The sequence below is a fragment of the Pseudomonas sp. B21-051 genome (genome assembly GCF_024748795.1).
Classification (GTDB): domain Bacteria; phylum Pseudomonadota; class Gammaproteobacteria; order Pseudomonadales; family Pseudomonadaceae; genus Aquipseudomonas; species Aquipseudomonas putida_A.
In genome coordinates, this window is the sequence record NZ_CP087166.1 from 3867173 (window position 1) to 3922969 (window position 55797).

Here is a 55797-nt window from a genome sequence, read left to right on the forward strand (position 1 = left end):
AAGCTCGATAGGTCGTACAGCGTGTCATGGTACTCCGCAGGTTTTATCCGTGCTGAAGCACGGCGTTTTCAGAAGAAAAACATCTGGAAAAACTCCGGCCGTTGCGGCGTCCAATGCTTTGCTATGGTTTAACCGCCTTTCGCGGAACCTGGCGAAAATCGCCTCTCTCCGCGCCTACTGCCAGGAACGCCGCCATGCGAATCAATCCTTACCTGATCTTCAACGGCAACTGCCGCGAGGCTTTCACCTTTTACGAACAAGCCTTGCAGGGCAAACTCGAAGCAATCATGACCTTCGGCGAAACACCCGCCGCCGAACACGTACCGAAAGAGCATCATCATCTAGTGATCCACACCTGCCTGAAAGTCGGCGACCAGATGATCATGGCCTCGGACACCACGCCTGACCGGCAGACCGGGGGCATGAGTGGTTGCTCGATCTCCCTCAACGTCGACAGCGTTGCCGAAGCCGAGCGAGTGTTTAATGCGTTGGCCAAGGACGGTCGCGTCGACATGCCGCTGGAGGCGACGTTCTGGGCCGCCCGGTTCGGCATGCTGGTCGATCGCTTTGGTGTGTCGTGGATGGTCAATTGCGAGAGTGACAAGTGACGCCGACGTTTCGTCAGGCATGAAAAAGCCCAACCTCTTCAGGTTGGGCTTTTTGATTTATCGCTGGGCCAGCTCATGCCGCACGCATTGTTCGTAATAGGTCTGCTTGACCGCTGCCGGCTTGAGCTTCGACGTGCTGTTGTAGGTCTGCTCGGTAATCCCCATCGCCGTCATGCGCATCCACGGTTGCTGGAACTTGCGCACCTGCAACTGCTTGCGCGCGCCATACAACGAGATCCCCGACAGCTTCGACTGCTGCGCCCCGGCGGCGATGTCCGAGCCCCACGTACAGGCAAACCGGTGACTCTTGCTCAACTCCCTCGCTTCAATGGCCGAAGCGAAAGCAGCCAGGGAAAGCGTTGCAACGGTTATGACAATCGTCCGCATATAGCCAACCTAACCTTTTGAAAAAAGGCGATTTTGCCGGGGAAGCCCAAGCCTGGGGGCCAGCAAATTGCCGCATTTGCTCAGAGCCAACCGTTCGTCCACCGACCAGCACCTTGGCATGACTGGCGTATCCAATGCGGTACACCCCTCTGCGCAAGGCCAGAAAAATGAACAAGATAATTGCAACCCTGACACTTGCAGGCCTGATGCTGGCTGGCTCGGGCTTGACACTGGCAACCGAAAACGCAGGATCAGCCGCCCCGCCCACTGCCATCCCGGGCGTAAATCAATCCAGCAATAAATCCGAATCCAACGAAGAAAAAGCCAACAAGAAAGGTGAAGAGGCTTCTGGTTCGAACTCGGGCGCAGAATCGAAAGAAACCGAGAAAGACGCGGCAACCTCCAGCGACTCGGAAGATATTCAGAGCAAGCCGAAACAGTAACCACTGGATTGAACGGCAGTGAACGCCGATCATGCTGGGGATTGCCAACACCTGCAGATGAATGACCGTATGCCCAGCAAAGAAGCGCTAACCCAGACACCAACGACCGCCGCTGACATAGAACGCTCGATCCAGGCCTTGAACAAAATGGCGGAACGCTTATGGGGCGATGGCCGAGAGGCAGAAGCCAAGGCGCTTCTCGATGCACTGGATGCATTGAACCGGGCGCTGGACCGGATCAGGATTGGTGAGAGCCGTAGGGTTCTGCATTGAGGCGTGGCCACTGGCTGCTCAGTGGTCCCGCAAAGCTCACGCGCATGAAAAAGGCCAATGTCATCAACATTGGCCTAAGTCATTGAATTATATGGTCGGGACGGAGTGATTCGAACACTCGACCCCTAGCACCCCATGCTAGTGCGCTACCGGACTGCGCTACGCCCCGACTGGTTTGAAACCTGCTCTTCATCTCGAAGAGCGCTCAAGAATATATCGCAAGCTTTTGAAAACTGGAAGTATTCAAACGCAGCTTTTTATTTCTTGAGAACCACCAGTACATCTTCAAGCTCAGCGATCATCTGGCGGATCATTTGCTTGTATTGGGTGGTGTCGTCTTTGGCTTCATCGCCGGACAAACGCAAGCGTGCGCCGCCGATGGTGAACCCCTGATCGTAAAGGAGCGCGCGGATCTGCCGGATCATCAGCACGTCCTGGCGCTGATAATACCGGCGGTTTCCGCGGCGTTTGACGGGGTTGAGTTGAGGAAACTCCTGCTCCCAGTAGCGCAGCACGTGTGGTTTTACCGCACACAGCTCGCTGACTTCACCAATGGTGAAGTAGCGTTTGCCCGGGATGACGGGTAGTTCGTCGTTATGACTTGGTTCCAGCATAAGCCTCAACTCGGGCCTTCAACTTCTGCCCTGGACGAAAGGTGACCACACGGCGAGCCGTGATCGGGATTTCTTCCCCCGTTTTCGGGTTGCGGCCAGGCCGCTGGCGTTTGTCCCGAAGGTCGAAATTGCCGAAACCGGACAATTTGACCTGCTCGTTGTCTTCAAGAGCGTGCCTGATTTCCTCGAAAAACAGTTCGACCAATTCCTTGGCTTCCCGCTTGTTCAGGCCCAGCTCTTCATACAGACGTTCCGCCATCTCAGCTTTCGTCAAAGCCCCCATACGTCACTTCCTTAACGTGGCGTTCAACCTTTGTTCGAGCGAGGTGAGGATATTTTGCGTCGTCGAATTCACCTCATCGTCATTAAGAGTGCGCGATGGATGCTGCCAGGTCAAGCCAACTGCAAGGCTTTTTCTATCAGGATCAATGCCTTTACCCTGATACACGTCAAACAGCCTGAGATCCGTGAGCCATTCGCCTGCATTTTCACGGATTACGTCCAGTACAGCCGAGGCCGCGATGTCTTTGTGTGCGATCAGTGCAAGGTCACGACGCACTTCAGGAAAGCGCGACAACTCGTGGAATTGCGGCATTTTTCCGGAAGCGACTTCAGCCAGAACCAGCTCGAAGACGAAGACCGGACGATCCAGGCCCAAGGCTTTGGACAGCTCAGGGTGAATCGCACCGATAAAGCCGACTTCACGCCCGTCCCGTTCGATGCGCGCGGTTTGCCCCGGGTGCAGCGCTGGGTGTTTGCCCGGAGCGAAAGTGAAGGTATCCAGCGCACCGGCAAAGCCCAGCACCGCTTCGACGTCAGCTTTCACGTCGAAGAAATCGACGGTGTCGCGACCCTGCGCCCAACCTTCCGGCAGACGGCTGCCGCAAACAACACCCGACAACATTGGCTCTTGCTTCAGACCTTCCAGCTGACCGACGAAGCGCAGACCGCTTTCGAACAGACGCACGCGATCCTGCTGGCGGTTCAGGTTGTGCTGCAACGCCTTGACCAGGCCCGGCCACAGCGAGGAACGCATGGCAGCCATGTCATTGGAAATCGGGTTGGCCAGCAACAGCGGCTCGACGCCCGGGTTGAACAGTTCGAACTGTTTCGGATCGATGAAGCTGTAAGTGATCGCTTCCTGATAACCACGAGCTACCAGCAGACGACGCAGTTCAGGCAATTCGCTGCGCGCTTCAGCTTTGGCTTGCGGCGCCAGACGCGCTTGCGGGTAACGAACTGGCAGACGGTTGTAGCCGTACAGACGCGCCAGCTCTTCGATCAGATCGACTTCCAGGCTGATGTCGAAGCGATGGCTTGGCACTTCTACGCGCCACTGCCCTGCGCCGTCAGCGGAAATCTTCAGACCCAAGGCGCCGAGCAGACGCTCCACCTGCGCCGAATCCATTTCCATCCCCAGCATCTGGGTGATGCGCTGCGCACGCAGGGTGATCGGCGCGATCGACGGCAGGTGCTGCTCGCTGACGGTCTCGATGATCGGGCCGGCTTCGCCACCGGTGATTTCCAGCAACAGGCCGGTGGCGCGCTCCATGGCTTCACGGGCCAGTTGCCAGTCCACGCCACGCTCGTAACGGTGCGACGCATCGGTGTGCAGGCCGTAGGAACGAGCCTTGCCCGCCACAGCGATCTGGTCGAAGAAGGCACTTTCCAGGAAAACGTCGCGAGTGGTTGCGGACACACCGCTGTGCTCGCCACCCATTACGCCGGCAATCGCCAGAGCGCGGGTGTGGTCGGCGATCACCAGCGTATCGCTACGCAGGCTGACTTCCTGACCGTCGAGCAGCACCAGTTTCTCGCCCTCTTCCGCCATGCGCACACGGATACCGCCATTGATTTCGGCGAGATCGAAAGCGTGCAGCGGCTGGCCCAGTTCGAGCATCACGTAGTTGGTGATGTCGACCGCAGCGTCGATGCTGCGCACATCGGCGCGGCGCAGACGTTCAACCATCCACAGCGGCGTTGGTTTGGACAGGTCAACGTTACGGATGACGCGACCCAGGTAACGCGGGCAGGCGGCAGGCGCCAGCACTTCTACCGGACGCACTTCGTCGTGCACAGCCGGAATGGTCATGACCACCGGGCGGGCGAGCGACGTGTCGTACAGCGCGCCCACTTCACGGGCCAGACCGGCCAGCGACAGGCAGTCGCCACGGTTCGGGGTCAGGTCGACCTCGATGCTGGCGTCCTCCAGATCCAGATACACACGGAAATCTTCGCCCACCGGCGCATCGGCCGGCAGTTCCATCAGACCGTCGTTGCCTTCACCGACCTGCAGCTCGGCTTGCGAGCACAGCATGCCGTTGGACTCGACGCCACGCAGCTTGGCCTTCTTGATCTTGAAGTCGCCCGGCAGTTCGGCACCGATCATGGCGAACGGAATCTTCAGGCCCGGACGCACGTTTGGCGCACCGCACACGACCTGGAAGGTTTCCGCGCCATTGCTGACCTGGCACACACGCAGCTTGTCGGCATCAGGGTGCTGCTCGGTGCTCAGCACCTCGCCCACGACCACGCCGCTGAATACACCGGCGGCCGGGGTCACACTATCGACCTCCAGACCCGCCATCGACAGACGAGCAACCAGCTCGTCGCGACTTACCTGCGGGCTAACCCAGCCACGCAGCCATTGTTCACTGAATTTCATCCTGCTCTCCTAAGAATTCGTTACGACTAGCGAAATTGCGCGAGGAACCGCAAGTCGTTGTCGAAGAACAGACGCAAGTCGTTCACGCCGTAACGGAGCATTGCCAGACGCTCGACGCCCATGCCGAAGGCAAAGCCGGAGAACTCTTCCGGATCGATGCCGGACATGCGCAGCACGTTCGGGTGAACCATGCCGCAGCCCATGACTTCCAGCCAGCCGGTCTGCTTGCAGACGCGGCAGCCTTTACCGCTGCACATCACGCATTCCATGTCGACTTCAGCGGATGGCTCGGTGAACGGGAAGTACGAAGGACGGAAACGTACGGCCAGCTCTTTCTCGAAGAACACCCGCAGGAACTCTTCGATGGTGCCTTTGAGATCGGCGAAATTGATGTCGCGATCGACCAGCAGGCCTTCGACTTGGTGGAACATCGGCGAGTGGGTGATATCGGAGTCGCTGCGATACACACGGCCTGGGCAGACGATGCGGATCGGCGGTTGCTTGGACTCCATGGTGCGGACCTGTACCGGCGAGGTATGGGTGCGCAGCAACATGTTCGCGTTGAAATAGAAGGTGTCATGCATCGACCGGGCCGGGTGGTGGCCTGGGATGTTGAGCGCTTCGAAGTTGTGATAGTCGTCTTCGACCTCAGGGCCTTCGGCGATGCCGTAGCCGATACGGGTGAAGAACTGCTCGACTCGTTCCAGAGTCCGGGTCACCGGATGCAGACCACCTGAGGTCTGGCCACGGCCCGGCAACGTCACGTCAATGGATTCGGCAGACAGTTTGGCAGCCAGTTCGGCTTCTTCAAACAGAGCCATGCGCGCATTGAGAACGCCTGTGACACGTTCCTTGGCAACGTTGATCAGGGCGCCGACTTGCGGACGCTCTTCTGCCGGCAAATTCCCCAGGGTCTTCATCACCTGAGTCAATTCACCCTTTTTGCCAAGGTATTGAACCCGGATTTGCTCCAGGGCATTGATATCTTCAGCGCTTTGCACAGCCTCTAGTGCTTGAGAGACCAGCGCATCCAGGTTTTCCATGTACAGACTCCAGATACAAAATAGGGGAAGAGCTTGAAGGCTCTTCCCCTATTTATGACGTTTAACACCTGGCCCCACAGAGGTGAGGCCGGGTGACTGTCGGGGGTACTTAAGCCAAGGTGGCTTTAGCTTTCTCGACAATCGCAGCAAACGCCGCTTTTTCGTTCACTGCCAGATCAGCCAGAACCTTGCGGTCGATCTCGATGGACGCTTTTTTCAGGCCAGCGATGAAACGGCTGTAGGACAGACCGTTAACACGAGCACCAGCGTTGATACGAGCGATCCACAGAGCGCGGAACTGACGTTTTTTCTGACGACGGTCGCGGTAGGCGTATTGGCCTGCCTTGATTACCGCTTGCTTGGCAACACGGAATACGCGGGAGCGTGCGCCGTAGTAGCCTTTAGCAAGTTTCAGAATTTTTTTGTGACGCTTACGGGCAATGACGCCACGCTTTACACGAGCCATGAGTTACTTCCTCTATTCTTGACTAAAATTAACGAAGGCGCAGCATGCGCTCGACTTTTGCCACGTCAGACGGATGCAGCAAGCTGCTACCGCGCAGTTGACGCTTACGCTTGGTCGACATTTTGGTCAGGATGTGGCTCTTGAAAGCGTGCTTGTGCTTGATACCGTTAGCAGTTTTCAGAAACCGCTTAGCAGCACCACTTTTGGTTTTCATTTTTGGCATGTTCGGATACTCCGCATTCAGTTGATAAACATAATCAGAAGGCCTGCCGTGCCCTGTTGATTACTTCTTCTTTTTCGGGGCGATGACCATGATCAGCTGGCGTCCTTCCATCTTAGGATGCTGTTCGACCGAACCGTACTCGAGCAGGTCAGCTTCAACCCGCTTGAGGAGTTCCATCCCCAGCTCCTGGTGGGCCATCTCACGGCCGCGGAATCGCAAGGATACCTTGGCCCTGTCCCCGTCACTCAGGAAACGTACCAGGTTGCGCAGTTTTACCTGGTAATCCCCTTCCTCCGTCCCTGGACGAAACTTGATTTCTTTTACCTGAATCTGCTTCTGGTTTTTCTTCGCTGCTGCAATCTGCTTCTTCTTTTCGAAGATCGATTTGCCGTAGTCCATCACCCGGCAAACCGGTGGGACTGCGTCAGCAGAGATTTCTACCAGATCAAGCTTTGCTTCTTCAGCAATACGAAGCGCTTCATCAATCGAGACGATGCCAATCTGCTCGCCATCAGCGCCAATTAACCGAACCTCGCGTGCCGAGATATTCTCGTTGATCGGGGCTTTCGGTGCAGCTCGTTTATCTTGTCTCATTTCACGCTTAATAATAATTACTCCGAATCTGGGCGACCACGCCGGGAAACCGCTTGCGCGAGAAACTCAGCGAACTGGGCGACGGGCATCGAGCCCAGGTCAGCACCTTCACGAGTACGCACAGCGACAGTCTGCATCTCGACTTCCTTATCTCCGATAACCAAAAGATAGGGAACCTTGAGCAAAGTATGCTCGCGGATTTTAAAGCCGATCTTTTCATTTCTCAAGTCGGACTTGGCACGAAATCCGCTTTCGTTGAGAGTTTTTTCTACTTCTGCAACAAAATCTGCCTGTTTATCAGTGATATTCATGATCACTGCCTGGGTTGGCGCCAGCCACGCAGGGAATGCACCTTCGTAATGCTCGATCAGAATCCCGACGAAACGCTCGAAGGAACCGAGGATCGCGCGATGCAGCATCACTGGGTGTTTGCGGCTGTTGTCTTCGGAGACGTATTCGGCGCCGAGACGGACAGGCAGGTTGAAATCGAGCTGCAAGGTACCACACTGCCAGACGCGACCGAGGCAATCTTTCAGCGAGAACTCGATTTTCGGACCGTAGAACGCACCTTCGCCCGGCTGCAGATCGTACGGCAGGCCAGCGCTATCAAGGGCTGCCGCCAGTGCCGCTTCGGCGCGATCCCACAGTTCGTCGGAACCTACACGTTTTTCCGGACGAGTGGACAGTTTCATCTCGACGTCGGTGAAGCCGAAGTCACGGTAAACGTCCATGGTCAGCTTGATGAACGCAGCGGATTCGGCCTGCATCTGCTCTTCGGTGCAGAAAATGTGGGCGTCGTCCTGAGTGAACGCGCGCACACGCATGATGCCGTGCAACGCACCCGACGGCTCGTTACGATGGCACGCACCGAACTCGGCCAGACGCATCGGCAGCTCGCGGTAGCTCTTCAGGCCCTGATTGAACACCTGCACGTGGCACGGGCAGTTCATCGGTTTGATGGCGTAGTCGCGGCTTTCCGACTCAGTGGTGAACATGTTGTCGGCGTAGTTGGCCCAGTGCCCGGATTTCTCCCAGAGGCTGCGATCGACCACTTGCGGCGTCTTGATCTCCAGGTAGCCGTTGTCACGCTGCACTTTGCGCATGTACTGCTCGAGCACTTGATACAGGGTCCAGCCGTTCGGGTGCCAGAACACCATGCCCGGTGCTTCTTCCTGGGTGTGGAAAAGGCCCAGGCGCTTGCCGATCTTGCGGTGATCGCGCTTTTCCGCTTCTTCGATGCGCTGGATGTAAGCCGCCAGCTGCTTCTTGTCTGCCCAGGCTGTGCCGTAAACGCGCTGCAATTGCTCGTTCTTGGCATCACCGCGCCAGTAGGCGCCGGACAACTTGGTCAGCTTGAAGGATTTCAGGAAACGCGTGTTCGGCACGTGCGGGCCGCGGCACATGTCGACATATTCTTCGTGGTAGTACAGGCCCATGGCCTGCTCGTTCGGCATGTCTTCGACCAGACGCAGCTTGTAGTCTTCGCCGCGGGCCTTGAACACTTCGATCACTTCGGCGCGCGGAGTGACTTTCTTGATGACGTCGTAATCCTTGTCGATCAGCTGGTGCATGCGCTGTTCGATGGCGGCCATGTCGTCCGGCGTGAAAGGACGTTCGAAGGCGATGTCGTAATAGAAGCCTTCGTCGATGACCGGCCCGATGACCATTTTCGCAGTCGGGTACAGCTGCTTGACCGCATGGCCAACCAGGTGCGCGCAAGAGTGGCGAATGATCTCCAGCCCCTCTTCATCCTTTGGCGTGATGATTTGCAGCGTCGCGTCGCTGTCGATGATGTCGCAGGCGTCGACCAGCTTGCCGTTGACCTTGCCGGCCACGGTGGCCTTGGCCAGGCCTGCACCAATGGATGCGGCGACCTCGGCTACGGAAACCGGGTGATCGAATGAACGTTGACTGCCGTCGGGAAGAGTAATAGTTGGCATGGCGCCTCCTCTCCTAGTGGTGACCCCTACCAAAGGTCACGTGGGTTGGGATGAGCCAGTACAAGATCCGATCCAGGCCATTCAATGACGAACGCCTGCCTTACAGCGGCAGGAGCCTTGCGGCCAACCGGAAAACCGAACCAGAGTGACTGGGATTCAAATCAGAATTTTTTCGCACGCTGACCGCTGCCGGGGCTGAAGGCCATCCGGAGCCTGAGAACGCTTGAGCCCGGCATGCTAGCACAGATGAGCGGTCATCGACGTCATCGAATTGAGGTGTTGCTGATTTGCGCATTTTTGCGGCGCGAAGTGAACTTGGGATATACGCTTTGCCTCAAATAAGCTGAGAATCGTCGCCGATATCAACCCAAGGAGTTTCCGACATGCGCCTTATCCGACTTTTTGCTTTCGCGGCCCCGCTGGCCCTGCTGCTGCTGCCGCTGAGCGCCAACGCGGCCTGGCCTGCCGGCGTCAAAGCCCAATACATGAACGACTGCACCGCCGCAGCCAGCAAGAGCGTCAATCCGGCCGAAGCCAATAAACATTGCGCTTGCGGTGCCGACGTTCTGGAAAAGAAATTCACCACGCAAGAGATCGCGCAACTGATGGACAAGAACACCCCGCCAAGTGGTGAACTGGGTCAGCGCGCACTGAAAGAAATCTCGGTTTGCCGAGTGCAGAAATAAGCACTGACGAATGTTTTTTCGGGCGTCCAGCAGGCTGAAAACCGCCAAAAAGACCCCGAAATCGATAATTTACGCAGGTTTTATAGCTTTTTTTACACCCTCTTCTTTCGGCTGAAAGCCACTGAAACCGGGGCTTGCAGACATTTCAGAGGTTGAAATCGATGCAATATGAAAGCAAACAGCACGTCCGGGGGGCTACCAAAGCGAACATTTCGACTATGATACTCCGGTGTGCCCAGTTGGCCTGAGCAGCACAGTACTACTGAAAATATATGTTTCTTGGAGATACACCATGTCTAATCGCCAAACCGGCACCGTTAAATGGTTCAACGATGAAAAAGGCTTCGGCTTCATCACTCCTCAAGGTGGCGGTGACGACCTGTTCGTACACTTCAAAGCTATCGAATCCGACGGTTTCAAAAGCCTGAAAGAAGGCCAGACCGTCTCTTTCGTGGCTGAGAAAGGCCAAAAGGGTATGCAAGCTGCACAAGTTCGCCCAGAGTAATTTCCCGGCGCACTAAAAAAACCCCGTCCATGTGACGGGGTTTTTTATGCCTGCAACAAAAGCGCTCTGCGATCAGCCGCAGTTGACGCGGGTGACCACCAGGTTGTTGTCGGTGTTCAGATTCAAGCGATCGGAGCGGTACTCCAGAGTGATCATGTCGGTTGGCTTGAGGAAGCGGGCGTTTTGCGCGCCAGCCTTGGCACGAGCCTGATCGAGCAGTTCCGGCGAAGCCTTTTTACCGATGGCAAACTCCGCTGCCTTTGCTTCACAGCGGCTATGACCGGCATCGGTCGCCACAGGATCCTTTGCCGACTCGCTGGAGGTTGTGCTGCAACCGGCCAACATGGCAACGGCCATTAGTGCACCCAGAGACGCGAACTTCAAAGGCATGAAGCCTCCTTTTTTCAAATGGTTAAGCTGAGATCGTGCGACCGCCAATTCGGCGTTTGGTTTCACAGCCGGTGCCATCACCCTGCCCCACGACCCGGAAAAACGCTGAGTCTGCCTGAAGTGCGGGCATCGCATCCTCACGCAATCGTCACCGAATATTAACGACGCTCAATAGACGTCGATGTAATCAAGCGGCGGATTCGGCCAGTTGTCTTTCAGCGCGTTGAAAATCTGCATCACCCAGACTTCATCGCTGGCCGCGACGTTGCCGACATACCCCGAACCCTTGGCCCAGGTCTCCAGGCGAAACAGCAGGCCATCAATATCCTGCCCGCCGGTCACACCGGAAGAAATATAGGCAATCCCACTCTTGGTCACGCGCAGCTGCGTGTGCACATCATCGCTGGCCGACGCCAGCAACTGGCGCACAGCGTCGAGTGTGAGGCCGTCGGGGGTATTCAAATCGATCTGCACAGCACATTCCTTGGATCAGTCGGAAAAGACCAAGTGTCGCATAGCGTCACGCTCATGCCTAAGTCGCAGTGCCAAACGCCCGACAAAGTGGTTAACTCGCTTTCAGACATTCCCGACTTTTCGAGCGCACTCATGAACACCGTAAGCATCTCCGCCGACATCAAGGTTCATTGGCCGAAGGGGCACAGCTCGTACAGCCCGGGCAGTGCGGAGGAGCTGGCGTTGATCAGCATCGATCTGCTGGTCAAGACGATGGGAACCCAGGGCGCACAAACGTTTATCGCCCAGGTGTTCGAGCGGTACCAGCATGACGACGAGAACACGCAGGACACCGAGAGAAAATAAAAACCCGCAGGCTGGCACCTGCGGGTCACAGTCTTACTTCAAGCGCTTCAGACGCTCGGTCAGCAGATCGAAGAAGCCTTGAGCATCCCCATTTTCCACCCAGAAGGCGTTCTTCGGCGCCTTCAGACCGTCATACCAGTCAACGATGGTCTGGCCAAAAGTCGGACCTTCGCGACTATCCACCACAACGTTGACCGAACGACCAGTGAACAGCTCAGGCTTGAGCAGGTAAGCGATGACGGTAGCGTCATGCACCGGGCCGCCCGGGATGCCGTAGTGCTCCATGTCACCCTTGATGTACTCGTTGAGGATGTCGCCAACGATCTTGCTTGCGTTGTTGTTCAGTGCAGCGATCTGTTTCAGGCGTGCGTCGCTGGTGAGGATCTTGTGGGTCACGTCCAGCGGCAGGTAGGTCAGTTTCACGCCGCTCTTGAGTACCACTTCCGCCGCTTGCGGATCGGCGAACAGGTTGAATTCGGCCACCGGGGTGATGTTGCCGCCATTGAAGTGCGCACCGCCCATGATCACCACTTCCTTGATGCCATTGACGATCTCCGGCTCCTGGATCAGCGCCAGCGCCAGGTTGGTCTGCGGGCCAAGCATGGCGATGGTAATGCTGTGTGGTTTGGCTTTTTTCAGAGTGTCAATCAGGTAGTTGACCGCATTGCCTTCGGCCAGGCCTTTTTTCGGCTCATGCACGGTGACACCCGAAAGGCCTTCCTTGCCATGGATGTTCTCGGCGTAGATCGGCGTACGCATCAGCGGTTTCGGCGCACCGGCATACACCGGAACGTCTTCGCGCCCTGCCCACTCGCGAGCCAGGCGCGCGTTGCGCGACGTCTTGTCGAGGCGCACGTTGCCGGCCACGGTGGTCAGTGCGCGAATATTCAGTTCATCCGGCGAAGCCAGGGCGAACAGCAAAGCGACCACGTCGTCGGCGCCAGGGTCGGTGTCGATGATCAGGTCGATCTTTTCAGCAGCCTGAGCGCCGGTGGCGGTAATAAAAGACAAAAGCAGCAGACTCCGAAGCAATTGGTGGAGTTTTTGAGCATAGCGGTGCATGGCGCATTCCTTGTGCTGATGAAAATGAATGAGGCGAAAACCCGATTAGAACGTTACTCCGGCGACCAGCACGATGTTGCAGTACGGCTGACATTCGCCTGTACGAACAATCGCCCGTGCCTGGCGGCTGAGAACCTTGAATTGCTCATGAGTCAGCAGATCGCGCCGGCCGAGGGCGCCCTCTTCCTGCAACTCGTCCAGCGCGACCAGGGCGGTCGGCTGCTTGTCGAGGATTTCGTTGGCCAGCACATGGCTTTCCACCTGCATCTCGCTGAGCACGACTTTCAGGGTACTGACGAAATCCGGAACACCGTGGGTCAGCGCCAGATCAATCAATTCAACACCTGGTGGCACCGGCAGTCCGGCGTCTCCGATGACCACCATGTCACCATGGCCCAAGGAGGCGATCAGCCGCGACAACGCGACGTTGAGCAGAGGAGTCTTTTTCATGCGGGTTTGAACGCCTGTACGTCGGACATGGTTGGAATGGAAGGTTGTGCGCCGGCCCGGGTCACAGACAGCGCTGCAGCGACTTGCCCGTACCGGATCGCCTCGGCCTCGGATTTGCCACTGGCGAGCGCCGCCGCAAAACCGCCGACGAAGGTATCGCCGGCGGCGGTGGTATCGACCGCCTTCACTTTCGGCGCCGGGAAATGCTCGAAACCTTTGCCATGGGCAAACAGTGAACCTTGCGCACCGAGAGTAATGATGACCTTGCCCGCGCCCATTGCGATCAACTGGCTGGCAGCGCTTTCTGCGGTTTCCAACGAATCGACCGGCATCCCGCTCAACGCAGCGGCTTCGCTTTCGTTGGGGATCAGGTAGTCGATGGCGGCAAACCAGTCTGCCGGCAACGGACGACTGGCCGGCGCCGGATTGAGGATCACTGTTTTGCCCAGCGCACGTGCACGCTTGAGCGCATGCCCGACTGTCGCATCGGGAATCTCGAGCTGGCAGATAATCACGGCGGCCGCCTGCAGCACCGCATCAAATCGGTCGATCACTGCCGGGGTCATTGCACCGTTGGCGCCAGCAACGATCACGATGGCGTTCTGACTGTTGTCATCGACCACGATCAGCGCCACGCCACTGGAATCTTCAACCGTGCTCACCGCCTGACAATCGATCTGTTCAGCCAGCAATGCGTCACGCAATTGCAAGCCGTAGTCATCGTTGCCAACACAGCCGACCATCGCCACCTGCGCACCCAGGCGCGCAGCAGCGACTGCCTGATTGGCGCCCTTGCCGCCGGACACCGTGGCAAAGGAATGACCGATCAGCGTTTCACCGCCCTTGGGCAGCCGTGGTGCCCGGGTGACCAGATCCATGTTCAGGCTGCCTATTACCACTACATTTGCTGGCATACATCACTACTCGTCAATTCGGTTTCAGCGGTACTCGGTGAATACGCCGGACAGCGGCGCAGTCGATTCGCGCAAGACAATACTCGGGGTCACGATCCGTTGATCGGTGACCAGACTCGGGGTAGCAATCCTTCGCAGCAACACTTCGGCCGCCATCTCGCCCAACTGCAGGATCGACTGGCCAACGGTGGTCAGCGCCGGGTACACGTAGCGACTCATCTGGATATCGTCGAAGCCGATCACCGACAGCTCGCTTGGCACGCGCACATTGCGCTCGGCCGCCGCGCGCAGCACACCGATGCCGATCATGTCGTTACCGGCGAAGATCGCACTCGGCGGATTGCTTTCAAGCAGGATCGCCGCCGCGTTGTAACCGCCAGTGCTGGTGAAATCGCTTTCCAGCATGCGCTCGGCCCGCACCTTGATGCCCGCCTCCTGCAGCGCCCGGCAAAAACCGGCCTGACGCATTTGCGCCACGCTGGTGCTCGACGGACCACCGATGGTGGCGATGTCACGATGGCCCAGCTCCAGCAGATGCCGCGTCGCCAGATAAGCGCCATATTCATGGTCGATGCGCACCAGGTCGGCGTCGACGCCATCCAGCCCGCGGTCGACGATGACCATCGGCGTTTTCACCCCGGCCAGCCCTTGCGCGAGCCCGATGTCGCCACCGGCAGAGGCGACGATCAGGCCGTCAATGCGTTTTTCCAGCAGCACGCGCAAATAGCTGCGCTGTTTTTCCGGGTTGTCGTCAGAATTGCAGAGGATCACGCAGTAGCCGTTACGCTCGCAGTAATCCTCGATGCCCCGCGCCAACTCGGCAAAATACGGGTTGAGACTGTTGGGCACCAATAAGCCAATGGTCGCAGTGGTCTTGGCTTTCAGCGAACGCGCCACCGCACTCGGCACATAGTCGAGGCTTTTGATGGCCGCCTCGACCTTCAACCGCACTTCCTGGCTGACCGGGCGCGTCTTGTTCACCACGTGAGAAACCGTGGTGTAGGAAATCCCCGCGAGCGCCGCCACATCCTTGATCGTTGCCATCTGTCAGCCCCGTCGACTGGCGCGTTGGCTGCGATAGGTATCGAGCACCACCGCGATGACAATCACCGCGCCGGTGATGATGCGCTTGGTTGGCTCGGTCGCACCGATCTGCGCCAGACCGGCGGCCAGTACCGAAATGATCAAAACACCGAAGAAGGTGCTGATCACCGAACCACGGCCACCCATCAGGCTGGTGCCACCGATCACCACGGCGGCGATCACTTGCAATTCGAGACCGGAGCCGGCATTTGGGTCTGCCGCTTCCAGACGGGAAATCTGGAACAGCGCGGCGATACCCGCGAGCAGGCCCATCAGGCTGAACACCAGAATCTTGTACGGTTTTGGATTGATCCCGGCCAGACGCACCGCTTCTTCGTTGGTGCCGATACCAATCAGGTAACGACCGAACACGGTGCGGGTCAGCACCGCTTGCGCGATGAAGATCACCAGCAAGGCAATGATGAACGACGGCGAGATACCGAACGCGATCGGGTTCGACAGCCAGGCAAACGAATCACCAATGTACGCGGTGCGCGAACCGGTCATCTGGTACGCCAGGCCACGGGCCATTTCCAGCACACCGAGCGAAACGATGAACGACGGAATGCGCCACGCCACGGTGATCGAACCGGTCACCGTACCCGCCAGTGCCGCCACCGCCATACCGAGCAACGCGGCCGGCAACACGCTCCAGCCCCAACCGAGAATCGCCACGCTGACCGTCGAGGCGGCCAGTGCCAGTACCGAACCGACCGACAGGTCGATGCCGCCGATGATCAGTACAAAGGTCATGCCCACCGCCAGCACCATCAGATCGGGGATCTGGTTGGCCAGCGTGCTGAAAGTGTCATAAGACAGAAAGTGGCTGCTCATCATCGAGAACAGCGCCACCATCGCCAACAGGGCCCCGGCCAGGCCCAGATAGGTGCCCAGTCCGTAGAAATTGCCACTACGTTTGCCGGCGGAAGATGCAGTTTTCATGGGAGATCCCTAGGCGCCGCTTCATTGAGCAACGCATCACGTTTTTGGTAGCCGGCGAACGCGGCGGCAAGCAAATCATCCTGAGTCCAGCTGTCGCGCTCGAAGGTATCGATCAAGCGCCCTGCCGACAGCACACCGATCCGGTCGCAGATCAGCATCAGCTCGCGCAGGTCACTGGACACCACCACCAGCGCCTTGCCCTGACGCGTCAACTCGCCCAGCAAGGCGTAGATATCGAACTTGGCACCGACATCGATGCCGCGGGTCGGCTCGTCGAACAACAGCACCGAGCAATCGCGCTCCAGCCAGCGGCCGATCACCACTTTCTGCTGATTGCCGCCGGACAATTCCGACACCAGTTGAGTCGGGCTGGAACTGCGGATGCGCATGGCATCGATCTGACGCTGCGCCAAGGAAATTTCGTCGCTGGCATTGACGATTCCTGCCCTGGAAATCTCCGGCATGTTGCCCAAGGCGATGTTGGCGCTGATCGACTGACTGAGCAGCAAGCCTTCGCCCTTTCGGTCTTCGGTGATCAAGGCAATGCCATGGTTCACCGCATCAACCGGCGAACGCACACTGACCACCTGCGCCGGCGAACCCAGCGCAATCGTGCCGCTGTCGGCCAGATCGGCGCCGAAGATCAGTCGCAGCAATTCGGTGCGCCCTGCCCCGATCAGCCCGGAAATCCCGAAGATCTCGCCGGCACGCACTTCGAAGGAAACATCGCGCACCTTGTCGGAGCGGGTCAGACCTTTGACCGTCAGTGCCGGGGCGCCGATCTTGCGCGGCCCCATGTCGATGTGTTCGCCCAGTTCGCGGCCAACCATCAAGGTGACCAGTTGCTCGCTGTTGTAGTTGGCCATCGGTTCGACGCAGACCAGATTGCCGTCGCGCAGCACGGCAATGCGTTGCGCGACTCGCGCCAGTTCTTCGAGACGGTGGGAGATATAAATGATGGAGACGCCACGTGCCTGTAAGCGAGTGATCTGCTCGAAGAGCATTTCCACTTCACGCGCAGTGAGCATCGCGGTCGGCTCATCGAGGATCAGCACGTGGCAATCGCCGATGAGGTTGCGCGCGATCTCGACCATCTGTTGATGGCCGATACCCAACTCGCCGACCAGGGTGTCCGGATCGATGGCATCGAGGCCAACCTGCGCCATGGCTTCGATGGCGGCTTTACGCAATTGCTTGCGACTGATCCAGCCGCCGTTGCTCGGCAGGTTGTCGAGAAACAGGTTTTCCGCCACCGACAGGGTCGGCAGCAGATTGAGTTCTTGCATGACCATGCGCACGCCAAGCTCTTCGGCCTGGGTGCGACTGCCCGGACGGTAGTCCTTGCCCTGGAATTGCATCTGACCGGTGGTGGGCGTAACCAGCCCCCCAATGATCTTCGACAGCGTGCTTTTACCGGCGCCATTCTCACCGGTCAGCGCCAGCACTTCACCGCGCATCAGCGTCAAATCGATGCCCGTGAGCACCGGTTGCGCATAGGTCTTACCGATACCGCTGACCGAGAGGACAGCGTTCGGGGCGGAAACTGACATAAAAAACTCTCCATGCGCTCGTCCGGACGGACGAGCGCCGTTGTGTCGCCGGAAGACTTACTTAGTGACCAGCTCGACTGGCGTTTCGATCACGCCATTGGCGCCGCTGTCGACTTTCTCGCCCTTGAGGATTTTCAGCGCGGTCTCGATACCGAACACGGCCTGTTTGGCAGCGAACTGATCGGCCGTCGCCAGCACACGACCGTCCTTGAGCATCGGCTTGATCGCATTGATATTGTCGTAGCCGACCACTTGTACCTTGCCTGCCTTACCGGCAGCACGCACAGCGGAAACAGCGCCAACGGCCATGCTGTCGTTACCCGCCAGCAGCGCTTTCACATCCGGGTATTCGCTGAGAATCGAAGCGGCAACCTTGTTGCCCTTGTCGATCTCCCAGTCACCGGATTGCAAGGAGACAACCTTGATCTGCGCCGCCTCCATCGCATCCTTGAAGCCTGCGGTGCGTTGCTGGGCGTTGGTGGTGGTGGACACGCCTTCGATGATGCCGACTTCGTCACCGGCCTTCAGTTGCTTGGCCAGGTATTCGCCGACCAGACGCGCACCTTTGCGGTTGTCCGGGCCTACGAATGGCACGCTGATGTTTTTGCTTTTGACGATCTGCGGATCGAGCTGATTGTCGATGTTGATCACGGTGATGCCGGCATCGACGGCTTTCTTGATCACCGGCACCATGGCTTTGGAATCGGACGGTGCGATGACCAGCGCGTTGACCTTGGCCAGAATCATCTGCTCGACGATGCGGGTCTGCCCGGCGGTATCGGTCTCGTCCTTGATGCCGTTGGAGATCAGGTCGAAGTCAGCGGAGTGTTCTTTCTGGTAGGCCTTGGCGCCGTCTTCCATGGTCAGGAAGAATTCGTTGGCCAGGGATTTCATGACCAGCGCGACTTTGGGTTTTTCCGGGGATTCGGCGAACGCCGAAGAGACAGGTAGTGCAGCGGCTGCGGCAGCCAGCATAGCGACAGCAAGAAGACGTCCAGCGAATGGCAGCTTCATGGGTTCACTCCGATCTTATGATTATTGTGAGCAACGCTCGCGCTGGCGTAAGCTTCAGCGCTGCCTTCCGGATAACAATGCACCGGGGAAGCCGCGCAAACGTTTGCGTAGACCGAACTATGCGAATCCCGCCGACATTTGTCAACAATCAGAAATCGTCGATTATGGCAGGAGGACGAGTCTTGTGACTCGCCTCTCATTGCTTAGGCCGTGGTGCTGACCAGGTTGCCGCTGGTGGAATCCTTGGACATTTCCTTGACCAGTGCCGCGGCGACTTCCATCAGCGCACCGCTGGTTTGCGCGATCTGCCCCTGAACGGACATGACCGCCTGCGACTTGGCCTCGGGCGTCGGATAGCTCGCAGCCTGGGCCGCCGCCAACTGCTGTTGCTGCTCCTGCAGTTGCTTCTGCAATTCCTGCATGCGCTTGAGCAACATTTTCACCGTGACGCTCAAGTTATTGCCGCTGTCAGCGCTGTCCGCCTTCTCGGCTTCCTGTGCCGGACCACCGGTGCGAACTTGATTGCTCGGTTCTTTTTCAACGCCAAGCGCCTCGTCGGCTGCATCTGCTTCCGCCTGGTTCATTGCATTGATTGTCGCTGCGGTTTTACCGCCAATGGTGACTGAACCGGGATTGGAAAAACCGATCGTCAGTGACATGTGAACTCCCTAAATAAACGTTTCCTTCAACAGCCATCGGCCTGCTGACGGGTTTCTTTAGCAGAAACCCTGAACCGGCAAGCCATTTCGTTCGACAGGAGGTGTAGTCCCTTTCGGTGAACCGAACGCGAAAGCGTCCTTTGTTCGGAAACCCGGCCATGTCATTCGCCGCATAATTGGCAAACTCATAAAATCTTGATGTAAATCATCAGGTTAAACATTTCTCTAAAGCAAAGTAGCGCTGGTACAGATCCTGCTCCCTAGCCTGCACCCCAGGCATTCAGATCGGCTCGGGGCGCATCTAGATGAACCTGCATCAGCACCGTCTCACTACTAGAGAGAAAAATAATGAAATCTGCTTTCAACACTTTGGTTCCGGGCGCTTTGGCCCTCCTCCTGCTCCTGCCCACCGCCCTTCAGGCAAAAGAAGTCGAAACCCAGACCAAACTCGCCAACGTCGTAGTGCTTGCCACGGGCGGCACCATTGCCGGTGCCGGCGCCAGCGCAGCCAACAGCGCCACCTATCAAGCGGCCAAGGTCGGCATTGAACAACTGATCGCCGGCATCCCCGAACTGAGCAAACTGGCGAACGTGCGTGGCGAACAAGTCATGCAGATCGCTTCGGAAAGCATCACCAACGACAACCTGCTGCAACTGGGTCGCCGCGTATCCGAACTGGCCGACAGCAAAGACGTCGATGGCATCGTCATCACCCACGGCACCGACACCCTGGAAGAAACCGCGTACTTCCTGAACCTGGTGGAAAAAACCGACAAGCCGATCATCGTGGTCGGCTCTATGCGTCCGGGCACCGCCATGTCGGCGGACGGCATGCTCAACCTGTACAACGCCGTCGCCGTGGCCAGCAGCAAAGAAGCGCACGGCAAAGGCGTGCTGGTGACCATGAACGACGAGATCCAGTCCGGGCGTGACGTCAGCAAAATGATCAACATCAAGACCGAAGCGTTCAAAAGCCCTTGGGGCCCGCTGGGCATGGTGGTCGAAGGCAAATCCTACTGGTTCCGCCTGCCAGCCAAGCGCCACACCATGGATTCGGAATTCGACATCAAGAACATCAAGAGTCTGCCTGACGTAGAAATCGCCTACTCCTACGGCAACGTTGATGACACTGCCTACAAGGCTCTGGCCCAGGCCGGCGCCAAAGCGATCATCCATGCCGGTACCGGTAACGGTTCGGTGTCTTCGCGCGTAGTGCCATCCCTGCAAGCCCTGCGTAAAGACGGCGTGCAGATCATCCGCTCGTCCCACGTCAACGCCGGCGGCTTCGTCCTGCGTAACGCCGAACAGCCTGACGACAAGTACGACTGGGTGGTCGCTCACGACCTGAACCCGCAAAAGGCCCGCATCCTGGCCATGGTCGCCCTGACCAAAACCAACGACAGCAAAGAGCTGCAACGGATGTTCTGGGAATACTGATTGACCTTCGCCTGAGCCTTTCCGGGTCGGGCAACCTGCTCACCACTCGCCCGCGCGGCGGGTGGTGCTGCCACTTACGCTGAGCGCGACTTTTTCGTACAAAATAATCGACCCGACTTACACCAAAAACGGAAAAGCGCTGTCAGAGGATTTTCTTGAATTTTAAGCAGTTGCGAAAATGCTTACAGTTAAATACTGTATGCACGTACAGCTTAATAAGGATAACCTCGTGGCCACCTCTCCTGATGCTCCTGACGCTTACGAACGCATGGGCATGCGCGTTCAGAAAATCATCAATTCCCCTACCGCACAAAAAGCCAAAGCCGCACTGATCTTCCGTCTGCCGGACGAGCCTGTGGATGCATGGGAGCAACTGCTCGAGGAAATCGACGAGAACGACAACGTCACACTCGCCTATCGCGACGATGGCGGCGTGCAGATTTTTTGGGTTGTGCCGAAGGAAGATTGATTCAATGAGTGTCCGCTGTTTTGCTTTGCTGTTGCTGTTCATCGCTTTTGGCGCCCAGGCTGGCGCACCCCGCACCTTTACCGAGGCCAAAAAGGCCGCCTGGAAACTCTATGCACCGCAGTCCACCGAGTTTTACTGCGGGTGCAAGTACACCGGCAACAAGGTGGACTTGAAGGCATGCGGTTACGTGCCGCGCAAAAATGCCAAGCGCGCCTCGCGCATCGAATGGGAGCACATCGTCCCGGCGTGGGAATTCGGTCACCAGCGTCAATGCTGGCAGTCGGGCGGACGCAAAAACTGCACCCGCTATGACCCGAGTTACCAGAAAGCCGAAGCCGACCTGCACAACCTGGTGCCGAGCATCGGCGAGGTCAACGGTGACCGCAGCAACTTCAGTTATGGCTGGCTGCCGGTGCAAGCCGGGCAGTACGGCTCGTGCCTGACCCAGGTCGACTTCAAGGCCAAGAGGGTCATGCCGCGCCCGTCGATTCGCGGCATGATCGCACGCACCTATTTCTACATGAGCAAGCAGTACGGCTTGCGCCTGTCGAAACAGGATCGGCAGTTGTACGAAGCGTGGGACAAGACCTACCCGGTGCAGGACTGGGAACGTCAACGCAATCAGAGCGTGGCGTGTGTGATGGGACGCGGCAATGAATTTGTCGGTCCGGTAAACCTGAAAGCCTGCGGCTGATTCTTCAGCGCAAAAGAAAAGGCCTCGAACGTGATGTTCGAGGCCTTTTTTGTTTTTAGCTGCCAGCCTTGTTGTAGCGCCAATAGCCCATCAGATTGAGTGACTCACGCGAGATACCGCACTCCTTGATCAGGTATTTGCGCAGACGCATGACCGCCGCGCTTTCTCCGGCAATCCAGCCATAAAATCCTTCAGGGGCCGTGTTGGCGATCTCCCAGAGAATGTCTTTGTCGATATCGACTTCGGCGAGTTCGGCAGCTTGCCCGAGCGATGAATCCTCTGCCGGCAGGAACGCCTGCTGCACTGCCTCTACCATCAGCGCCCCAGCCACTACTTCTGGCGCCTGATCGCGAATCAGCCACTGCACCGACAGCCCAGGCCAATCCGGCACCGGGAGCATGTCTGGTGGGCTGTCCACTTCAAAGTAAGCCTGAGTCTGAGGCGGTTCAGCCATGGCAGCCAACTCGTCCAGAATGCCCATGGCGGCCGGCAATGCCGTGGCATCGGCCACCAGCAAAACCTCCTTGAGCACCTGCGGCGGTTTCCATTCAAACCCTCCGGCGTCCTGCGCGGAAAAACCGCTGTCGGGAGCGAGAATCTGCATCGACGCTCCCGGCTGCGCACGCAGCGCCCAGCGCGACGCGGGACCGGTCTCGCCGTGCAGGACAAAATCGATGTCTACTTCGCCTTGCTCGGCGCGCAAATGACGAATGGTGTAAGTGCGCATTGCTGGCCGCCGGCTCGCCAGCATAGAACGAAAACGCGCGTACCAGCCCTCCTCCTGCGCAAGACTTGCAGGCGATCCATCTTCAGCAGGGAAGAACAGTTTGACGCGCTGATCCGGCGCCCAGGTGGCCATGCCACCTATCGAAGGGTCGGCGAGCGTGATCCGCATCATGTGCGGACTCAACAACGTCTTGCGGTGCAAAACCGCATTGAAAAGTTTGTAGGGAGCGGCGGAGGCCATGCGGAGCTCCTTCGGGAAATCGTGATTGACTCGTATAAGACGAGTCACCGGCGATATCCTTTAGGTCGCTCCGCTGAAAGTGCTGCTTACGGCGCGAGCGGATGCTCGACGATCACCGACTCGACGTTCTGCTTCTTGGCCTTCACCAATGCCGCATCCACCTCTACCTTGCGCGCTTGCGCCTCGGCCTGGGAGTTGAACGGGCCAATCAGGATCCGCGTCTTGCCGCTGCTGTCCTTGATCACGGTCGGCACGAACGCATGCTCGATCAACCAGCCACTCAGGTCACTGACAGCCTGAGGCGTTTCGCCGCGTACTTCGAGGTCCCATTGCGGGGCGGACGCCGCCGCAGGTGCGGCCGCGACGGCCGTTTTCGGCTTCTGCACGTCTACACTCTTGCCTTCACCACATCCTGCCAATGCCAGGGCCGCGACCATCCAGACCAATTTGCGCACAACGCTTTCCTCGAAAATCACAAAGCGGCGATCTTAACATTCATAAATACTTCGCGAGGCCCGCAAAATGGGCACAAAACAACGAGATTGATGATTGCAGCCTCTGTATAGTTACGCCCTGGGAATTAATGCCGCATCTGCGCGTCAGAAAGAGGCACCCAAACCGTGAGACTTCGCACTAATCTATACGTACCACCGACCTCTGCACTGTCTGAATCAGGTGCCCTACAAAGCAATCAAGGAGAAGACCATGCTGATACTCACCCGCAAAGTCGGTGAAAGCATAAATATTGGTGATGACATTACGATCACCATCCTCGGCGTAAGCGGTCAGCAAGTCCGTATCGGCATCAACGCCCCGAAAAACGTTGCCGTGCACCGTGAAGAGATCTATCAGCGCATTCAGGCCGGCCTGACCGCCCCGGACAAGCCACAAACGCCCTGAGCCACCCCGCAGTCAGTAGCCAGTCCGTTTGCCTTCGCGTAAGACTGGCTAAAGATTCACGCGCCGTATTGCCATCCGCGCCCCACTCCGCTGGGCACGGCGCCTGACACTCTCCTCGCCTTTACTCCCTCTTCTGCTGCAGCGCGATACTACCTGCGACTACCCAGGCTGGCTGTCAGACGTTTCCGAGAGAACACAGGGAATTGCTCCTTGTTAGCCGAACGTCACACCGCGCGCCATGCCGCTAGCTGCAATCACCATCAGCACCAACAGCAGCGCCTCGACATGGCTGATCCGCGCGAATAGCTTTGCACGTCCGGTATCGAGCGCCTTGCCCCGCGCCAATGCGATCCGCCATTTGACCAGCGTGATCATCGGCGCCAGCTCTGCTAGCAGAATCAGCACGAACAACGTCATCTTCAAATGGAACAGCGGCTGATGCAGATAGTAGTCAGTGCCCTTTTCAAATCCGCCAAAAGCGCGCATACCGCCGGTGACCAGCAGAGTCAGCGCGGCAATCCCCCACAGATTATCCGCAAGCAGTACTCGCTTCGCCTCACCGACGCCAGCGGCGAGGCGACTGAACGCCGCGCCGCGGGTCAACACAGCCCAGAAGCCCAAGGCAAAAGCCAACAGATGGATAGCGGCAAGCAACCAATGAACCAGCATCGACGAACTCCTTTGAGAAAGCCCTGGAAAACGCCAGTCAGTAGTAGTCGAAAAAAACCGGATTCGCCTGCACACAGCAGTGGGACTGGAAAGCTTCGCGCAGGAAGCAAGGAGACAGAGCGGGGAATCCGCCAAATCGCAGGCAAAAAAAATCCCAAGCAGCTGATGGAAGCTTGGGATTTAAAAATGCATAAACCGTGGTGGTGAACGCGGGGCAGATGTTACTGAAGTTCACGAACAGCAACAACATTTTTTTGATAACCGGTCGGTTAAAAATGCCGGTAACCCGTTCAATATCCACACTTTTTCGACGGATCCAAAAAAAAGAACTGAACGCCATATCAGCAGGTCGTGTTATTTCGAAACACGCTAAGTGCTTGGGTAACGGAAGCGGCGAAGTGTCGAGGGGGTGCGCTGAGGTGGGGGTTTTGCAAAAGTTTTGCAAATCGCAGACAACAAAAAAGGGCCCACCTTTCGGTGAGCCCTTCCAGACCGCCCAGCAGAGCGGATTTTGTTTGGTAGGCGCGATTGGACTCGAACCAACGACCCCCACCATGTCAAGGTGGTGCTCTAACCAACTGAGCTACGTGCCTGCTGTGAGGCGGCATTCTACGGAATTCCGGAGGGGTGTCAACACCTTTTTTTCACCTAACCCTATGAATATGCAAAATATTTAATTTCGGGCCGGTGAAGAAGATTTTTCCGGTGGCTGGCGGAGGTTTTTCAACTCGGGTAGGATCGGCGCACTCGTAAAATATATTAAACAGAGGCTGCAGGATGGCGAACACCCCTTACCCAGAGTCTTATTACGCTGCGTCGGCCAATGCCGTACCGCCACGTCCGGCCTTGCAGGATGATGTGGAGACGGATGTCTGTGTGATCGGCGCCGGGTACACCGGGCTGTCCTCGGCGTTGTTTCTGCTGGAGAACGGTTTTCGCGTCACAGTCCTGGAAGCGGCCAAGGTCGGCTTCGGTGCGTCGGGGCGTAATGGCGGGCAGATCGTCAACAGCTATAGCCGCGACATCGACGTCATTGAGCGCACCGTTGGTCCCAAGCAGGCGCAACTGCTCGGGCAGATGGCCTTCGAAGGCGGCCGGATCATTCGGGAGCGCGTGGCCAAGTACAACATCCAGTGCGACCTGAAGGACGGCGGCGTGTTCGCTGCCCTCTCCGCCAAGCAGATGGGGCACCTGGAATCGCAGAAGCGCCTGTGGGAGCGCTTCGGCCACACCCAACTGGAACTGCTCGACCAGCGCCGCATTCGCGAAGTGGTCGCCTGCGATCAGTACGTCGGCGGCATGCTCGACATGAGCGGCGGCCACATCCATCCACTGAACCTGGCGCTCGGCGAAGCCGCTGCGGTCGAGTCCCTCGGCGGCACGATCTATGAGCAATCACCAGCCGTGCGCATCGAGCGCGGTGCCAACCCGGTGGTGCACACGCCGCAAGGCAAGGTCAGGGCCAAATTCATCATCGTTGCCGGCAACGCCTACCTCGGTAATCTGGTGCCGGAACTGGCGGCCAAATCGATGCCGTGCGGCACCCAGGTGATCACCACCGAACCGCTGGGCGATGAGCTGGCGAAAACTCTGTTGCCGCAAGATTACTGCGTCGAAGACTGCAATTACCTGCTCGACTACTATCGACTGACCGGCGACAAGCGCCTGATCTTCGGTGGTGGTGTGGTTTACGGTGCGCGAGATCCGGCGAACATCGAAGCGATCATCCGCCCGAAAATGCTCAAGGCGTTCCCGCAACTGAAGGACGTGAAGATCGACTACGCGTGGACGGGCAACTTCCTGCTGACCCTGTCGCGCCTGCCGCAGGTGGGGCGCCTGGGCAACAACATCTACTATTCGCAAGGCTGCAGCGGCCACGGCGTGACGTACACGCATCTGGCCGGCAAGGTACTGGCCGAGGCGTTGCGCGGCCAGGCTGAACGTTTTGATGCGTTTGCCGATTTGCCGCACTACCCGTTCCCGGGCGGGCAGTTGCTGCGCACGCCCTTTGCGGCATTGGGTGCGTGGTATTACGGGTTGCGTGACAAATTGGGTTTCTGATCAGTTTTCTTGACTGACAAACAACTGTGGCGAGGGAGCTTGCTCCCGCTGGGTCGCGAAGCGGCCCCTCTTTCGTCCAGGAAAGAAGGCCTGCTGCGCAGTCCAGCGGGAGCAAGCTCCCTCGCCACAAATTTGCAAAATCCAGATCAGAGCTGATCCCGGGCAATCCCGCTACGAATCCGCAAGATATCCGCCAGCACCGCCAAAGCAATCTCCGCCGGTGTCTTGCTGCCCAGGTTAAGCCCGATTGGCGCATGAATCCGCGCCAGCTCAACCTCCCCCAGCCCTCCAATCCTGCGCAAGCGCTCGAAGCGTTTCTGCGAAGTCTGCTGCGAGCCCATGACGCCGATGTAAAACGCCTCGGTGCGCACCGCTTCCATCATCGCCAGATCGTCGATGCGCGGATCATGGGTCAGCGCCACCACCGCGGTATCGCGGTGACAACCGCCATCGGCGATGAACACTGACGGCAACTGTCGACGAATCTCCACGCCATTCAGCACCACGCCTTCGAGCACTTCATCACGTGGATCGCAGAGAATCACTTCGAAGCCGAGACCCACCGCGAACTCGGCACAGGCCTGCGCCACGCTGGAGTAACCCGCCAGCAGCAAGCGCTGAGCGGCACCAATGCGAATCCGCACCCGATCGATCTCGCGCTCGATGCGCGCACCCTGCTCGCGATCAGCGAACAGACTGCGCGCACCACTGGCCAGATCGACCTCGCGAATCAAACGGCGCTGACCAAGCAGCGCTGACTCAAGCTCACGCAGATGCGCCTGCACCTCGCAGTCGGCGTCAAATTTCTCTACCAGTACGTCGAGAATGCCGCCACAGGGCAGGCTGACCCGCGAGCGCGGATCATCACCTTCGCCGTAACGCACGACGTTGACCGCATCGAGAAACGCGCCTTCAGCGACGCGCTCGAGAAAGTCTTCCTCGACGCAACCACCGGACAGCGACCCGATCCACTGGCCGTTATCGTTCACCGCCAGCAGCGAACCCGGTGCACGCGGCGCCGAACCGTAAGTGGTTAGCACCGTGCAGAGCCAAATGCGCTGCCCCGCCACCGACCACTCCAGTGCCCGCCGCACAACCTGTAGATCGAGATGCTGCATGTCAGTGCGCCTTGTGCTCGACGGCCGGAGCGTCAGCCTGCAGCTTCTGCACGTCGCTCACTGCCAACTCTGCCGATTGACCGCCCCAGCCTTGACGCAGGTAGTTCAGCAGATCGGTCAGTTGCTCAGGCTTGAGCTTGTCGGCGAAACCCGGCATCGGTTGCATGTGTTCGAATCCAGCGAATTTCTGTTCACCGATACCGTCCTCGATCACCCGCAGCAGGTTGCGCGGATCTTCCAGGCGCAGCGTGGTATTGCCGCGCATGGCCACGGCGATGTGCGGCTTGCCTTCACCACCGGCGGCATGACAACCGGCGCAGACGTTCAAATATTCCTGACGGCCGCGCTGGGCGCTCGGGCTGAGCTTGTCCAGCGACACTTCAGTCAGCTCTTTCGCCGCTGGCGGCTTGTCGCCAAGCAGGAACGTCGCCATCGCCGCCAGATCCTGATCGTTCAGGCCCTGAGTGCTGTTGTGGAACACTGGGAACATCTCGTTGAACATCGTGCCCTGGGCGCTCATGCCGTGTTTGAGGAACGTGCTCAGGTCCTGCTGATTCCATCCGCGCGCCGCCAGATCGGTGGCGAGCAGGCTCGGAGCCAGATAACCGTTGAGGATGCCGCCGGTCAAGCGCTTGTCCAGTTGCATCGCGCCCGGCAGGCCGCGTGGCGTGTGGCATTCGCCGCAGTGACCGAGCACTTCGACCATGTACTGGCCGCGTTTCCAGGCTTCGCTTTTGCCTTCGGCAGATTCCAGCTTCAAGGCCTTGCCGTACAGCATGTTCCAGCCGATCAGGCCCGGACGCACGTTGAACGGAAAGCTCAGACTGGTGACCGGCGCGGCGCGCTCGATCGGCTCGATGGTTTTCAGATACGCGTGAATCGCATCCGAGTCTTCCCGCGGGACCAGGTGATACGAGGTGTACGGCATCGCCGGATACAGATTCGCCCCGTCGCGACGCTTGCCTTCGGTCAGCGCTGCGAAGAATTCGTCATCGCTGTACAGACCAATGCCGTGCTCTTTGCTCGGGGTGATGTTGGTGCCGTAAATCGTGCCGAACGGCGAGACGATCGGCAGACCACCGGCAAATGGCGCGCCGCCCGGTGCGGTGTGGCACGCCATGCAATCGGCAGCGCGAGCAAGGTATTCGCCGCGCTTGACCTGATCATCAGCGTGAGCAAACAACACCGGCGCAGCCAGCCCGACCACCAGGGTCAGGCGGGTCAATAGATGCTTCATGCTCAACCCTCCTTGACCAGGCCGAGATCGGTCAGCACGTTGCGCGTGGCGTTGTAGTAACGCACGTATCCGGTGCAACGGCAGATGTGATGGCCGAGGCTGTCCTCGATGACTTTTTCCAGTTGGCTTTTGACGATCGGCTGGCGCTGCAGCTTCTCTACCAGCACCGTCGCGGCGTTGACGAAGCCCGGCGCGCAGTAGCTGCACTGGAAGGCGAATTCGTCGACGAAACGCTGCTGGATCGGGTTCAGCTCAGTGATCTGGCCACTCTCATCACGCTTTGCGTGACTTTCGATGGTGCGGACTTTCTTGCCTTCGAAGTAATGCGCGCCGGTGATGCAGGTGCGCACTTCTTCACTGGTGCCGTCCGGGTTGTCGACGATCACCACGCACGCGTGGCAGATGCCCTGGCCGCAGCCCAGGCGCGAACCGGTGAGGTTCTTGTATTCGTGCAGATAGTCGATCATCGGCAGGTCATCAGGGATGTCCACCGGGCCGACGGATTGACCATTGAGGGTCAGTTGAAGCGGACGGTTAGCCATTGAGGGCCTCCTTGATGCGCGCAGCAGTGATTGGCAGATCGCGAACACGTTTACCGATGGCGTGCGCCACGGCGTTACCGATGGCACCGACCACCGGGATCATCACCACTTCGGCGATGCCTTTGGACGGATCGCTTGGCGACAGCGGCGGCAGAATCTCCGCGGTCTGCTTCCACACCGCCACGTGACGGGCCATCGGCAGACGATAACGGTTGAAGTTCCAGTCACCCTCCCCCGGTCCACCTTCGTACAGCGGCATCTCTTCCATCAATGCATGACCGATACCCATGGCGATCCCGCCTTCGAGCTGGCCCTTGACCAGTTCTTCGACCAGCACCCGACCGCACTCGACCCACGAATGGTGGTTGAGCACTTCGACTTCCGCCGAGCCTTTGTTGACCTTCAATTCCACCAAGGTGGCCACCGGGCTGTAGTAAGTCACCGCCGCGTTGTTCAACTGGACCACCGGGTAGTTGATGTTCTGGCGATCCAGCAGGTGGAAACCTGCCGTGCTCATCAACGCTTTCTTCGCCTTCGGCGCGCCATCACCGTACTTCACCGCCAGACCGTCGAGTGGCAGACGTTCGCGCACGCCGTCGATACTGTATTCGGCCTCGGCCCAGCTCCAGCGGTTGAACGCGTGAACGGTGGCGCCGGTGACCAGACCACGTTCGTGAGCACGCTTGGCCAGCTCTTCGAAAGTCAGCGGCTGCATGCCGTTGGCAGTGAGTTTGCCATCGACCCAATGCGCATCTTCACGACGCACCACGTAAGGGTTGGCTTGACCGCCGTAAGGGCCCTGACGCCAGATTTCCATGGCCGCCGGCCACAACCCGTTGTTGAACAGCACGCGTGCCGCTTCACGGGTGGCGTGACTGAAGTAATAGGCCGAGTTGGTCGCGGACGAAGCGGACGCCAGCTTGCCGACCCAACGCGGATTGCGCAGCAGGTTGTCCTGCTCGGCCTGACTCATGATGTAAGGGTTGCCGCTGGTGATCAGCTGCATTTCCCTCCATTCGGTTTCGCCGGTCTTCACGTCATGCGCCGGGCTGCCGAGGAAATCGGCGACAACCAGTGCTTGCGAAGTGGACATGCCGGTGCCGATCTCGATACCGATGTGACGCAGGGTGATGCGCCCTTCAGCGGTGAATTCGATGCTGGCCATCGGCGCTTCGGAACCGGTGCCGAAGTCTTTCTGGCAAATGGCGAAACCCACGCCGTACCAGTTGTCCGGGTCAGCGGCTTCGCGCTGTTTCTTGATCGCGTCGCGGTTTTTCCAGACTTCGTGCACCGAGGCCTTGTCGAGAATCTCGTGCAGGCGCAGAGCACCCGCCGGGATCGCACCCTGGGTGTTTTTCATGCCCGAACGCAGGGCGTTTTTGCGACGCAGATCAATCGCGTCAACGCCGAGACGATTGGCGATTTCGTCGACCATCATTTCGGTCGAGGCCATGCTTTGCAGGGTGCCGTAACCGCGCATCGAACCCGCTTCAACACCACGCGAGTGATAAGCGGTGACCTGCAAATCGTTCTGCGGCATGTAATAGATCGACTGCGCTGCCGTGGCACCGACTGCCGCTACCGACGGGCTGTAGTTGATACGGCCACCACCGTCGACGCTCATCTCGGCACGGAAAATCTTGAAGCTGTAGTCGTTCTTATCCACTGCAAGTTGATAGCGGATATCGAACGGGTGGCGCTTGATGCCGCTCTGGAACTGCTCGTAGCGGTCATTCGCCAGACGGATCGGTACACCGGCGCCATACAGTGCAGCGAGGGCTGCGTAGTAGACGAAGATGTTGTGGTCTTTGGAACCGTAGCCCACGGTGTAACCTGGGTGCATGTTCAGGTTGTCCAGGCCGAAGCGCGACGGCGCGATCATTTTCGCGGTCTCGGTCGCCGCTTCCAGCGGGCACTGGGTGGCGACCACGAAGTGCAGGGTCTTGGTTTTCGGGTCGTACCAGCCGTTGCCGTTGTCCGGCTCCATGGCGGCTGGTTCGATCGATGGCGTCTTGTAGCGCTCGTCAAACACCAGCCAGTTGTCCGGCGGCGTGTCGATCTCTTTCTTCATCCGGTCGGCGTAGAACAGGCCGCGCTCGGTCAGGTTGCCGTGCAGGTTCGGCTGGGAATTCCACACCGGGCGCCGGTTTTTCAGCATCGGGAACAGGATCGAGTCTTTCAGGCTGGCGAATTCGTCTTCGTCGGCCGAAGTCGGGCCACCTACGCGCACGTAGCGGAAGCTGCCATAAGGGTCGCCTTCGTAGTACGGCACTTGTGCACCGTAACGAATCGCCTTGTCATTGAATTTGAGTTTGTTCTTGGCCTGACGGAAACGCTCGAAGTCGTTCCAGATCAGGATCGCCACCGGGTGACCGATGAACATCGGCACCTTGCCTTCCGGCAGCAATGGATCCGGCGCGTGTTCTTCAGGGAAGACAATGCCGTCCTTGTCCAGATCGGCCGCAGTGACGATGCGGTCAGGTTGCAAGTCGGCACCCAGCCACGACAGGTCGTAGCCTTCGTAAATTCGGTCAGCCTTGATGGTTTTCAGCAGCATGGCGTGGCCTTGCTGCTCAGGCCAGCCCGGCATGTCCTTGGAGCGAATGTCGCGGGCAAACACTTTGCTGCCGCAGACCTTGGACAGGGCGTCGTTACGTTGGCGTGCCTTGCCGTTGTTGCCGAGCCACTTCTCGGACGGCACGGTTACGCTGTTTTCCATCAAGGCAGCCAGCGCCTGACTGCTGAGCGGCGCGAGCGTGACGCTCACACCCGCCACCAGCCCGCCCTGGAGGAACGAGCGCCGGGATATATCACGGTTGGACATGGATCATCCTCTGGGCGGTTATGTGTCCGCCCTTCTGGTTATCTACTGGGAATCTCGAGTCTTGCAGAAGCCCTTCTTGGCGAAACAAAGGGCGTGTTGACAGTGCAAAGCTGACCTAAAGGTTAACTTTAAAGGTTTCCGGGCTCGCAGCAAACAACCAGTTACAAAAATTTGACTAAAGAATCAAAAAATCAATGCGACGTGGTACCGCAGCAGATCGCTGAACATATCGACACCCCCTGTGGGAGCGAGCCTGCTCGCGAAAGCGTTCTTTCAGCCAATACTGATTTTGAACGTGCCGACGCCTTCGCGAGCAGGCTCGCTCCCACAGGGATTTGCGCTGGATTGAGGAGGAAGGAAGAGAGGAAAGCCAAATTTCAGACACAAAAAACCCCGGTCTTTCGACCAGGGTCTTTGCTATCGATTCCGAAACAACCAGGGGTTGCTTTCGGTGTTTCAAGGCGTTCAGTGGTCCTTGAAACAGATATGGCGCAGCGGACGGGACTCGAACCCGCGACCCCCGGCGTGACAGGCCGGTATTCTAACCGACTGAACTACCGCTGCGTATCGCTTTGAGCCTGCGCTCAAGTAACTCGTTTTGACTGAAAGCTTCGGTGCTTTTCAATCGCGAACCAGACAATGTCTGACTCGTAAAATATGGCGCAGCGGACGGGACTCGAACCCGCGACCCCCGGCGTGACAGGCCGGTATTCTAACCGACTGAACTACCGCTGCGCGTCGGTGGAGGCACTTTCAGCCTACCTCTTGCTTAAGCAAGTTTCTCGGGGAGTGGTGGGTGATGACGGGATCGAACCGCCGACATTCTGCTTGTAAGGCAGACGCTCTCCCAGCTGAGCTAATCACCCGTTTGCATCTCCGAGGCCGCGAAATTTACGCAGGTAGCGAACCTAAGTCAATAGCAGGATTGAAGTTTTTCTGAAAAAGACAAAATTGCTTCCATCCTGCAAGACTGCATTCGCGAGCAAGCTCGCTCCCACAGGGGGATTGCATTCCAAATGTGGGAGCGAGCTTGCTCGCGAAGTCGGCAGCCCATTTGACGCAAATTCAGGAGAAGAACGCGATCTACTCGGTGTAAATCATCTTCTTGGTCATGCCGCCATCCACGACGAATTCCTGCCCGGTGACAAACCCGGCATTGCGCGACAGCAACCACGCGACCATAGCCGCGACGTCTTCGACTGTCCCTACCCTGCCCGCCGGATGCTGCGCATGATCGGCATCGGCCAAAGGCTCTGCTCGCCGCGCAGAAGGATCCCGGGCATCAATCCAGCCAGGGCTGACCGCATTGACGCGAATCTCCGGCCCAAGGCTGATCGCCAACGCATGAGTCAGCGCCAACAACCCGCCCTTGCTCGCCGCATACGCCTCGGAATCAGCCTCTGACTGCCGTGCACGGGTCGAGGCCAGATTGACGATCGAGCCGTTGTGCGCGCGCAGATACGGCGCACAGTGCTTGGCCAGCAGCATCGGCCCACTGAGGTTTACCGCCAGCACCCGATTCCAGTACGCCAGATCAAGACTTTCCAGGGTGATGTTGTGCGGGTCAGCGACTGCCGCGTTGCACACCAGCGCATCGAGACGACCGAATTGGCCGAGCACTTCGGCAACGCCGAGCGCGACCTGACTTTCATCCGCCACGTCCATGGCGATGAACCAGGCATTCTCGCCCAGTACCTTCGCCACTTTCGAGCCGCGCACCCGATCAAGATCGGTCAGCACCACTTGCCAGCCTTCGCTGATCAGCCAGGCCGCGATGCCCAGACCGATGCCGCGCGCAGCGCCGGTAACCAGCGCCACGCGGCCATGGGTGCCCGCCTTCGGAGTAGACAACTCGATCACAACGCCGCCAGACCGCGCGACAGATCAGTCTGCAGATCCGCCACGTCTTCCAGACCGACCGCGATGCGGATCAGGCTGTCACGAATCCCTGCCGCTTCACGCTCCTGCGGCGCCAGACGGCCGTGGGAGGTGGTGCTCGGATGGGTGATGGTGGTTTTGCTGTCACCGAGATTGGCGGTGATCGAGATCAAGCGGGTGGCATCGATAAAGCGCCAAGCGCCCTCTTTGCCGCCCTTGACCTCGAAACTCACCACCGCACCGAAGCCCTTCTGCTGACGCTGGGCCAGTTCGTGCTGCGGATGACTCTTGAGACCGGCGTAATGGACTTTCTCGATGCCGTCCTGCTGCTCCAGCCATTCGGCCAGTTGCTGAGCGTTGGCGCAGTGCGCCTTCATCCGCAGATTCAGTGTTTCCAGACCTTTGAGGAAGATCCACGCGTTGAATGGGCTCAGGGTCGGCCCGGCGGTGCGCAGGAAGCCGACGACTTCTTTCATCTGTTCGCTGCGACCGGCCACCACACCGCCCATGCAGCGGCCCTGGCCGTCGATGAACTTGGTTGCCGAGTGCACGACGATGTCCGCACCGAGTTTCAGCGGTTGCTGCAAGGCAGGCGTGCAGAAGCAGTTGTCGACCACCAGCATCGCGCCTTTGGCGTGAGCGATTTCCGCCAGCGCGGTGATATCCACCAGTTCAGCCAGCGGGTTGGACGGCGACTCGACGAACAGCAGCCTGGTGTTCGGCTTGATCGCCGCATCCCAACCCGACAGATCGGCCAGCGGTACGTAGTCGACTTGCACACCGAAACGCTTGAAGTACTTCTCGAACAGGCTGATGGTCGAACCGAACACGCTGCGCGACACCAGCACGTGATCGCCGGCACTGCACAGGCTCATCACTACCGCCATGATCGCGGCCATGCCCGTGGCGGTGGCGACCGCTTGCTCGGCGCCTTCCAGCGCGGCAATGCGCTCTTCGAACGCGCGCACGGTCGGGTTGGTGTAGCGCGAGTACACGTTGCCCGGCACTTCTCCGGCAAACCGCGCAGCCGCATCGGCGGCGGTGCGGAACACATAGCTGGAGGTGAAGAACATCGGATCACCGTGTTCGCCTTCCGGCGTACGGTGCTGACCGGCACGTACGGCCAGGGTATCGAACGCTACGCCTTCGAGGTCGCTGTCCAGCCGACCGGCATCCCATTCCTGACTCATGCTGTCACTCCTTGCCCTGTTCTTGAAAATTAAAAGTCAGATACAAAACCGGCCCCTCAGGGCCGGTAGAAACTCAGTTGTTGTACAGATCGATGATCGCACTGACCGCCTGGGTCTTGACCTTGGAGGCATCGTTGCGTGCCTGCTCGATCTTGTCCAGGTAAGCCTCGTCGACGTCGCCGGTGACGTACTTGCCGTCGAACACCGCGCAATCGAAGTTTTCAATCTTGATCTTGCCGCCACCGACCGCTTCGATCAAGTCAGGCAGATCCTGATAGATCAGCCAGTCAGCGCCGATCAGATCCGCCACGTCCTGAGTCGAACGATTGTGCGCGATCAGTTCGTGAGCGCTCGGCATGTCGATGCCGTAAACGTTCGGGAAGCGTACCGCAGGAGCCGCCGAGCAGAAGTAGACGTTTTTCGCGCCAGCTTCGCGAGCCATCTGGATGATCTGCTTGCAGGTGGTGCCGCGTACGATCGAGTCATCGACCAGCATCACGTTCTTGCCGCGGAATTCCAGCTCGATCGCGTTGAGTTTCTGGCGAACCGACTTCTTGCGCGCCGCCTGACCCGGCATGATGAAGGTCCGGCCGATGTAACGGTTCTTGACGAAGCCTTCGCGGAACTTCACGCCCAGGTGGTTCGCCAGCTCCAGCGCGGCGGTGCGGCTGGTGTCCGGAATCGGGATGACCACGTCGATGTCGTGCTCCGGACGCTCGCGCAGGATCTTCTCGGCGAGTTTCTCGCCCATGCGCAGACGCGCCTTGTACACCGACACGCCGTCGATGATCGAATCCGGACGCGCCAGGTAAACGTGCTCGAAGATGCACGGCGTCAGCGACGGGTTGGTTGCGCACTGACGGGTGTGCAGCTTGCCGTCTTCGGTGATGTAGACCGCTTCGCCCGGGGCCAGATCGCGGATCAGGGTGAAACCGAGCACGTCCAGGGAAACGCTTTCGGAAGCGATCATGTACTCGACGCCTTCGTCGGTGTGACGCTGACCGAACACGATCGGACGGATGCCGTGCGGGTCACGGAAACCGACGATGCCGTAACCGGTGATCATCGCCACCACCGCGTAACCGCCGACGCAACGGTTGTGCACGTCGGTCACGGCGGCGAACACGTCTTCTTCGGTCGGTTGCAGCTTGCCGCGCTGGGCCAGCTCATGGGCGAACACGTTGAGCAGCACCTCCGAGTCGGAACTGGTGTTGACGTGACGCAGATCGGATTCGTAGATTTCCTTGGCCAACTGTTCAACGTTGGTCAGGTTGCCGTTGTGCGCCAGGGTGATGCCGTAAGGCGAGTTGACGTAAAACGGCTGCGCCTCGGCCGAGGTCGAGCTGCCGGCAGTCGGATAACGGACGTGACCGATACCCATGTGGCCGACCAGGCGCTGCATGTGACGCTGCTGAAACACGTCACGCACCAGGCCATTGTCCTTGCGCAGGAACAACCGGCCATCATGGCTGGTCACGATACCGGCAGCGTCCTGGCCGCGGTGCTGGAGCACGGTTAGCGCGTCATACAGCGCCTGATTGACGTTCGACTTACCGACGATACCGACGATGCCACACATGCGACGCAACCCCTACTTAATGGATCTGAACTGAACAACACTCACTGAGGCGTTTTGGCCGACGGCAAGAGTTGCTCCTTGAACGGAATATCAGCGGGTACGCTGATTCCGCTGGCAAGCCACTGACTGCTCCACCCGAGAATCAGGTTTTTGGACCAATCGGCGACCAATAGAAACTTTGGCACGAGCTGTGATTCTTTCCACCACCCGTCCTGCTGTACCGGCCCCAGGCTCAACAGCCCGACTGCCACGACCACCAGCAACACGCCACGCGCTGCGCCGAAGGCCATGCCCAGGAATCGGTCGGTGCCGGACAATCCGGTCACGCGCACCAACTCGCCGATAAGATAATTGATCATTGCGCCCACGATCAGTGTGGCGACAAACATGATGGCACAGCCCGCGATCACGCGAGCCGATGGGGTTTCGATGTATCCGGCGAGGTACTCGGACAGTGAGCCACCGAACATCCAGGCAACAGCTCCTGCGATGATCCAGGTCACCAGCGATAATGCTTCCTTGACGAAGCCGCGGCTCAAACTGATCAAAGCGGAGATGGCGATGATTGCAACGATCGCCCAGTCAACCAGGGTAAATGGCACAGTGCAGCCTACAGACGGATAAGGCGGCGCATTTTAGCAGAGCGCACCGCTGTCGGTAAGCTGCGATTTTCAGTGCATTTCAATCGAATCGATAGATCCTAGCCGCGCTCGGGCTGGAAGCGCACGACAAAACCCTTGAGGTTCTGCTGGCGACTCAAAAGATCACGCAGCCGATCGGCCTCGGCACGCTCGATCAGCGGACCCACGAACACCCGGTTCTTGCCGTCGGCGGAACGGATATAAGCGTTGTAGCCCTGACTGCGCAGGGTTTTCTGCAGGCTTTCGGCGCTGGCGCGACTCGACAGACTGGCCAGTTGCACCGACCAGCTGAACGACAGACCGTTGGCATCGACGCGACTTTGCGTGGTGTCAGGCTTGGTCGGGGCCGCTGCGATCGGCTGAGCCGGCGCCGTTGTCGGCTTGGCCGCCGGCACCGGTGCTGGAGCAACCGGTTTGGCGACGGGAGCAGGCGCTGGTGCTGGAGCCGCTGCAATCGGCATCGACGGCGCCGATTGCTCGGCGACTTCTTCATCGCTTGGTACCGGCTCCTGCGGCAGCGCTTGTGGCTCCGGCACGGCTACCGGCTCAAGCTGCACTTGCGCCATGGCAGGCGCTTGCGGCGCAGCCGGTGCATCGACCGTGACCTGACGCTGCTCATCCTGACGGGAAAACAGCATCGGCAGGAAAATCACCGCCAGCGCCACCAGCACCAGGGCGCCAACCATGCGCTGCTTGTACGCTTTATCCAGCAAAGCCATTTGCCGCTTCCTCCGTGGAGCGCCGGGCCAACCATTCAAGGGCCTCGGCGACACAATAAAATGATCCGAACAACAGAATCTCGTCGTCGCTGGTTGCGATCGCACACTGCCCTTCCAGTGCAGCCGCGACACTGTCATAGGACGTGACGGACGCGCCAAGGTTCTGCAATGCCGCGTGTAATTCACCGACCGGACGCGCGCGCGGCGAATCCAGCGGCGCTACCGCCCAGTGCTGGACACTAGCATTCAATTCGCCGACAACACCATCAAGATCCTTGTCCGCCAACAGGCCGAACACCGCCAGACGCTTGCCCGCCGGAGGCCGACTGGCCAGACGCCGCGCCAGATACTCCGCCGCGTGCGGGTTATGCCCCACGTCCAGCAGCAGGTTCAGGCGCTTGCCATTGAATTCGAACGAGCGGCGATCCAGCCGGCCGACCACGCGAGTGGCCTGCAAGGCCGCAACAATTTGCGACGGATTCCACGGCAAGCCGAGCAGCAGATACGCCTGCAATGCCAGCGCGGCGTTTTCCATCGGCAGATCGAGCAGCGGCAAATCATGCAATTCGACCACCTGACCCTGCGCGTCAGTGCCGCGCCATTGCCAGTGGTGATCGGTGATCCCCAGATCGAAGTCGCGTCCGCGCAGCGAGAACGGGCACGCCAGCTCGCGAACCTTGTCGAGCAACGGTTGCGGAGGATTCAGATCACCGCACAAGGCAGGTTTGCCCTGACGAAAAATCCCGGCCTTCTCGAAAGCCACGGATTCACGGGTATTACCCAGGTAATCAGCGTGATCGACACCAATGCTGGTGACCAGCGCGATATCGGCATCCACCACATTGACCGTGTCCAGACGCCCGCCCAGACCGACTTCCAGCACCACAGCGTCAAGTTTCGCCTGCTGAAACAGCCAGAACGCCGCCAGGGTGCCCATTTCGAAGTAGGTCAGGGAAGTGTCGCCGCGCCCGGCCTCGACCGCAGCGAAGGCCTCGCACAGCTGAGCGTCAGTGGCTTCGACGCCATTGAGCTGCACCCGCTCGTTGTAACGCAGCAGGTGCGGAGAATTGTAGACACCCACGTTCAGGCCCTGCGCCCGCAGCAATGACGCCACGAAAGCGCAGGTCGAACCCTTGCCGTTGGTGCCGGTGACCGTAATCACCCGAGGCGCCGGCTGGCCCAGTCCCATGCGGGACGCTACCTGTTGCGAACGCTCCAGCCCCATGTCGATGGCCGATGGATGCAACTGCTCAAGGTAGGCGAGCCACTCGCCAAGGGTACGCTCGGTCATACGTTGGCAGGCACCGGTGGAACGACGATTGGCTCGACAGGAGCGGCGACGTAGGTCGGGGTCGGCTGGCCGGTCAGTTGCGCCAGCAGATTGCCCAGGCGTGGACGCAGTTCGCGACGATCGATGATCAGATCGATCGCGCCATGCTCCAGCAGGAACTCGCTGCGCTGGAAGCCTTCCGGCAGTTTTTCACGCACGGTCTGCTCGATCACGCGCGGACCGGCGAAGCCGATCAGTGCCTTTGGCTCACCGACGATCACGTCGCCGAGCATCGCCAGACTGGCGGAAACACCGCCGTAGACCGGATCGGTCAGCACCGAGATGAACGGAATGCCTTCTTCACGCAGACGCGCCAGTACGGCCGACGTCTTGGCCATCTGCATCAGCGAGATCAGCGCTTCCTGCATGCGCGCACCACCGGAGGCGGCGAAGCAGATCATCGGGCAACGGTTTTCCAGGGCGTAGTTGGCGGCGCGCACGAAACGCTCACCGACGATGGCGCCCATGGAACCGCCCATGAAGCTGAATTCGAACGCCGAAACCACCACCGGCATGCCCAGCAGGGTGCCGCTGACGGAAATCAGCGCGTCCTTTTCGCCGGTCTGCTTCTGCGCAGCGACCAGACGGTCCTTGTACTTCTTGCCGTCGCGGAATTTCAGACGGTCAACCGGCTCCAGGTCTGCACCCAGCTCGTTGCGGCCTTCGGCATCCAGGAAGATGTCGATACGCGCCCGTGCGCCGATGCGCATGTGGTGGTTGCACTTGGGGCAAACGTCCAGGGTCTTTTCCAGCTCAGGGCGATACAGCACAGCCTCGCAGGACGGGCATTTGTGCCACAGACCTTCAGGCACCGAGCTCTTCTTGACCTCCGAACGCATGATCGAAGGGATCAGTTTGTCTACCAACCAGTTGCTCATGCTTTCTTTCTCCAGTACCGGCGGCCCGAACGCTCTGGTTCGCAGCCCCGCGTATGCCCTTCAGCTAAATTCATGTGTGTGGCGATGATTGATGGAACGCCGCGGTCAGCGCGGAACATGACCTGCGTGCAACTCCAGAAACCCTCAGCCTCGCCTGCTTTGTGCAAGTGCATTGATGGACGGCGGCAGTTCGCCAGCCGTCACATCGAAGTAGACGCTCCCTGCGAGCTGCTACGTACGGCATTGATGAACGCGCGGATCTTCGCATGATCCTTGATGCCCTTGCTCGCTTCTACCCCGCCACTGACATCGACCGCGTACGGTTTGACCCGCGCCACGGCGTCGGCAACGTTTTCCGGGGTGAGGCCACCGGCCAGGATCAGCGGCTTGCTCAAAGTTTGCGGAATCAAAGACCAGTCGAACGCCTCGCCGGTTCCGCCCGGCACGCCTTCGACGTAAGTGTCGAGCAGCACACCACTGGCACTCGGATAGGCATCGACGGCAGCCGCGATGTCATCGCCGGCCTTGACCCGCAATGCCTTGATGTACGGACGATGCCAACCTTCGCACTCTTCAGCGGTCTCGTCGCCATGGAACTGCAACAGATCCAGCGGCACGGCATCGAGGATTTCCCCCAGCTCGCAGCGGCTGGCGTTGACGAACAGGCCCACCGTCGTCACGAACGGTGGCAAAGCCTGGATGATCGCCCTTGCCTGCTGCACGTTCACTGCACGCGGGCTCTTGGCGTAGAACACGAACCCGATCGCATCCGCCCCGGCCTCGACCGCTGCCAACGCATCTTCTATGCGGGTAATCCCGCAGATCTTGCTGCGAACGGCTGACATATCGAGAAAAACTCCGCGTCAAATTCGGGAAAGTCCCGGATGGTAACAAATGCGTTCGAGGGCGTCAGCCGTCAAGTTCCGAGAAACCCGTAAGGAAATGTGGCCCGATAAAACGCTCGGGCAACGGAAATTCGTCGTGATACTCAACCTGCACCAGGTACAGCCCGTACGGATGCGCTGTCACGCCACCGGAGCGCCGCTCGCGACTTTCCAGAACTTCCTTCATCCACTCCACCGGGCGCTCGCCGGCACCGATGGTCATCAGCACGCCGGCGATGTTGCGCACCATGTGATGCAAGAATGCGTTGGCGCGGATGTCGAGCACGATCATCTTGCCGTGGCGGGTCACGCGCAGATGGTGCATTTTCTTGATCGGCGACTTGGCTTGGCATTGACCGGCACGGAAAGCACTGAAATCGTGAGTGCCGATCAGATACTGCGCGGCCTCGGCCATGCGTTCCACATCGAGTGGGCGGTGGTTCCAGGTGATTTCTTCGTTGAGATGCGCCGGGCGAATCTGATCGTTGTAGATGACATAGCGATAACGCCGGGCGATGGCTTTGAACCGCGCATGAAAATGCGCCGGCATCACCCGCGCCCAGCTGACACTGATGTCGTGGGGCAGATTGATATTGGCGCCCATCACCCAGGCTTTCAGCGAACGATCGACCTGCGTGTCGAAATGCACCACTTGTCCGCAAGCATGCACGCCCGCGTCGGTACGTCCGGCGCACTGCAGTGAAACCGGCGAGTTGGCGACTTTCGACAAGGCTTTTTCGAGCTCTTCCTGCACCGTGGCCACGCCGGTCAACTGACGCTGCCAGCCGCTGTAGCGCGAGCCTTTGTATTCAACGCCAAGCGCGACGCGGTAAAAGCCGTCGGGTGCCATTTCGGCGACCGGATTATCTATGTTTGCCAAGGTGGGACAGCCTGCTGATGTACAAAGGCGGGCATTATAAGGCTGTGAGTCGGGGATGCCAGTTTCGAGATCAAAAGATCAAAAGATCGCAGCCTTCGGCAGCCCCTACAGAGGAACGCAATCTCATGTAGGAGCTGCCGCAGGCTGCGATCTTTTGATTTTAAAAAGCAAACAAAAACGGCAGCCTCAATGGGCTGCCGTTTTTATTTACCGCTGGCTCATGCCAGGTGCGAAAGCATTTCCCTGGCCTCGCCACGCTGCTTCTCGTCGCCCTCGGTCAACACTTCGTTGAGGATGTCGCGCGCGCCGTCGCTATCCCCCATATCGATGTAGGCCTGGGCCAGATCGAGTTTGGTCGCGGCTTCGTCGGTGCCGGCGAGGAAGTCGAAGTCGTCTTCACCCAAATCATCACCCAATGCCGCATCGGCTTCGGTGAAGGTCGGCTCGGCAATGCTCTGCGACAGGCGATCCAGCTCGGCGTTGACGTCATCCAGCTCTGCCGCGAAGGCATCCGGTTCGGCCGGGTTCGTGTCCATCTCGTCAGCCAGCGACAGATCGAAATCCGCCGGCAGCTCCAGATCGTCCTGCGGCACTTCGTTGGCGACCACAGGCTCGACCGGCGACAGATCTTTCACGCCTTCGTCCAGATCCAGCAGGAAATCATCGTCCGCCAGATCCGCCGCCGGAGCTGGCGCAGGCTCGGCACCCAGATCCAGATCAAGGTCGAAGTCCGACAGGTCGTCGAGGTTCTCTTTGATCTCGGTCTGCTGTTGCAGCACCGACTCAAAGCTCAGATCGTCGTCGGCCGGGAATTCGTCCAGCTCTACCGGCGCTTCAGGTGCGACGACAGGGGCAGGCTCAACCGGAGTAATGTTGTCGAGATCGTCCAGGCTCAGATCGAACGCGCTGTCCAGGTCGTCTGCCGCAGGCTCAGGGGCAGGCGCCTCAGGCTCGTCGAGCAGCAGCTCCTTGACGTATTGCGCGTCCAGCTCGGCGGCGGCCGCCGCTGCAGCCAGACCCGCGACAGCGACTACCGCCATGGCCGGGAAGCGTTTTTTCAACTCTTCGACCTTGGCGAAGTTATCGCCGTTGGCCACCAGCTGACGCTCCTGAGCGACGAACGCATCGCGGTCGCCTTGTTGACCGTAGACTTCCATCAGCTTCAGGCGCAGGTCGCTGCGTTGTGGCTCAAGGCTGACGCCCTCTTCCAGCAGAGCTGCAGCCTGATTCAGGCGACCGGCATTGATGTGCGACTGCGCCTTGTCCAGCACGTCATCGGAACGCTCGGCGGACGGCGCAACCAATGGCGCGGCAATCGGCTCGGCCATCACCACCGGAGCCACGACCGCAGCAGGCGCTGGCGCAGGTGCCGGGGTGTTGAGCTTGACGCTGGCAGCAGGTGTTTCCAGGCCTTCGAAGCTGCTTTCCGGCAGATCCTGCTCCGCAGAGAACTCTTGCTCCTCAGCCAAAGCTCGAGCCATGCGCAGGTGTTTCTCGGCTTCCTGCTGGGCTTTGCGGCGACGGGCCAGCAGCAACAGCAGAAGCAGCAGTACCACCGCTCCGCCACCGATCAGACCCAGCAGGATCGGATTGGTCAGCAGTTCGTTGAAGGTTTTGTCTTCATCGACTACCGGTTTTGGCGCAACCACTGGCGTCTCGGCAGGCGTGTCGACCGGTGGCGCAATCGCCGATTCAGGTGTTGGCGCCGCTTCTGCCGGGGTGGCTGGCGGGGTCGCGGCCAGTTCGGCGGTGATCGCCGGTACGGCAGCGGTGGCGGCTGGCGCAGCGCCCGGGCCTTCGGCCTGCATCTTCGCCAGTTGATTGTTCTTCAGCTCGATCAGGCGTTGCAGCTTGTCCAGCTGGCTTTGCAGATCGGCCATGCGGCTTTTCAGTTCCTCGTTGTCACGACGGGTCGTGTCGAGGCTTTCCTGAGTCACCGCCAGCTTGTTGCTCAACGCCTTGGCATCGCCGGCCGGGCCTTTGCCACGCCCCTTGGCGCTTTCGGCAGAGACCAGGCTCAGGTTGTCCTTGGCGTTCTGGCCGGCGCCGACATTGCTGCGGCCACGCTTGGTGGCATCGAGCTGCTGCTGACCGGTGCCAGGCTTGGCCACATAACGACGGCCCTGACGCCAGGCTTCGTTCTGCGCGGCGACTTCGGCAATCGCTTTCGATTGCGGCAGCGCGGTGCTTTCCACCGAGTCCGGCAGACGCAGCACCTGACCGGTTTTCAGCCGGTTGATGTTGCCGTCGATGAACGCATCCGGGTTCAACGCCTGAATCGCCAGCATGGTCTGCTGCACCGAACCTCCGGTGCGCGCCTTCGCGGCGATTTCCCACAAGGTATCGCGCGGCGTGGTGGTGTATTGATTCGGGTGAGTCGCGCCGGTGGTCGGTGCGGTGATGGTCTGCGACGGCGCCGGTTGCGCGGCGGCATCAGCGGTCTGCGGCGAGAACTTCGACGGATCCAGCAGCACGCTGTAATCGCGCAGCAGACGGCCGTTCGGCCACATCACCTGCACGAGGAATTTCACCATCGGTTCCGACAGCGGCTTGCTCGAAGTCACGCGCAGCACGCTTTTGCCGCTGGCGTTGAGCACCGGGGTGAACGTCAGGTCGTTGAGGAAGGCCTGACGATCAACGCCGGCCTTGGCGAAATCTTCGGGTGAAGCCAGGCTCGGCACCACTTCGGCAGCAGTGAGATCCTTGACGTCGAGCAGCTCGATCTCGGCCACCAGCGGCTGGTTCAGGGTCGACTTCAGGGTCAGCTCCCCGAGCCCGAGGGCATGCGCCATACCGGAGGACAGCGCCGAGGCGGCCGCTATTGCTAACACCAGTTTGCGAACTTGAACCATAGCCTCATCCTTTGTTTGAACGTTCCTCGGCCAGCGAGAAGATGTTGATTGCCGCTGCCGTAAGGCATTGCGCGCGACGACGACAGACTGCCGCGCGCGATCATTTCTTTGATGCCCCGGAAAGTCCCGGAGAGTGACACGTTATCAAGCGCTCCGGGCAAGCATAGCGCTCACCTAGAATCAGTCGACAAATTGTTGCCAAGTATCTTTTACAGCAGGTCTTTTATCAACAATTCAGCGACCTGCACAGCATTCAGGGCCGCGCCTTTGCGTACGTTATCTGACGTCAGCCACAGATTAAGTTCCGCTGGGTCGTCGACACCGCTGCGCACACGGCCAACATAGACAACGTCCTGCCCCACCGCGTCACCCACCGCAGTCGGATAATCGCCGGCTTCAACCAGCTCGATACCGGGCGCCTCCTCAAGCGCAGCGTTGACCTTTGCCAGGTCGACCGCACTCGCTGACTGCAAGGTCACGCTATAGCTATCGCCAAAAAACACCGGGGCTTGAACGCAAGTGGCGGAAATCTTTAATAAAGGCTGCTTCAGCACCTGACGCAACTCGCGCACCAGACGTTTTTCCAGCAGCGTGTGGCCTTGAGCGTCAGGCGTGCCGACCTGGGCCAGCAGGTTGAAGGCCATCTGCCGATCGAAGAAGGTCGGCTCCAACGGACGCATGTTCAGCAACTCGGCGGTCTGTCGCGCCAGCTCGGTCACGGCTTCGCGACCTTGCGCGGACACGGCCAGATTGGCGGTGACGTTGACGTATTGCAGTTCGAGCAAATCGAGCAGCGGTGCCAGCACCACGGCCAGCGTCGTCGCCGAAGGGCTTGGGCTGCTGACCTGGAACGGCGCTTTCAGACCGGCGATCACCTCAGCGTTGGCTTCCGGCACAACTTGCGGCGCCTGCTCGGCCGGCAACGCGCCGGACAGGTCGATCAGCGAGCAACCGGCCGCGTGGGCACGCGCCGCGTAACTCAGGGAAACAGCAGCGCCCGCGGCGAAGAACACCAGTTTTACCTTGCTGAAATCGAACTCGTCGACTTCACGCACGCGCACGTTCTTGTTGCGAAACAGCACCGAGCTGCCAGCGGACTCGCTGCTGGCCAGCAGGTGCAGGTTGCCGACCGGGAAGTCGCGCTCTTCGAGAATCTGTACGAGGGTTTCGCCGACAGTACCGGTGGCGCCGACGACGGCAATATCAAGGGTCTGGGTCATGGTTCTACCTCTGGCGAAACGGGGGGAGCGGCACTTTACCGGGTGACTGGCGGTTCGGCAATTTAGAGCAAAAGATCGCAGCCTTCGGCAGCTCCTACATGAGTTGCGTGTGAACCCGATTCTGTAGGAGCTGCCGAAGGCTGCGATCTTTTAAAATGCCATAAAAAAACCCGCACCTCTCACAAGGCGCGGGTTCTTTCACGACTTCAAGCGATCAACGCTCAAGCAAGATCCGCAGCATGCGACGCAGCGGTTCGGCCGCGCCCCACAGCAGTTGGTCGCCGACGGTGAAGGCACCGACGAATTGCGAACCCATGTTCAGCTTGCGCAGACGCCCCACCGGTACGTTCAGGGTGCCGGTGACCTTGGTCGGGCTCAGCTCCTGCATGCTGATGTCGCGGTTGTTCGGCACCAGTTTGACCCAAGGGTTGTGCTGGCTGATCAGCCCTTCGATATCAGCGATCGGCACGTCTTTGTTCAGCTTGATGGTCAGCGCCTGGCTGTGGCAACGCATGGCGCCGATGCGCACGCAGATGCCGTCGACCGGGATCGGGCTCTTGAAGCGGCCGAGGATCTTGTTGGTCTCGGCCTGGGCCTTCCACTCTTCGCGGCTCTGGCCGTTCGGCAGTTCCTTGTCGATCCACGGAATCAGGCTGCCGGCCAGCGGTACGCCGAAGTTTTCGGTCGGGTACGCGTCGCTGCGCATGGCCTCGGCCACGCGACGGTCGATGTCGAGGATCGCGCTGGCCGGGTCGGCCAGTTGATCGGCGACAGCGGCGTGAGTCGCACCCATCTGCTTGATCAGTTCACGCATGTTCTGCGCGCCGGCACCGGAGGCCGCCTGATAAGTCATGGCGCTCATCCACTCGACCAGACCGGCCTCGAACAGACCGCCCAGGCCCATCAGCATCAGGCTGACGGTGCAGTTGCCGCCGATGTAGTTCTTGGTGCCCGCGTCCAGCTGCTGGTCGATGACCTTGCGGTTGACCGGGTCGAGAATGATGACCGCGTCATCGTTCATGCGCAGGCTGGAAGCCGCGTCGATCCAGTAACCCTGCCAGCCGGCCTCGCGCAGCTTCGGGAACACTTCGCTGGTGTAGTCGCCGCCCTGGCAGGTCAGGATCACGTCGAGGGTTTTCAGCTCTTCAATGCTGTAAGCGTCCTTGAGCGGAGCAATGTCCTTGCCCACGGACGGGCCTTGGCCACCGACATTGGAAGTGGTGAAAAACACCGGCTCGATAAGATCGAAATCCTGCTCTTCCAGCATCCGCTGCATGAGCACGGAACCGACCATGCCGCGCCAACCGATCAGACCTACACGTTTCATCGCAACTACACCTTCTTGAAAAGTGGGCCGCTGCTTTGTATTGAATTTCGCAGCGGGCCCGAGAGATTACAGATTCCGCAGCGCGGCGACTACTGCGTCACCCATTTCCTGCGTTCCGACTTTAGTGCAACCGGCCGAATGGATGTCACCGGTACGCAAGCCTTGATCCAGCACCACGCTGACGGCTTTCTCGATGGCATCGGCCACATCGTGCAGATTGAAGCTGTAACGCAGCATCATCGACACCGACAGAATCGTCGCCAGCGGGTTGGCAATGCCTTTGCCGGCGATGTCCGGGGCCGAACCGTGGCACGGCTCGTACATGCCCTTGTTGTTCGAATCCAGCGAGGCCGACGGCAGCATGCCGATCGAGCCGGTGAGCATCGAGGCTTCGTCGGAGAGAATGTCGCCGAACATGTTGTCGGTGACGATCACGTCGAACTGCTTCGGTGCGCGCACCAGTTGCATGGCGGCGTTGTCGACGTACATGTGACTCAGTTCGACTTCAGGGTAATCCTTGGCGACCTGCTCGACCACTTCACGCCACAGTTGGCTGGACGCCAGCACGTTGGCCTTGTCCACCGAGCACAGCTTCTTGCCGCGAACCATGGCCATGTCGAAACCGACGCGGGCGATACGGCGGATTTCACTCTCGCTGTACGGCAGGGTGTCGTAGGACTGACGCTCGCCGTTTTCCAGGGTGCGGGTGCCGCGTGGCGCGCCGAAGTAGATGCCGCCGGTCAGTTCACGAACGATCAGGATATCCAGACCGGCAACGATTTCCGGCTTCAGGCTCGAAGCGTCGGCCAGTTGCGGGTAGAGGATCGCCGGACGCAGGTTGCCGAACAGGCCCAGTTGCGCACGGATTTTCAGCAGACCACGCTCAGGGCGGATGTCACGCTCGATGGTGTCCCACTTCGGGCCGCCCACGGCGCCCAGCAGGACGGCGTCGGCAGCACGGGCACGCTCGAGGGTTTCGTCGGCCAGCGGCACGCCATGCTTGTCGATGGCGGCACCACCGATCACGTCATGGCTCAGCTCGAAGCCCAGGCTGTACTTGTCGTTGGCCAGCTCCAGCACCTTGACCGCTTCGGCCATGATTTCCGGACCAATACCGTCACCTGGGAGAATCAGAATCTGCTTGCTCATGCTTTCCTCGTGTCTTCAATCGGTGCGCCTCTGACAGGCGCGCCCGGAAAAATGCTTAGCGTTCGGCCATCAGTACGATCACATCTGTACTGAACGAGCCATCGGCATCAATCTCAAAATATTCGCGCACTTCGTTGCCCATCGACTGCTGCAACTGGCGGATCGCCGCGCGCATCACTTCGGGCGTGCGCATGCGCTCGACCCAACTGCTGTACTCCAGACGCAGGCGCTGACGGCTGGTGCTGCGGGTGTGCAGCCCGGCCTCGCTGACCTGACGCAACCACTCGCCGGCGGAATAATCGCGCACATGGCTGGTGTCGCGCAGCACTTCGACGCTCTGCAGATAAGTGTCGAACAACGGGCTGCCCGGCGACAACACGTCGATGAACGCTGCCACACCGCCCGGTTTCAGCACCCGACGCACTTCACGCAGGGCCACACCGAGGTCGCTCCAATGGTGCGCCGAATAACGACTGAACACGTAATCGAATTCGCCATCGGCAAACGGCAGGCGCTCGGCGGCGCCGTTGACCGTGGCAATGTTGGCAAAACCGCGATCCACAGCCGCAGCAGCCACCACGTCGAGCATTTGCTGCGACAGGTCGTAGGCCACCACTTCCTTTACCAGCGGCGCCACATGAAAACTCACATGACCGGCGCCGCAACCCAGGTCCAGCACCCTGGCCTCGCCCTGCCCTGCCAGTTCAGCCTGTAGCAGCGCGAATTCAGTGCCTTGCGCATGAACGGCGCTGCTCAGGTAGGCGGCGGCCTGTTCACCGAATTGCTTTTGTACAACCTGGGTGTGCTGGGCGGTGCTGGTCATGGTCACATCCTGCATTTGTGTTGTTTGAGCGGCCGTCTTCGCGAGCAGGCTCGCTCCCACAGGGGAATGCATTTCAAGTGTGGGAGCGAGCCTGCTCGCGAAGAGGCCGGCCCTGACTACATCAATCTCGAATCAATCACGCGTCGCGGAACAACCACGGCTGGCTCACACGATGCCTGGCCTCGAACGCAGCAATCGCATCACCGTCCTGCAAGGTCAGGCCGATATCATCCAGACCATTGAGCAGGCAATGCTTGCGGAACGCGTCGATCTCGAAGCGGTACACCTTGCCGTTCGGGCTGGTCACGGTCTGCTCGTGCAGATCGATCTGCAATTGATAGCCCGGCTCGGCCTCGACCTGCTTGAACAATTCATCGACTTCGGCATCGCTCAGGATGATCGGCAGCAAGCCGTTCTTGAAGCTGTTGTTGAAGAAGATGTCGGCGTAGCTCGGCGCAATGATGCTGCGGAAACCGTATTCTTCCAACGCCCACGGCGCGTGTTCACGGCTGGAGCCGCAACCGAAGTTCTCGCGGGCCAGCAACACACTGGCGCCTTGATAACGCTCGGCGTTGAGCACGAACTCCTTGTTCAATGGGCGCTTGGAGTTGTCCTGGTACGGCTGGCCGACATCCAGGTAACGCCACTCGTCGAACAGGTTCGGGCCGAAACCGGTGCGCTTGATCGATTTCAAGAACTGCTTCGGGATGATCTGGTCGGTGTCGACGTTGGCACGATCCAGAGGCGCGACAAGACCAGTGTGCTGGGTAAAAGCTTTCATGCTGCGCTCTCCTTCAGATCAATTCACGAACGTCGATGAAACGACCGTTCACCGCCGCCGCAGCGGCCATGGCCGGGCTGACGAGGTGGGTACGACCACCGGCACCCTGACGGCCTTCGAAGTTACGGTTGGAGGTCGAGGCGCAATGCTCGCCGGACTCCAAGCGGTCCGGGTTCATCGCCAGGCACATCGAGCAACCCGGCTCACGCCATTCGAAACCGGCTTCGAGGAAAATCTTGTCCAGACCTTCGGCTTCCGCCTGGGCCTTCACCAGACCCGAACCCGGCACCACGATCGCCTGCTTGATCGTCGAGGCGACCTTGCGGCCCTTGGCGATCACGGCCGCAGCGCGCAAGTCTTCAATGCGCGAGTTGGTGCAGGAGCCGATGAACACGCGATCCAGCTGAATGTCGGTGATCGCCTGATTGGCGGTCAAACCCATGTATTTCAAGGCGCGCACAATCGAATCGCGCTTGACCAGATCCATCTCTTTGGCCGGATCCGGCACGCTCTGATCAACGGCCAAGACCATTTCCGGCGAAGTGCCCCAGCTGACTTGCGGCTTGATCTGCGCAGCGTCGAGTTCAACCACGGTGTCGAACTTGGCGTCGGCGTCGGAAACCAGGTCTTTCCAGGCTTCAACCGCCTGATCCCACTGCGCGCCTTTCGGCGCGAACGGACGGCCCTTGACGTACTCGACGGTTTTTTCATCCGCGGCCACCAGACCCACGCGGGCGCCGGCCTCGATGGACATGTTGCAGATGGTCATGCGGCCTTCGACGGACAGATCGCGAATCGCGCTGCCGGCGAACTCGATGGCATGCCCGTTACCGCCGGCGGTGCCGATCTTGCCGATTACCGCGAGGACGATGTCCTTGGCCGTCACACCGAATGGCAACTGGCCTTCGACCCGCACCAGCATGTTCTTCATTTTCTTCGCAACCAGGCACTGGGTGGCGAGCACGTGCTCGACCTCGGAAGTGCCGATCCCGTGTGCCAAGGCACCGAAAGCGCCGTGGGTCGAGGTGTGCGAGTCGCCGCAGACCACGGTCATGCCCGGCAAGGTTGCGCCCTGCTCCGGGCTGATCACGTGGACGATGCCCTGACGGATGTCGTTCATCTTGAACTCGACAATGCCGTATTCATCACAGTTGTCATCGAGGGTCTGAACCTGCAAACGCGAGACCTGGTCGGCAATCGCGGCGATGCCACCCTTGCGCTCCGGTGTGGTCGGTACGTTGTGGTCCGGGGTCGCGATGTTGGCATCGATGCGCCAAGGCTTGCGCCCGGCCAGACGCAGGCCTTCGAAGGCTTGCGGCGAGGTCACTTCGTGGATGATGTGACGATCGATATAGATCAGCGCCGAGCCATCGTCGCGCTGTTTGACCAAATGCGAATCCCAGAGCTTGTCGTAGAGCGTTTTGCCGGCCATCAGACGGTTCCTCATCAGCTTGTTTCTATGCCCTGGGCTTATCAATAACCCTTTGGCTTGTGAGGCCGATCCTATGGGGTTAGATTAAATAACTCAAATTCATATTTTTTATGCTTTGGATAACCAACTGGAATACGATTCATGGATCTGGCCAACCTCAACGCTTTTATCGCGATTGCCGAGACCGGGAGCTTCTCCGGCGCCGGTGAACGCCTGCACCTGACGCAACCGGCGATCAGCAAACGCATCGCCGGACTCGAGCAACAATTGAAGGTAAGACTGTTCGACCGACTCGGTCGTGAAGTCGGCCTGACCGAGGCTGGCCGCGCCCTGCTGCCCCGGGCCTACCAGATTCTCAACGTGCTGGACGACACCCGCCGCGCCCTGACTAACCTGACCGGCGAAGTCAGCGGCCGGCTGACCCTGGCCACCAGTCACCACATCGGTCTGCACCGTTTGCCGCCACTCTTGAGGGAATTCACCCGCCGCTACCCACAGGTGGCACTGGATATTCAGTTCCTCGATTCGGAAGTGGCCTACGAAGAGATTCTCCATGGCCGTGCGGAACTGGCTGTCATCACCCTGGCGCCGGAGCCACATACGCTGGTCAAAGCCACGCCGGTGTGGGACGACCCGCTGGATTTCGTGGTGGCGCCGGAGCATTCACTGATCAGCAATGGCGCCGTGAGCCTGGCGGACATTGCCGGTCATCCGGCGGTTTTTCCCGGAGGCAACACCTTCACCCATCATATTGTCCAACGCTTGTTCGAAGCCCAAGGGCTGACGCCGAACATCGCCATGAGCACCAACTACCTGGAAACCATCAAGATGATGGTCTCCATTGGTCTGGCCTGGAGTGTTCTGCCACGCACCATGCTTGATCAACAGGTCGCGCGCATACCTTTGCCGGGCATACAGCTCAGTCGCCAGCTAGGCTATATCGTGCACACCGAACGGACGCTGTCGAATGCGGCAAGGGCTTTCATGGCCTTGCTGGATGCGCAAATCGATCTGCCAGGGACTTCAGGCTAACTTGTGCTACTCCTATAGAGCCGCTGTCCCTGTGCCTAACGCCACCATCAGCTCAAGGCCCGTTAACAATGCCGAAATCTGTTGACCGAATTCCGCCGATGCCGCGTATTCAGGCCATTGATCCGCGACGTTCCGAGCAGAGCTGGGAGAGTGCGCCGCAATTGCTCGCCGCACTCAACGGCGCCCGGCTCGGTGCCTGGTATTGGGACATCGAGCGCGGGCAGATCAGCTGGTCACGGGGCACCCAGGCGCTGTTCGGCTTCGATCCACGGCAACCGCTGCCCCAGGACCTGGAATATCTCGACCTGCTGCCGCCCGAAGACCGGGCGAAAACCGTGCGCGCCTTCCACGCGGTGATTGCCGGCGCCCCGCTGGAACAGGCAATGCACCACCGTATCCGCTGGCCCGACGGCAGCCTGCACTGGCTGGAAATCAGCGGCAGCCTGCTGCCGGACAAGCACGGCCGGCCCCGAATGATCGGGGTGATTCGCGAAATCACCCACCAGCGTCAACGTGAACAGGCTCTGAGCAGCTCGGAGAAACGTTTCGCCACACTTTTTCACCTGTGCCCGAACATGGTGCTACTGACGCGCCAGGAAGACGGCCTGATCACCGAAGCCAACCAGTATTTCGAAAGTCTGTTCGGCTGGCCGGTCCAGGACGCCATCGGTCGCACCACACTGGAACTGGGCCTGTGGGTGCACCCGGAGCAACGCGCAGAGCTGGTGAAAAAGACCAAAGCCAAGGGTGAGTTGGTCAGCATGGAAGTGCAGTTCCGCGCCAGCAACGGGCAGATTCATGACGGCATTCTCAGCGCACAGAAGGTCGAGCTCGAAGGCCAGCCGTATCTGCTCAGCACCTTTCTCGACACCACCGAACGCAAAGCCGCCGAACACGCCTTGAAAGACAGTCAGGAACGCCTTGATCTGGCGCTGGACTCGGCGCAGCTCGGCACCTGGGACTGGCACATCCCCAGCGGCATGCTCTACGGCTCGGCGCGGGCCGCGCAATTGCACGGGCTGGAGCCAATCCCGTTTCACGAATCGTTCGAGGAGTTCTTCGAAGGCGTGCCCGGCGAGGAGCGCGACAGCATGCGCGACGCCTACCGCAGCCTGCGCGAAGGCCCGGCCGGCAATTATCAACTGACCTATCGCGTGCAACTGGCGGATGGCAGCTCACGCTATCTGGAAAGCCGCGCCCGCCTCTACCGCGATGAAAACGGCGCGCCGCTGCGCATGGCCGGGACCTTGCTGGACATCACCGATCAGGTCGAGCGCGAGCAACGCCTGGTCGCCTCCGAAGAAAAATTCGCCACGCTGTTCCAGGTCAGCCCCGACCCGATCTGCGTTACCCGTCAGGACAGCGGCGAGTTCATCGAAATCAACAACAGCTTCACCCAGACCTTCGGCTGGAGCGCCGCCGACGTCATCGGGCGCACCGCCGAGGACATCGGCCTGTGGGACGCCTCGGCGAAAAGCCTGCAACGTATCGAGCGGGTGATCCGCGAACAGGGCCTGAGCAATGTCGCAATCATCGTCCAGCACAAGGACGGCCAGTCGCTGACGTGCGTGATTTCCAGCCGGCAGATCAGCGTCGGCAATCAGCCGTGCATCGTCACCACCCTGCGCGACATCACCCAACAGCAGCGCTCCGAGGCCGCACTCAAGGCCAGCGAAGAGAAATTCGCCAAGGCGTTTCACTCCAGCCCCGACGCGATCACCATCACCGAACGTGACACCGGGCGCTATCTGGAGGTCAACGACGGTTTCTGCCGCCTCACCGGCTATCGCGCCGAAGAAGTGGTGGGCAAAACCGTGTACCAGATCGGCATCTGGGCCGAAGAGAAACAACGCTCGGCGCTGCTTGCCGAACTGCAGATCAAGGGCCGCGTGCACCATCAGGAAATGCTCGGGCGCAACAAGCGCGGCGAATTGCTGACGGTGGAAGTGTCGATTGAACCGATCACCCTCAACGAAACCGCGTGCCTGCTGCTGACCGCCCGGGATGTCAGCCTGCTGAAGAACGCCGAAGCGCAGATCCGCCATCTGGCCTATCACGATCCGCTGACCAATCTGCCCAACCGCGCCTTGCTGATGGATCGCCTGAGCCAGCAGATCGCCCTGCTCAAGCGCCACAACCTGCGCGGTGCGCTGCTGTTCCTCGACCTTGACCACTTCAAGCACATCAACGACTCGCTGGGCCACCCGGTCGGCGACACGGTGCTGAAAATCATCACCGCACGGCTCGAAGCCAGCGTGCGCATGGAGGATACGGTGGCGCGTCTCGGCGGCGATGAATTCGTGGTGCTGCTCAGTGGCCTGGAAGGCACGCGCAACGAGGTCAGCGCACAAGTGCGGGAACTGGCCGACACCATTCGTGAGTTGCTCTCGGAGCCGATGTTCCTCGACGGCCAGCGTCTGCAAGTGACGCCGAGTATCGGCGTGGCGCTGATTCCCGATCACGGCTCGACCCCGACCGATCTGCTCAAGCGCGCCGACATTGCGCTGTACAGGGCCAAGGATTCCGGGCGCAACACCACGCAGATGTACCACAACACCATGCAGAAAGCGGCCAGCGAGCGGCTGCGCATGGAGACCGACCTGCGTCTGGCGTTATCGCGCGGCGAGTTCAACGTGCACTACCAGCCGCAGGTCGATGCGCGGGACAACCGCATCATTGGCGCCGAGGCGCTGGTGCGCTGGAATCACCCGGAGCTCGGCGCGCAATCGCCCACTGAGTTCATCAAGGTGCTGGAAGACAGCGGCCTGATTCTGGAAGTCGGCACCTGGATCCTCGATGAGGCCTGCGAAGCGTTCAAACAATTGATCGCCCTGAAACTGGTCGACCCGCTCAATTTCAGCCTGTGCGTGAACATCAGCCCACGGCAGTTCCGCCAGAACGACTTCGTCGAACGCATCGAGCACAGCATGAGCAGCCACGGTCTGCCCTGCGCG

The 55797-nt window shown here is 59.6% G+C and carries 56 protein-coding genes and 5 tRNA genes (1 of these 61 running past the window's edge); 13 read left to right on the forward strand and 48 right to left on the reverse strand.

All coding sequences use genetic code 11. From position 1 onward, the window contains the following. Positions 1 to 194: 194 nt before the first annotated feature. Positions 195 to 608 carry a VOC family protein gene (locus LOY52_RS17190; RefSeq protein WP_258675209.1) on the forward strand — a complete coding sequence of 138 codons (414 nt, stop codon included), beginning with the start codon at positions 195 to 197 and terminating at the stop codon, positions 606 to 608. Positions 609 to 665: 57 nt separating this feature from the next. On the opposite strand, the gene LOY52_RS17195 is transcribed toward LOY52_RS17190, so the two are convergent. After that, a complete protein-coding gene (locus LOY52_RS17195; RefSeq protein ID WP_007961262.1) occupies positions 666 to 995 on the reverse strand; it encodes a hypothetical protein in 330 nt (109 codons plus the stop codon). Between the two features lie 167 nt (positions 996 to 1162). Between LOY52_RS17195 and LOY52_RS17200 the strand changes: the two genes are divergently transcribed. Next, positions 1163 to 1438 carry a hypothetical protein gene (locus tag LOY52_RS17200; protein ID WP_258675213.1) on the forward strand — a complete coding sequence of 92 codons (276 nt, stop codon included), beginning with the start codon at positions 1163 to 1165 and terminating at the stop codon, positions 1436 to 1438. Between the two features lie 69 nt (positions 1439 to 1507). Next, on the forward strand, positions 1508 to 1711 hold the full coding sequence (locus LOY52_RS17205) for a hypothetical protein (protein WP_258679888.1): 204 nt from the start codon (positions 1508 to 1510) through the stop codon (positions 1709 to 1711). 92 nt (positions 1712 to 1803) lie between these two features. On the opposite strand, the gene LOY52_RS17210 is transcribed toward LOY52_RS17205, so the two are convergent. The 9 genes from LOY52_RS17210 to thrS form a co-directional block, all read right to left on the reverse strand. Beyond that, a tRNA-Pro gene (locus LOY52_RS17210) sits at positions 1804 to 1880 on the reverse strand. Between the two features lie 88 nt (positions 1881 to 1968). Continuing rightward, on the reverse strand, positions 1969 to 2325 hold the full coding sequence (locus LOY52_RS17215; RefSeq protein ID WP_003179985.1) for a MerR family transcriptional regulator: 357 nt from the start codon (positions 2323 to 2325) through the stop codon (positions 1969 to 1971). Continuing rightward, complete coding sequence (ihfA, locus tag LOY52_RS17220; RefSeq protein ID WP_002553164.1) at positions 2306 to 2608, reverse strand: integration host factor subunit alpha; 303 nt, start codon at positions 2606 to 2608, stop codon at positions 2306 to 2308. Before ihfA ends, LOY52_RS17215 begins: the two co-directional genes overlap by 20 nt. A 3-nt stretch (positions 2609 to 2611) precedes the next feature. Then, the gene (gene pheT, locus LOY52_RS17225; RefSeq protein ID WP_258675214.1) at positions 2612 to 4990 is read right to left on the reverse strand and encodes a phenylalanine--tRNA ligase subunit beta; all 2379 of its coding nucleotides are present in this window, start codon (positions 4988 to 4990) and stop codon (positions 2612 to 2614) included. A 26-nt stretch (positions 4991 to 5016) separates the two neighbouring features. After that, entirely contained in the window at positions 5017 to 6033 is a 1017-nt protein-coding gene (gene pheS / locus LOY52_RS17230) for a phenylalanine--tRNA ligase subunit alpha (RefSeq protein ID WP_003226365.1), read from the reverse strand. A gap of 109 nt (positions 6034 to 6142) precedes the next feature. Next, positions 6143 to 6499: a 50S ribosomal protein L20 gene (gene rplT / locus LOY52_RS17235; protein ID WP_002553161.1), complete on the reverse strand. Its 357-nt coding sequence runs from the start codon at positions 6497 to 6499 to the stop codon at positions 6143 to 6145. Between the two features lie 28 nt (positions 6500 to 6527). Beyond that, the gene (gene rpmI, locus LOY52_RS17240; protein WP_002553160.1) at positions 6528 to 6722 is read right to left on the reverse strand and encodes a 50S ribosomal protein L35; all 195 of its coding nucleotides are present in this window, start codon (positions 6720 to 6722) and stop codon (positions 6528 to 6530) included. 60 nt (positions 6723 to 6782) lie between these two features. Then, positions 6783 to 7334, reverse strand: a complete 552-nt coding sequence (gene infC / locus LOY52_RS17245) for a translation initiation factor IF-3 (RefSeq protein ID WP_170929410.1) — start codon at positions 7332 to 7334, stop codon at positions 6783 to 6785. Then, positions 7334 to 9256: a threonine--tRNA ligase gene (gene thrS, locus LOY52_RS17250; RefSeq protein ID WP_003226368.1), complete on the reverse strand. Its 1923-nt coding sequence runs from the start codon at positions 9254 to 9256 to the stop codon at positions 7334 to 7336. The genes infC and thrS overlap by 1 nt, the downstream gene beginning before the upstream one ends. A gap of 383 nt (positions 9257 to 9639) precedes the next feature. Between thrS and LOY52_RS17255 the strand changes: the two genes are divergently transcribed. After that, entirely contained in the window at positions 9640 to 9942 is a 303-nt protein-coding gene (locus LOY52_RS17255) for a hypothetical protein (RefSeq protein ID WP_258675219.1), read from the forward strand. A gap of 292 nt (positions 9943 to 10234) precedes the next feature. After that, the gene (locus tag LOY52_RS17260; RefSeq protein WP_003179963.1) at positions 10235 to 10447 is read left to right on the forward strand and encodes a cold-shock protein; all 213 of its coding nucleotides are present in this window, start codon (positions 10235 to 10237) and stop codon (positions 10445 to 10447) included. Between the two features lie 72 nt (positions 10448 to 10519). On the opposite strand, the gene LOY52_RS17265 is transcribed toward LOY52_RS17260, so the two are convergent. Both LOY52_RS17265 and LOY52_RS17270 read right to left on the reverse strand, forming a co-directional pair. Beyond that, entirely contained in the window at positions 10520 to 10837 is a 318-nt protein-coding gene (locus tag LOY52_RS17265) for an I78 family peptidase inhibitor (RefSeq protein WP_007961248.1), read from the reverse strand. A gap of 168 nt (positions 10838 to 11005) precedes the next feature. Continuing rightward, positions 11006 to 11311, reverse strand: coding sequence for a hypothetical protein (locus LOY52_RS17270; RefSeq protein WP_258675222.1), 306 nt, complete (start codon positions 11309 to 11311; stop codon positions 11006 to 11008). A 132-nt stretch (positions 11312 to 11443) separates the two neighbouring features. Here LOY52_RS17270 and LOY52_RS17275 point away from each other — a divergent pair, with 132 nt between their 5' ends. After that, positions 11444 to 11656, forward strand: a complete 213-nt coding sequence (locus tag LOY52_RS17275) for a hypothetical protein (RefSeq protein ID WP_202370396.1) — start codon at positions 11444 to 11446, stop codon at positions 11654 to 11656. 33 nt (positions 11657 to 11689) lie between these two features. Here the strand turns inward: LOY52_RS17275 and LOY52_RS17280 are convergent, their stop codons facing one another. From LOY52_RS17280 to LOY52_RS17315, 8 genes are all read right to left on the reverse strand, one after another. Continuing rightward, positions 11690 to 12718 carry a nucleoside hydrolase gene (locus LOY52_RS17280; RefSeq protein ID WP_096796176.1) on the reverse strand — a complete coding sequence of 343 codons (1029 nt, stop codon included), beginning with the start codon at positions 12716 to 12718 and terminating at the stop codon, positions 11690 to 11692. A 45-nt stretch (positions 12719 to 12763) separates the two neighbouring features. Then, complete coding sequence (gene rbsD, locus LOY52_RS17285; protein ID WP_027611553.1) at positions 12764 to 13168, reverse strand: D-ribose pyranase; 405 nt, start codon at positions 13166 to 13168, stop codon at positions 12764 to 12766. Further along, positions 13165 to 14082, reverse strand: a complete 918-nt coding sequence (rbsK, locus tag LOY52_RS17290) for a ribokinase (protein WP_258675224.1) — start codon at positions 14080 to 14082, stop codon at positions 13165 to 13167. Before rbsK ends, rbsD begins: the two co-directional genes overlap by 4 nt. A gap of 24 nt (positions 14083 to 14106) precedes the next feature. Then, positions 14107 to 15126 (reverse strand): LacI family DNA-binding transcriptional regulator, encoded by a 1020-nt coding sequence (locus LOY52_RS17295; RefSeq protein WP_027611551.1) that lies wholly within the window; start codon positions 15124 to 15126, stop codon positions 14107 to 14109. Between the two features lie 3 nt (positions 15127 to 15129). Next, positions 15130 to 16107 (reverse strand): ABC transporter permease, encoded by a 978-nt coding sequence (locus tag LOY52_RS17300; RefSeq protein WP_007961238.1) that lies wholly within the window; start codon positions 16105 to 16107, stop codon positions 15130 to 15132. Further along, on the reverse strand, positions 16104 to 17657 hold the full coding sequence (locus tag LOY52_RS17305) for a sugar ABC transporter ATP-binding protein (RefSeq protein WP_095136713.1): 1554 nt from the start codon (positions 17655 to 17657) through the stop codon (positions 16104 to 16106). Before LOY52_RS17305 ends, LOY52_RS17300 begins: the two co-directional genes overlap by 4 nt. 57 nt (positions 17658 to 17714) lie before the next feature. Further along, positions 17715 to 18671, reverse strand: coding sequence for a sugar ABC transporter substrate-binding protein (locus LOY52_RS17310; RefSeq protein ID WP_095136714.1), 957 nt, complete (start codon positions 18669 to 18671; stop codon positions 17715 to 17717). Between the two features lie 203 nt (positions 18672 to 18874). Next, entirely contained in the window at positions 18875 to 19330 is a 456-nt protein-coding gene (locus LOY52_RS17315; RefSeq protein WP_258675226.1) for a hypothetical protein, read from the reverse strand. Positions 19331 to 19678: 348 nt separating this feature from the next. On the opposite strand from LOY52_RS17315, the gene LOY52_RS17320 reads away from it, so the two are divergent. The 3 genes from LOY52_RS17320 (at position 19679) to LOY52_RS17330 (ending at position 21930) form a co-directional block, all read left to right on the forward strand. Further along, positions 19679 to 20767, forward strand: a complete 1089-nt coding sequence (locus LOY52_RS17320; RefSeq protein WP_027611548.1) for an asparaginase — start codon at positions 19679 to 19681, stop codon at positions 20765 to 20767. A 178-nt stretch (positions 20768 to 20945) separates the two neighbouring features. Continuing rightward, the gene (locus LOY52_RS17325; RefSeq protein ID WP_003226395.1) at positions 20946 to 21236 is read left to right on the forward strand and encodes a DUF1654 domain-containing protein; all 291 of its coding nucleotides are present in this window, start codon (positions 20946 to 20948) and stop codon (positions 21234 to 21236) included. Between the two features lie 4 nt (positions 21237 to 21240). After that, positions 21241 to 21930 carry an endonuclease I family protein gene (locus LOY52_RS17330; protein ID WP_258675228.1) on the forward strand — a complete coding sequence of 230 codons (690 nt, stop codon included), beginning with the start codon at positions 21241 to 21243 and terminating at the stop codon, positions 21928 to 21930. 55 nt (positions 21931 to 21985) lie between these two features. Here the strand turns inward: LOY52_RS17330 and LOY52_RS17335 are convergent, their stop codons facing one another. Together LOY52_RS17335 and LOY52_RS17340 are read right to left on the reverse strand one after the other, a co-directional pair. Beyond that, positions 21986 to 22897 (reverse strand): siderophore-interacting protein, encoded by a 912-nt coding sequence (locus tag LOY52_RS17335; protein WP_258675229.1) that lies wholly within the window; start codon positions 22895 to 22897, stop codon positions 21986 to 21988. A gap of 86 nt (positions 22898 to 22983) precedes the next feature. Further along, positions 22984 to 23352 (reverse strand): SPOR domain-containing protein, encoded by a 369-nt coding sequence (locus LOY52_RS17340; protein ID WP_258675230.1) that lies wholly within the window; start codon positions 23350 to 23352, stop codon positions 22984 to 22986. A 250-nt stretch (positions 23353 to 23602) separates the two neighbouring features. Between LOY52_RS17340 and csrA the strand changes: the two genes are divergently transcribed. After that, the gene (csrA, locus tag LOY52_RS17345; RefSeq protein ID WP_003179932.1) at positions 23603 to 23797 is read left to right on the forward strand and encodes a carbon storage regulator CsrA; all 195 of its coding nucleotides are present in this window, start codon (positions 23603 to 23605) and stop codon (positions 23795 to 23797) included. A gap of 213 nt (positions 23798 to 24010) precedes the next feature. Here csrA and LOY52_RS17350 read toward each other — a convergent pair whose 3' ends face one another. From LOY52_RS17350 to LOY52_RS17360, 3 genes are all read right to left on the reverse strand, one after another. Beyond that, complete coding sequence (locus LOY52_RS17350) at positions 24011 to 24466, reverse strand: DUF2214 family protein (protein WP_258675232.1); 456 nt, start codon at positions 24464 to 24466, stop codon at positions 24011 to 24013. Between the two features lie 37 nt (positions 24467 to 24503). Then, positions 24504 to 24806 carry a hypothetical protein gene (locus LOY52_RS17355; protein ID WP_258675234.1) on the reverse strand — a complete coding sequence of 101 codons (303 nt, stop codon included), beginning with the start codon at positions 24804 to 24806 and terminating at the stop codon, positions 24504 to 24506. 176 nt (positions 24807 to 24982) lie between these two features. Next, positions 24983 to 25059: transfer RNA gene (locus LOY52_RS17360), tRNA-Val, on the reverse strand. A 184-nt stretch (positions 25060 to 25243) separates the two neighbouring features. Here LOY52_RS17360 and LOY52_RS17365 point away from each other — a divergent pair. Continuing rightward, entirely contained in the window at positions 25244 to 26527 is a 1284-nt protein-coding gene (locus LOY52_RS17365) for an FAD-binding oxidoreductase (protein ID WP_258675235.1), read from the forward strand. 146 nt (positions 26528 to 26673) lie between these two features. On the opposite strand, the gene LOY52_RS17370 is transcribed toward LOY52_RS17365, so the two are convergent. The 23 genes from LOY52_RS17370 to leuC form a co-directional block, all read right to left on the reverse strand. Next, complete coding sequence (locus LOY52_RS17370) at positions 26674 to 27645, reverse strand: XdhC family protein (RefSeq protein WP_258675236.1); 972 nt, start codon at positions 27643 to 27645, stop codon at positions 26674 to 26676. Position 27646: 1 nt separating this feature from the next. Next, on the reverse strand, positions 27647 to 28882 hold the full coding sequence (locus tag LOY52_RS17375; protein WP_258675238.1) for a cytochrome c: 1236 nt from the start codon (positions 28880 to 28882) through the stop codon (positions 27647 to 27649). A 2-nt stretch (positions 28883 to 28884) separates the two neighbouring features. Further along, entirely contained in the window at positions 28885 to 29424 is a 540-nt protein-coding gene (locus LOY52_RS17380; RefSeq protein WP_258675240.1) for a (2Fe-2S)-binding protein, read from the reverse strand. Continuing rightward, complete coding sequence (locus LOY52_RS17385) at positions 29417 to 32248, reverse strand: xanthine dehydrogenase family protein molybdopterin-binding subunit (protein WP_258675242.1); 2832 nt, start codon at positions 32246 to 32248, stop codon at positions 29417 to 29419. Before LOY52_RS17385 ends, LOY52_RS17380 begins: the two co-directional genes overlap by 8 nt. A 487-nt stretch (positions 32249 to 32735) precedes the next feature. After that, a tRNA-Asp gene (locus LOY52_RS17390) sits at positions 32736 to 32812 on the reverse strand. Positions 32813 to 32906: 94 nt separating this feature from the next. Beyond that, positions 32907 to 32983, reverse strand: a tRNA-Asp gene (locus LOY52_RS17395). A gap of 55 nt (positions 32984 to 33038) precedes the next feature. Continuing rightward, positions 33039 to 33114, reverse strand: a tRNA-Val gene (locus LOY52_RS17400). A 217-nt stretch (positions 33115 to 33331) separates the two neighbouring features. Continuing rightward, on the reverse strand, positions 33332 to 34108 hold the full coding sequence (locus LOY52_RS17405; RefSeq protein ID WP_003226413.1) for an SDR family oxidoreductase: 777 nt from the start codon (positions 34106 to 34108) through the stop codon (positions 33332 to 33334). Continuing rightward, positions 34105 to 35316, reverse strand: coding sequence for an O-succinylhomoserine sulfhydrylase (locus tag LOY52_RS17410; protein ID WP_258675243.1), 1212 nt, complete (start codon positions 35314 to 35316; stop codon positions 34105 to 34107). Before LOY52_RS17410 ends, LOY52_RS17405 begins: the two co-directional genes overlap by 4 nt. 73 nt (positions 35317 to 35389) lie before the next feature. Beyond that, entirely contained in the window at positions 35390 to 36895 is a 1506-nt protein-coding gene (gene purF, locus LOY52_RS17415; RefSeq protein WP_003226416.1) for an amidophosphoribosyltransferase, read from the reverse strand. Between the two features lie 41 nt (positions 36896 to 36936). After that, a complete protein-coding gene (locus LOY52_RS17420) occupies positions 36937 to 37497 on the reverse strand; it encodes a CvpA family protein (protein WP_007961197.1) in 561 nt (186 codons plus the stop codon). Positions 37498 to 37595: 98 nt separating this feature from the next. Next, entirely contained in the window at positions 37596 to 38255 is a 660-nt protein-coding gene (locus LOY52_RS17425) for an SPOR domain-containing protein (RefSeq protein ID WP_258675244.1), read from the reverse strand. Next, complete coding sequence (folC, locus tag LOY52_RS17430; protein ID WP_258675245.1) at positions 38239 to 39546, reverse strand: bifunctional tetrahydrofolate synthase/dihydrofolate synthase; 1308 nt, start codon at positions 39544 to 39546, stop codon at positions 38239 to 38241. Before folC ends, LOY52_RS17425 begins: the two co-directional genes overlap by 17 nt. Further along, positions 39543 to 40463, reverse strand: a complete 921-nt coding sequence (gene accD, locus LOY52_RS17435; protein ID WP_027611535.1) for an acetyl-CoA carboxylase, carboxyltransferase subunit beta — start codon at positions 40461 to 40463, stop codon at positions 39543 to 39545. Before accD ends, folC begins: the two co-directional genes overlap by 4 nt. Before the next feature lie 200 nt (positions 40464 to 40663). Then, entirely contained in the window at positions 40664 to 41308 is a 645-nt protein-coding gene (locus LOY52_RS17440) for a phosphoribosylanthranilate isomerase (protein ID WP_258675247.1), read from the reverse strand. Positions 41309 to 41372: 64 nt separating this feature from the next. After that, positions 41373 to 42197, reverse strand: coding sequence for a tRNA pseudouridine(38-40) synthase TruA (gene truA, locus LOY52_RS17445; RefSeq protein ID WP_047600206.1), 825 nt, complete (start codon positions 42195 to 42197; stop codon positions 41373 to 41375). Between the two features lie 248 nt (positions 42198 to 42445). After that, entirely contained in the window at positions 42446 to 45079 is a 2634-nt protein-coding gene (locus LOY52_RS17450) for a FimV/HubP family polar landmark protein (RefSeq protein ID WP_258675248.1), read from the reverse strand. A gap of 209 nt (positions 45080 to 45288) precedes the next feature. Next, positions 45289 to 46299, reverse strand: coding sequence for an aspartate-semialdehyde dehydrogenase (locus tag LOY52_RS17455; RefSeq protein WP_258675249.1), 1011 nt, complete (start codon positions 46297 to 46299; stop codon positions 45289 to 45291). 214 nt (positions 46300 to 46513) lie between these two features. After that, the gene (asd, locus tag LOY52_RS17460) at positions 46514 to 47626 is read right to left on the reverse strand and encodes an aspartate-semialdehyde dehydrogenase (RefSeq protein ID WP_003226428.1); all 1113 of its coding nucleotides are present in this window, start codon (positions 47624 to 47626) and stop codon (positions 46514 to 46516) included. A 66-nt stretch (positions 47627 to 47692) separates the two neighbouring features. Beyond that, on the reverse strand, positions 47693 to 48775 hold the full coding sequence (leuB, locus tag LOY52_RS17465) for a 3-isopropylmalate dehydrogenase (protein ID WP_258675255.1): 1083 nt from the start codon (positions 48773 to 48775) through the stop codon (positions 47693 to 47695). A gap of 55 nt (positions 48776 to 48830) precedes the next feature. Further along, positions 48831 to 49598: a class I SAM-dependent methyltransferase gene (locus LOY52_RS17470; protein WP_258675256.1), complete on the reverse strand. Its 768-nt coding sequence runs from the start codon at positions 49596 to 49598 to the stop codon at positions 48831 to 48833. A 136-nt stretch (positions 49599 to 49734) separates the two neighbouring features. Then, positions 49735 to 50379 carry a 3-isopropylmalate dehydratase small subunit gene (gene leuD, locus LOY52_RS17475; protein ID WP_047600201.1) on the reverse strand — a complete coding sequence of 215 codons (645 nt, stop codon included), beginning with the start codon at positions 50377 to 50379 and terminating at the stop codon, positions 49735 to 49737. A 13-nt stretch (positions 50380 to 50392) separates the two neighbouring features. Then, positions 50393 to 51811, reverse strand: a complete 1419-nt coding sequence (gene leuC, locus LOY52_RS17480) for a 3-isopropylmalate dehydratase large subunit (RefSeq protein WP_258675258.1) — start codon at positions 51809 to 51811, stop codon at positions 50393 to 50395. A 141-nt stretch (positions 51812 to 51952) separates the two neighbouring features. Between leuC and LOY52_RS17485 the strand changes: the two genes are divergently transcribed. Together LOY52_RS17485 and LOY52_RS17490 are read left to right on the forward strand one after the other, a co-directional pair. Next, positions 51953 to 52843 (forward strand): LysR family transcriptional regulator, encoded by an 891-nt coding sequence (locus LOY52_RS17485; RefSeq protein WP_258675259.1) that lies wholly within the window; start codon positions 51953 to 51955, stop codon positions 52841 to 52843. Between the two features lie 68 nt (positions 52844 to 52911). Then, on the forward strand, positions 52912 to 55797 hold the 5' portion of the coding sequence (locus tag LOY52_RS17490; protein ID WP_258675261.1) for a PAS domain S-box protein. It continues 393 nt past the right edge of the window; 2886 of the gene's 3279 nt are visible here — the first part of the coding sequence; the start codon lies at positions 52912 to 52914; the stop codon falls past the right edge of the window.

Excerpts from the sequence above, each read along its gene's own strand:
- LOY52_RS17365 (WP_258675235.1), top strand. The coding sequence starts at position 25,244 with ATGGCGAACACCCCTTACCCAGAGTCTTATTACGCTGCGTCGGCCAAT.
- pheS (WP_003226365.1), bottom strand. The coding sequence starts at position 6,033 with ATGGAAAACCTGGATGCGCTGGTCTCTCAAGCACTAGAGGCTGTGCAA.
- accD (WP_027611535.1), bottom strand. The coding sequence starts at position 40,463 with ATGAGCAACTGGTTGGTAGACAAACTGATCCCTTCGATCATGCGTTCG.
- LOY52_RS17370 (WP_258675236.1), bottom strand. The coding sequence starts at position 27,645 with ATGCAGCATCTCGATCTACAGGTTGTGCGGCGGGCACTGGAGTGGTCG.
- pheT (WP_258675214.1), bottom strand. The coding sequence starts at position 4,990 with ATGAAATTCAGTGAACAATGGCTGCGTGGCTGGGTTAGCCCGCAGGTA.
- LOY52_RS17280 (WP_096796176.1), bottom strand. The coding sequence starts at position 12,718 with ATGCACCGCTATGCTCAAAAACTCCACCAATTGCTTCGGAGTCTGCTG.
- LOY52_RS17410 (WP_258675243.1), bottom strand. The coding sequence starts at position 35,316 with ATGAGTCAGGAATGGGATGCCGGTCGGCTGGACAGCGACCTCGAAGGC.
- LOY52_RS17425 (WP_258675244.1), bottom strand. The coding sequence starts at position 38,255 with ATGGCTTTGCTGGATAAAGCGTACAAGCAGCGCATGGTTGGCGCCCTG.
- LOY52_RS17330 (WP_258675228.1), top strand. The coding sequence starts at position 21,241 with ATGAGTGTCCGCTGTTTTGCTTTGCTGTTGCTGTTCATCGCTTTTGGC.
- rpmI (WP_002553160.1), bottom strand. The coding sequence starts at position 6,722 with ATGCCAAAAATGAAAACCAAAAGTGGTGCTGCTAAGCGGTTTCTGAAA.
- leuD (WP_047600201.1), bottom strand. The coding sequence starts at position 50,379 with ATGAAAGCTTTTACCCAGCACACTGGTCTTGTCGCGCCTCTGGATCGT.
- LOY52_RS17355 (WP_258675234.1), bottom strand. The coding sequence starts at position 24,806 with ATGGCGTTCAGTTCTTTTTTTTGGATCCGTCGAAAAAGTGTGGATATT.
- purF (WP_003226416.1), bottom strand. The coding sequence starts at position 36,895 with ATGTGTGGCATCGTCGGTATCGTCGGTAAGTCGAACGTCAATCAGGCG.
- LOY52_RS17350 (WP_258675232.1), bottom strand. The coding sequence starts at position 24,466 with ATGCTGGTTCATTGGTTGCTTGCCGCTATCCATCTGTTGGCTTTTGCC.
- LOY52_RS17195 (WP_007961262.1), bottom strand. The coding sequence starts at position 995 with ATGCGGACGATTGTCATAACCGTTGCAACGCTTTCCCTGGCTGCTTTC.
- LOY52_RS17300 (WP_007961238.1), bottom strand. The coding sequence starts at position 16,107 with ATGAAAACTGCATCTTCCGCCGGCAAACGTAGTGGCAATTTCTACGGA.
- LOY52_RS17190 (WP_258675209.1), top strand. The coding sequence starts at position 195 with ATGCGAATCAATCCTTACCTGATCTTCAACGGCAACTGCCGCGAGGCT.
- csrA (WP_003179932.1), top strand. The coding sequence starts at position 23,603 with ATGCTGATACTCACCCGCAAAGTCGGTGAAAGCATAAATATTGGTGAT.
- LOY52_RS17450 (WP_258675248.1), bottom strand. The coding sequence starts at position 45,079 with ATGGTTCAAGTTCGCAAACTGGTGTTAGCAATAGCGGCCGCCTCGGCG.
- LOY52_RS17310 (WP_095136714.1), bottom strand. The coding sequence starts at position 18,671 with ATGAAGCTGCCATTCGCTGGACGTCTTCTTGCTGTCGCTATGCTGGCT.
- LOY52_RS17295 (WP_027611551.1), bottom strand. The coding sequence starts at position 15,126 with ATGGCAACGATCAAGGATGTGGCGGCGCTCGCGGGGATTTCCTACACC.
- thrS (WP_003226368.1), bottom strand. The coding sequence starts at position 9,256 with ATGCCAACTATTACTCTTCCCGACGGCAGTCAACGTTCATTCGATCAC.
- LOY52_RS17455 (WP_258675249.1), bottom strand. The coding sequence starts at position 46,299 with ATGACCCAGACCCTTGATATTGCCGTCGTCGGCGCCACCGGTACTGTC.
- LOY52_RS17215 (WP_003179985.1), bottom strand. The coding sequence starts at position 2,325 with ATGCTGGAACCAAGTCATAACGACGAACTACCCGTCATCCCGGGCAAA.
- LOY52_RS17335 (WP_258675229.1), bottom strand. The coding sequence starts at position 22,897 with ATGGCCTCCGCCGCTCCCTACAAACTTTTCAATGCGGTTTTGCACCGC.
- rbsK (WP_258675224.1), bottom strand. The coding sequence starts at position 14,082 with ATGCCAGCAAATGTAGTGGTAATAGGCAGCCTGAACATGGATCTGGTC.
- LOY52_RS17440 (WP_258675247.1), bottom strand. The coding sequence starts at position 41,308 with ATGTCAGCCGTTCGCAGCAAGATCTGCGGGATTACCCGCATAGAAGAT.
- LOY52_RS17375 (WP_258675238.1), bottom strand. The coding sequence starts at position 28,882 with ATGAAGCATCTATTGACCCGCCTGACCCTGGTGGTCGGGCTGGCTGCG.
- ihfA (WP_002553164.1), bottom strand. The coding sequence starts at position 2,608 with ATGGGGGCTTTGACGAAAGCTGAGATGGCGGAACGTCTGTATGAAGAG.
- LOY52_RS17200 (WP_258675213.1), top strand. The coding sequence starts at position 1,163 with ATGAACAAGATAATTGCAACCCTGACACTTGCAGGCCTGATGCTGGCT.
- rbsD (WP_027611553.1), bottom strand. The coding sequence starts at position 13,168 with ATGAAAAAGACTCCTCTGCTCAACGTCGCGTTGTCGCGGCTGATCGCC.
- LOY52_RS17380 (WP_258675240.1), bottom strand. The coding sequence starts at position 29,424 with ATGGCTAACCGTCCGCTTCAACTGACCCTCAATGGTCAATCCGTCGGC.
- LOY52_RS17315 (WP_258675226.1), bottom strand. The coding sequence starts at position 19,330 with ATGTCACTGACGATCGGTTTTTCCAATCCCGGTTCAGTCACCATTGGC.
- LOY52_RS17255 (WP_258675219.1), top strand. The coding sequence starts at position 9,640 with ATGCGCCTTATCCGACTTTTTGCTTTCGCGGCCCCGCTGGCCCTGCTG.
- rplT (WP_002553161.1), bottom strand. The coding sequence starts at position 6,499 with ATGGCTCGTGTAAAGCGTGGCGTCATTGCCCGTAAGCGTCACAAAAAA.
- LOY52_RS17485 (WP_258675259.1), top strand. The coding sequence starts at position 51,953 with ATGGATCTGGCCAACCTCAACGCTTTTATCGCGATTGCCGAGACCGGG.
- LOY52_RS17470 (WP_258675256.1), bottom strand. The coding sequence starts at position 49,598 with ATGACCAGCACCGCCCAGCACACCCAGGTTGTACAAAAGCAATTCGGT.
- LOY52_RS17260 (WP_003179963.1), top strand. The coding sequence starts at position 10,235 with ATGTCTAATCGCCAAACCGGCACCGTTAAATGGTTCAACGATGAAAAA.
- asd (WP_003226428.1), bottom strand. The coding sequence starts at position 47,626 with ATGAAACGTGTAGGTCTGATCGGTTGGCGCGGCATGGTCGGTTCCGTG.
- LOY52_RS17275 (WP_202370396.1), top strand. The coding sequence starts at position 11,444 with ATGAACACCGTAAGCATCTCCGCCGACATCAAGGTTCATTGGCCGAAG.
- folC (WP_258675245.1), bottom strand. The coding sequence starts at position 39,546 with ATGACCGAGCGTACCCTTGGCGAGTGGCTCGCCTACCTTGAGCAGTTG.
- leuB (WP_258675255.1), bottom strand. The coding sequence starts at position 48,775 with ATGAGCAAGCAGATTCTGATTCTCCCAGGTGACGGTATTGGTCCGGAA.
- LOY52_RS17385 (WP_258675242.1), bottom strand. The coding sequence starts at position 32,248 with ATGTCCAACCGTGATATATCCCGGCGCTCGTTCCTCCAGGGCGGGCTG.
- LOY52_RS17320 (WP_027611548.1), top strand. The coding sequence starts at position 19,679 with ATGAAATCTGCTTTCAACACTTTGGTTCCGGGCGCTTTGGCCCTCCTC.
- leuC (WP_258675258.1), bottom strand. The coding sequence starts at position 51,811 with ATGGCCGGCAAAACGCTCTACGACAAGCTCTGGGATTCGCATTTGGTC.
- LOY52_RS17325 (WP_003226395.1), top strand. The coding sequence starts at position 20,946 with ATGCTTACAGTTAAATACTGTATGCACGTACAGCTTAATAAGGATAAC.
- LOY52_RS17265 (WP_007961248.1), bottom strand. The coding sequence starts at position 10,837 with ATGCCTTTGAAGTTCGCGTCTCTGGGTGCACTAATGGCCGTTGCCATG.
- LOY52_RS17305 (WP_095136713.1), bottom strand. The coding sequence starts at position 17,657 with ATGTCAGTTTCCGCCCCGAACGCTGTCCTCTCGGTCAGCGGTATCGGT.
- truA (WP_047600206.1), bottom strand. The coding sequence starts at position 42,197 with ATGGCACCCGACGGCTTTTACCGCGTCGCGCTTGGCGTTGAATACAAA.
- LOY52_RS17205 (WP_258679888.1), top strand. The coding sequence starts at position 1,508 with ATGCCCAGCAAAGAAGCGCTAACCCAGACACCAACGACCGCCGCTGAC.